This window comes from Lacrimispora sanguinis (assembly GCF_044987295.1).
In the GTDB taxonomy this organism is placed as follows: Bacteria; Bacillota; Clostridia; order Lachnospirales; family Lachnospiraceae; genus Lacrimispora; species Lacrimispora celerecrescens_B.
Genome location: NZ_CP173277.1, coordinates 3,062,093 through 3,119,763 on the forward strand (window position 1 = coordinate 3,062,093; position 57,671 = coordinate 3,119,763).

47 protein-coding genes, 8 tRNA genes and 3 rRNA genes (1 of these 58 cut by a window edge) are annotated in these 57,671 nt (G+C 42.0%); 21 read left to right on the top strand and 37 right to left on the bottom strand.

Going from position 1 to position 57,671, the window contains the following annotated elements:
- The 5 genes from ACHZES_RS14240 to holB form a co-directional block, all read right to left on the bottom strand.
- Positions 1-296: the 5' portion of a beta-ketoacyl-ACP synthase III gene (locus tag ACHZES_RS14240; RefSeq protein ID WP_395549279.1), read on the bottom strand. It extends 670 nt beyond the left edge of the window; 296 of the gene's 966 nt are visible here — the first part of the coding sequence; its start codon is at positions 294-296; the stop codon falls past the left edge of the window.
- A 151-nt stretch (positions 297-447) separates the two neighbouring features.
- On the bottom strand, positions 448-1,341 hold the full coding sequence (rsmI, locus tag ACHZES_RS14245) for a 16S rRNA (cytidine(1402)-2'-O)-methyltransferase (protein ID WP_395549277.1): 894 nt from the start codon (positions 1,339-1,341) through the stop codon (positions 448-450).
- Complete coding sequence (locus ACHZES_RS14250) at positions 1,341-2,078, bottom strand: tRNA1(Val) (adenine(37)-N6)-methyltransferase (RefSeq protein ID WP_038282198.1); 738 nt, start codon at positions 2,076-2,078, stop codon at positions 1,341-1,343. Before ACHZES_RS14250 ends, rsmI begins: the two co-directional genes overlap by 1 nt.
- Positions 2,068-2,976, bottom strand: a complete 909-nt coding sequence (locus tag ACHZES_RS14255; protein ID WP_038282196.1) for a stage 0 sporulation family protein — start codon at positions 2,974-2,976, stop codon at positions 2,068-2,070. The genes ACHZES_RS14250 and ACHZES_RS14255 overlap by 11 nt, the downstream gene beginning before the upstream one ends.
- 3 nt (positions 2,977-2,979) lie before the next feature.
- Positions 2,980-3,969: a DNA polymerase III subunit delta' gene (gene holB, locus ACHZES_RS14260; protein WP_038282194.1), complete on the bottom strand. Its 990-nt coding sequence runs from the start codon at positions 3,967-3,969 to the stop codon at positions 2,980-2,982.
- A 256-nt stretch (positions 3,970-4,225) separates the two neighbouring features.
- On the opposite strand from holB, the gene ACHZES_RS14265 reads away from it, so the two are divergent.
- The 6 genes from ACHZES_RS14265 (at position 4,226) to ACHZES_RS14290 (ending at position 12,065) form a co-directional block, all read left to right on the top strand.
- Positions 4,226-5,854 (top strand): response regulator, encoded by a 1,629-nt coding sequence (locus ACHZES_RS14265; protein WP_395549276.1) that lies wholly within the window; start codon positions 4,226-4,228, stop codon positions 5,852-5,854.
- 17 nt (positions 5,855-5,871) lie between these two features.
- Positions 5,872-6,906: a sensor histidine kinase gene (locus ACHZES_RS14270; protein WP_395549274.1), complete on the top strand. Its 1,035-nt coding sequence runs from the start codon at positions 5,872-5,874 to the stop codon at positions 6,904-6,906.
- Positions 6,903-8,333, top strand: coding sequence for a hypothetical protein (locus ACHZES_RS14275; RefSeq protein WP_395549272.1), 1,431 nt, complete (start codon positions 6,903-6,905; stop codon positions 8,331-8,333). The genes ACHZES_RS14270 and ACHZES_RS14275 overlap by 4 nt, the downstream gene beginning before the upstream one ends.
- Positions 8,334-8,550: 217 nt before the next feature.
- A complete protein-coding gene (locus tag ACHZES_RS14280; protein ID WP_038282187.1) occupies positions 8,551-9,525 on the top strand; it encodes a sugar ABC transporter substrate-binding protein in 975 nt (324 codons plus the stop codon).
- 36 nt (positions 9,526-9,561) lie between these two features.
- Entirely contained in the window at positions 9,562-11,067 is a 1,506-nt protein-coding gene (locus ACHZES_RS14285; protein ID WP_154526890.1) for a sugar ABC transporter ATP-binding protein, read from the top strand.
- On the top strand, positions 11,064-12,065 hold the full coding sequence (locus ACHZES_RS14290) for an ABC transporter permease (RefSeq protein WP_089991326.1): 1,002 nt from the start codon (positions 11,064-11,066) through the stop codon (positions 12,063-12,065). Before ACHZES_RS14285 ends, ACHZES_RS14290 begins: the two co-directional genes overlap by 4 nt.
- Positions 12,066-12,136: 71 nt before the next feature.
- On the opposite strand, the gene ACHZES_RS14295 is transcribed toward ACHZES_RS14290, so the two are convergent.
- Positions 12,137-12,724 (bottom strand): guanylate kinase, encoded by a 588-nt coding sequence (locus tag ACHZES_RS14295; protein WP_038282181.1) that lies wholly within the window; start codon positions 12,722-12,724, stop codon positions 12,137-12,139.
- Positions 12,725-12,827: 103 nt separating this feature from the next.
- Positions 12,828-14,303, bottom strand: a complete 1,476-nt coding sequence (locus ACHZES_RS14300; RefSeq protein ID WP_395549269.1) for an aminotransferase class I/II-fold pyridoxal phosphate-dependent enzyme — start codon at positions 14,301-14,303, stop codon at positions 12,828-12,830.
- Positions 14,304-14,470: 167 nt separating this feature from the next.
- Between ACHZES_RS14300 and ACHZES_RS14305 the strand changes: the two genes are divergently transcribed.
- Positions 14,471-14,701, top strand: a complete 231-nt coding sequence (locus ACHZES_RS14305; RefSeq protein WP_038282177.1) for a hypothetical protein — start codon at positions 14,471-14,473, stop codon at positions 14,699-14,701.
- 48 nt (positions 14,702-14,749) lie between these two features.
- Here ACHZES_RS14305 and ACHZES_RS14310 read toward each other — a convergent pair.
- The 20 genes from ACHZES_RS14310 to ACHZES_RS14405 form a co-directional block, all read right to left on the bottom strand.
- A tRNA-Lys gene (locus ACHZES_RS14310) sits at positions 14,750-14,822 on the bottom strand.
- A 3-nt stretch (positions 14,823-14,825) separates the two neighbouring features.
- Positions 14,826-14,898, bottom strand: a tRNA-Phe gene (locus tag ACHZES_RS14315).
- Positions 14,899-14,946: 48 nt separating this feature from the next.
- Positions 14,947-15,020, bottom strand: a tRNA-Met gene (locus ACHZES_RS14320).
- Between the two features lie 46 nt (positions 15,021-15,066).
- Positions 15,067-15,148, bottom strand: a tRNA-Tyr gene (locus tag ACHZES_RS14325).
- Positions 15,149-15,169: 21 nt separating this feature from the next.
- A tRNA-Thr gene (locus tag ACHZES_RS14330) sits at positions 15,170-15,242 on the bottom strand.
- A 36-nt stretch (positions 15,243-15,278) separates the two neighbouring features.
- A tRNA-Val gene (locus tag ACHZES_RS14335) sits at positions 15,279-15,351 on the bottom strand.
- Positions 15,352-15,373: 22 nt separating this feature from the next.
- Positions 15,374-15,447: transfer RNA gene (locus tag ACHZES_RS14340), tRNA-Asp, on the bottom strand.
- A gap of 90 nt (positions 15,448-15,537) precedes the next feature.
- Positions 15,538-18,430 (bottom strand): 23S ribosomal RNA (locus ACHZES_RS14345).
- Between the two features lie 465 nt (positions 18,431-18,895).
- A 5S ribosomal RNA gene (rrf, locus tag ACHZES_RS14350) occupies positions 18,896-19,013 on the bottom strand.
- A 96-nt stretch (positions 19,014-19,109) separates the two neighbouring features.
- Positions 19,110-20,641 (bottom strand): 16S ribosomal RNA (locus tag ACHZES_RS14355).
- The 16S, 23S and 5S rRNA genes sit together here with 8 tRNA genes alongside, the layout of an rRNA operon.
- A gap of 376 nt (positions 20,642-21,017) precedes the next feature.
- Positions 21,018-21,105 (bottom strand) — tRNA-Ser (locus ACHZES_RS14360).
- Between the two features lie 86 nt (positions 21,106-21,191).
- A complete protein-coding gene (locus ACHZES_RS14365) occupies positions 21,192-21,905 on the bottom strand; it encodes a lysophospholipid acyltransferase family protein (protein WP_395547286.1) in 714 nt (237 codons plus the stop codon).
- A gap of 4 nt (positions 21,906-21,909) precedes the next feature.
- Positions 21,910-22,461, bottom strand: a complete 552-nt coding sequence (locus ACHZES_RS14370) for a Fe-S-containing hydro-lyase (RefSeq protein ID WP_395547285.1) — start codon at positions 22,459-22,461, stop codon at positions 21,910-21,912.
- Positions 22,462-22,488: 27 nt separating this feature from the next.
- Positions 22,489-23,331: a fumarate hydratase gene (locus ACHZES_RS14375; protein ID WP_038285095.1), complete on the bottom strand. Its 843-nt coding sequence runs from the start codon at positions 23,329-23,331 to the stop codon at positions 22,489-22,491.
- Between the two features lie 182 nt (positions 23,332-23,513).
- Positions 23,514-23,945: an Rrf2 family transcriptional regulator gene (locus ACHZES_RS14380; protein WP_038285094.1), complete on the bottom strand. Its 432-nt coding sequence runs from the start codon at positions 23,943-23,945 to the stop codon at positions 23,514-23,516.
- A 202-nt stretch (positions 23,946-24,147) separates the two neighbouring features.
- Positions 24,148-24,411 (bottom strand): HPr family phosphocarrier protein, encoded by a 264-nt coding sequence (locus ACHZES_RS14385; protein ID WP_038285091.1) that lies wholly within the window; start codon positions 24,409-24,411, stop codon positions 24,148-24,150.
- Between the two features lie 13 nt (positions 24,412-24,424).
- Complete coding sequence (locus ACHZES_RS14390) at positions 24,425-25,861, bottom strand: glycoside hydrolase family 1 protein (RefSeq protein WP_395547283.1); 1,437 nt, start codon at positions 25,859-25,861, stop codon at positions 24,425-24,427.
- A 32-nt stretch (positions 25,862-25,893) separates the two neighbouring features.
- Positions 25,894-26,235, bottom strand: a complete 342-nt coding sequence (locus ACHZES_RS14395; RefSeq protein ID WP_038285086.1) for a PTS lactose/cellobiose transporter subunit IIA — start codon at positions 26,233-26,235, stop codon at positions 25,894-25,896.
- Positions 26,236-26,257: 22 nt separating this feature from the next.
- Positions 26,258-27,517 carry a PTS sugar transporter subunit IIC gene (locus ACHZES_RS14400; protein WP_154526278.1) on the bottom strand — a complete coding sequence of 420 codons (1,260 nt, stop codon included), beginning with the start codon at positions 27,515-27,517 and terminating at the stop codon, positions 26,258-26,260.
- A gap of 22 nt (positions 27,518-27,539) precedes the next feature.
- Positions 27,540-27,845: a PTS lactose transporter subunit IIB gene (locus ACHZES_RS14405; RefSeq protein ID WP_038285081.1), complete on the bottom strand. Its 306-nt coding sequence runs from the start codon at positions 27,843-27,845 to the stop codon at positions 27,540-27,542.
- A 200-nt stretch (positions 27,846-28,045) separates the two neighbouring features.
- On the opposite strand from ACHZES_RS14405, the gene ACHZES_RS14410 reads away from it, so the two are divergent.
- Positions 28,046-29,965, top strand: a complete 1,920-nt coding sequence (locus tag ACHZES_RS14410) for a BglG family transcription antiterminator (RefSeq protein WP_395547281.1) — start codon at positions 28,046-28,048, stop codon at positions 29,963-29,965.
- Between the two features lie 78 nt (positions 29,966-30,043).
- Here ACHZES_RS14410 and ACHZES_RS14415 read toward each other — a convergent pair whose 3' ends face one another.
- The 7 genes from ACHZES_RS14415 to dnaA form a co-directional block, all read right to left on the bottom strand.
- A complete protein-coding gene (locus ACHZES_RS14415; protein ID WP_395547279.1) occupies positions 30,044-31,360 on the bottom strand; it encodes a hemolysin family protein in 1,317 nt (438 codons plus the stop codon).
- Between the two features lie 191 nt (positions 31,361-31,551).
- A complete protein-coding gene (gene gyrA / locus ACHZES_RS14420) occupies positions 31,552-34,122 on the bottom strand; it encodes a DNA gyrase subunit A (protein ID WP_395547277.1) in 2,571 nt (856 codons plus the stop codon).
- 14 nt (positions 34,123-34,136) lie between these two features.
- Entirely contained in the window at positions 34,137-36,050 is a 1,914-nt protein-coding gene (gene gyrB / locus ACHZES_RS14425) for a DNA topoisomerase (ATP-hydrolyzing) subunit B (protein WP_038284559.1), read from the bottom strand.
- A 21-nt stretch (positions 36,051-36,071) separates the two neighbouring features.
- On the bottom strand, positions 36,072-37,157 hold the full coding sequence (recF, locus tag ACHZES_RS14430) for a DNA replication/repair protein RecF (protein WP_038284561.1): 1,086 nt from the start codon (positions 37,155-37,157) through the stop codon (positions 36,072-36,074).
- 8 nt (positions 37,158-37,165) lie between these two features.
- The gene (locus ACHZES_RS14435; RefSeq protein WP_038284563.1) at positions 37,166-37,375 is read right to left on the bottom strand and encodes an RNA-binding S4 domain-containing protein; all 210 of its coding nucleotides are present in this window, start codon (positions 37,373-37,375) and stop codon (positions 37,166-37,168) included.
- A gap of 51 nt (positions 37,376-37,426) precedes the next feature.
- Positions 37,427-38,548, bottom strand: a complete 1,122-nt coding sequence (gene dnaN / locus ACHZES_RS14440) for a DNA polymerase III subunit beta (protein WP_038284565.1) — start codon at positions 38,546-38,548, stop codon at positions 37,427-37,429.
- A 258-nt stretch (positions 38,549-38,806) separates the two neighbouring features.
- Positions 38,807-40,183 carry a chromosomal replication initiator protein DnaA gene (dnaA, locus tag ACHZES_RS14445; RefSeq protein WP_038284567.1) on the bottom strand — a complete coding sequence of 459 codons (1,377 nt, stop codon included), beginning with the start codon at positions 40,181-40,183 and terminating at the stop codon, positions 38,807-38,809.
- A gap of 464 nt (positions 40,184-40,647) precedes the next feature.
- On the opposite strand from dnaA, the gene ACHZES_RS14450 reads away from it, so the two are divergent.
- From ACHZES_RS14450 to rsmG, 9 genes are all read left to right on the top strand, one after another.
- Positions 40,648-41,277, top strand: coding sequence for an ECF transporter S component (locus ACHZES_RS14450; RefSeq protein ID WP_395547274.1), 630 nt, complete (start codon positions 40,648-40,650; stop codon positions 41,275-41,277).
- Between the two features lie 817 nt (positions 41,278-42,094).
- Complete coding sequence (rpmH, locus tag ACHZES_RS14455) at positions 42,095-42,229, top strand: 50S ribosomal protein L34 (RefSeq protein ID WP_013274848.1); 135 nt, start codon at positions 42,095-42,097, stop codon at positions 42,227-42,229.
- 73 nt (positions 42,230-42,302) lie between these two features.
- Positions 42,303-42,650, top strand: coding sequence for a ribonuclease P protein component (rnpA, locus tag ACHZES_RS14460; RefSeq protein ID WP_038284572.1), 348 nt, complete (start codon positions 42,303-42,305; stop codon positions 42,648-42,650).
- A gap of 4 nt (positions 42,651-42,654) precedes the next feature.
- Positions 42,655-42,870, top strand: a complete 216-nt coding sequence (gene yidD, locus ACHZES_RS14465; RefSeq protein ID WP_084719856.1) for a membrane protein insertion efficiency factor YidD — start codon at positions 42,655-42,657, stop codon at positions 42,868-42,870.
- A 19-nt stretch (positions 42,871-42,889) separates the two neighbouring features.
- On the top strand, positions 42,890-44,170 hold the full coding sequence (locus ACHZES_RS14470; protein ID WP_038284573.1) for a YidC/Oxa1 family membrane protein insertase: 1,281 nt from the start codon (positions 42,890-42,892) through the stop codon (positions 44,168-44,170).
- Positions 44,171-44,181: 11 nt separating this feature from the next.
- A complete protein-coding gene (jag, locus tag ACHZES_RS14475; RefSeq protein WP_038284574.1) occupies positions 44,182-44,847 on the top strand; it encodes an RNA-binding cell elongation regulator Jag/EloR in 666 nt (221 codons plus the stop codon).
- Positions 44,848-44,928: 81 nt separating this feature from the next.
- A complete protein-coding gene (gene mnmE / locus ACHZES_RS14480; RefSeq protein ID WP_395547272.1) occupies positions 44,929-46,308 on the top strand; it encodes a tRNA uridine-5-carboxymethylaminomethyl(34) synthesis GTPase MnmE in 1,380 nt (459 codons plus the stop codon).
- Positions 46,309-46,329: 21 nt separating this feature from the next.
- The gene (gene mnmG / locus ACHZES_RS14485) at positions 46,330-48,231 is read left to right on the top strand and encodes a tRNA uridine-5-carboxymethylaminomethyl(34) synthesis enzyme MnmG (RefSeq protein WP_038284578.1); all 1,902 of its coding nucleotides are present in this window, start codon (positions 46,330-46,332) and stop codon (positions 48,229-48,231) included.
- 10 nt (positions 48,232-48,241) lie between these two features.
- On the top strand, positions 48,242-48,973 hold the full coding sequence (gene rsmG / locus ACHZES_RS14490; protein WP_395547271.1) for a 16S rRNA (guanine(527)-N(7))-methyltransferase RsmG: 732 nt from the start codon (positions 48,242-48,244) through the stop codon (positions 48,971-48,973).
- An 84-nt stretch (positions 48,974-49,057) separates the two neighbouring features.
- Here the strand turns inward: rsmG and ACHZES_RS14495 are convergent, their stop codons facing one another.
- On the bottom strand, positions 49,058-50,005 hold the full coding sequence (locus tag ACHZES_RS14495) for an alpha/beta fold hydrolase (RefSeq protein ID WP_038284582.1): 948 nt from the start codon (positions 50,003-50,005) through the stop codon (positions 49,058-49,060).
- 345 nt (positions 50,006-50,350) lie between these two features.
- Between ACHZES_RS14495 and ACHZES_RS14500 the strand changes: the two genes are divergently transcribed.
- From ACHZES_RS14500 to ACHZES_RS14510, 3 genes are read left to right on the top strand one after another with little or no spacing between them, the layout of a single operon-like run.
- Positions 50,351-51,121 (top strand): ParA family protein, encoded by a 771-nt coding sequence (locus ACHZES_RS14500; RefSeq protein ID WP_025230638.1) that lies wholly within the window; start codon positions 50,351-50,353, stop codon positions 51,119-51,121.
- A gap of 2 nt (positions 51,122-51,123) precedes the next feature.
- Positions 51,124-52,068, top strand: coding sequence for a ParB/RepB/Spo0J family partition protein (locus ACHZES_RS14505; protein ID WP_154526266.1), 945 nt, complete (start codon positions 51,124-51,126; stop codon positions 52,066-52,068).
- 24 nt (positions 52,069-52,092) lie between these two features.
- Positions 52,093-52,599 carry a DUF4446 family protein gene (locus tag ACHZES_RS14510; RefSeq protein ID WP_395547270.1) on the top strand — a complete coding sequence of 169 codons (507 nt, stop codon included), beginning with the start codon at positions 52,093-52,095 and terminating at the stop codon, positions 52,597-52,599.
- A 71-nt stretch (positions 52,600-52,670) separates the two neighbouring features.
- Here ACHZES_RS14510 and coaW read toward each other — a convergent pair whose 3' ends face one another.
- The gene (gene coaW / locus ACHZES_RS14515; protein WP_395547268.1) at positions 52,671-53,537 is read right to left on the bottom strand and encodes a type II pantothenate kinase; all 867 of its coding nucleotides are present in this window, start codon (positions 53,535-53,537) and stop codon (positions 52,671-52,673) included.
- Positions 53,538-54,056: 519 nt separating this feature from the next.
- Here coaW and adhE point away from each other — a divergent pair.
- Positions 54,057-56,672, top strand: a complete 2,616-nt coding sequence (gene adhE, locus ACHZES_RS14520; RefSeq protein WP_154526306.1) for a bifunctional acetaldehyde-CoA/alcohol dehydrogenase — start codon at positions 54,057-54,059, stop codon at positions 56,670-56,672.
- Between the two features lie 57 nt (positions 56,673-56,729).
- Here adhE and nudC read toward each other — a convergent pair whose 3' ends face one another.
- Positions 56,730-57,572 (bottom strand): NAD(+) diphosphatase, encoded by an 843-nt coding sequence (nudC, locus tag ACHZES_RS14525; RefSeq protein WP_395547267.1) that lies wholly within the window; start codon positions 57,570-57,572, stop codon positions 56,730-56,732.
- Positions 57,573-57,671 lie beyond the last annotated feature (99 nt).

Below are 57,671 nucleotides of genomic sequence, written 5' to 3' on the forward strand. Positions count from 1 at the left end.
CCGATTGCCGCCTGCACCTCACAGGCGCCGCTGGGGAAACAGCAGTCCGCAGAAGAAGTGGCTAAAATAATGATATCCAGTTCATCTGCCGATACACCGGCATTGATAAGAGCCTCTTTTGCAGCCTGTATGGCCAGATCAGAGGTTCCCGACTCCGCTGATGCGATCCGCCTTTCCTTTATTCCGGTCCTGGTTCTTATCCACTCATCACTGGTTTCCACAAACCTTGCCAGATCATCATTGGTTACCACTTGCTCCGGGACAGCTGAACCTGTTCCTATTATTCTTGTTGTCATAAATTCCCCCATCCATGTCTCCCATCTCCTTTTAACTGTCCATGATTCCTGGACAGGCGGGATCCATGCCGCGTTGGATAGTTTTATATATCAAATATTTTGAATATCAAAGTAATTTTATAAAATGATACGCGGATTGTCAAGAGAAATTTTACAATTCATTTTTCAACAGGTACTGATAAACCTCTCTCTTGCTGATTCCCCTGTCCTTTGCCACCATGCGCATAGCCTCTTTTCGGTCTATCCCCTGGTTAACATAAAGTTCCATGTGTTCCTCCATGGACATCTCCCGGGAAGCCATAGATCTTTCCTCTATCTTCTCTTTGATGCTCTTTCCTTCTATGACGATGACACACTCACCCTTTGGATCTTCCTCTTCATAGGCCTTTAGGGCTTCCAGAAAGGTTGTCCGAAATGCTGTTTCAAATCGTTTCGTAAGCTCTCTGCAAATGGTGATTCTCCGATCACCTAAAGCCTCATAAAGCTCCTTTAAGGTTCTGACAAGCCGGTGAGGTGCTTCGTAAATGATCATGGTTCTGGTCTCTTCCTTAAGCTCTTCCAAAATCCACTGCTTTTCCTTTTTATCAGTCGGCAAAAACGCTTCAAAGGAAAAACGTCTGGTACCAAGCCCGGAAAGAGTGAGAGCCGTAATACAGGCCGCCGGTCCGGGAAGGGAAGTCACCTCAACCCCTGCCTCATAGCACTGCTTTACCAGTTCCTCTCCAGGATCCGAGATACCCGGCGTCCCTGCATCCGTAATTAATGCAATTTTAACGCCTTGATTCATCTGCTCCACTAAGTACCTGGCTTTTTCCACCTTATTAAACTCATGGTAGCTTGTCATGGGTGTCTTTATCTCAAAATGGTTTAATAGCTTGATGCTGTGGCGGGTATCTTCCGCTGCGATCAAATCCACTTCCTTTAACGTATTTAAAACCCTTAGGGTAATATCATCAAGATTCCCTATGGGCGTTGCACACAAAAATAACTTTCCTTTATTCTCTTCCAATTTTCCTGCTCCCAGCCGTTTCCTCTTTTTCGTCATCAATACCCGTAAATGGTATAGATCTCATCCGTATACACACCTGGCTCTTTATATACAATAACAGGGGCCTCCACCTTAATCATGGATTTTCCTCCCCTTACAGCTTCAATGAGAACCATGTTGGCTTCCCTGTCCACATAGGGATGAACCATCTTCATCCGTTTTGGCTCCAAACCATAGCTTTTTAAAGCCGTTATAATCTCGACCAGCCGGTGAGGCCGGTGTACCATGTAAAATCTTCCGCCCGGACGCAGAAGCTTTGCCGCTTCTCTTGTTACATCATGAAGGGTGCATAACACCTCGTGACGGGCTATGGCCTTTGGAAGCTCCGGATTCTTAAGGCCGTGAGAATCATTCATATATGGTGGATTCGAGGTCACTACGTCAAAGGAAGCCGCGCCAAATAAACGGCTGGCTTCCTTTATATCTCCAGTTACGATGGATATTTTTTCTTCCAGATGATTTAAGGCCACGCTTCTTCTGGCCATTTCCGCCATGGCTTCCTGAATCTCCAGCCCGGTATAATGAAGGCCCTGATTTTTAGCCTCCAAAAGGAGGGGTATGATCCCGGTGCCTGTCCCTAAATCCACCGCCTTTTCCCCCGGCTTTACCAGAGCAAATCCGGAAAGGAGGACCGCATCCATACCAAAGCAGAACCCATCCCGGTTCTGTATGATCTGATATCCGTTTCTCTGCAGATCATCTATACGCTCATTATCTTTTAAATCAATTGTCATCTAACTTAGACTTTCCTTCTTTCTTTTCAAGAGCCTCTAATGCCCTTAACTCCTCATCCGTTACCTGAGTCTTTTCCCGACGGCGTCTGGGCTTGAACTTCAGCTGATCCACCCGGTATTCCCGGATTTCTTTCTCATCCTTAATGGTAACAACCACCTTTACCAGCTGCCTTAAAACGCTTACGGAATGAACCTCACCCTTTAGTCCGTCATCTGTTGTCACAAAATCACCTACATTAGGAAGTTTGCTGTTAAGCTCCTCATAAGTTTCCTCTTCATTCTTTAAGCAGCACATCAGCCTTCCGCAGACACCAGATATCTTGGTGGGATTTAAAGACAGATTCTGCTCTTTTGCCATCTTAATGGATACAGGTATGAATTCTGATAAGTAGGAGTGGCAGCATAAGGTTCTTCCGCAGATGCCGATCCCTCCCACGATCTTTGTCTCATCCCGGACTCCAACCTGGCGAAGCTCGATCCTGGTCTTGAAAACAGAAGCCAGATCCTTAACAAGCTCCCTGAAATCGATTCTTCCATCCGCAGTAAAATAAAACAGCACCTTATTATTGTCAAAGGTATATTCCGCATCAATCAGCTTCATCTGAAGACCGTGCTTTCTGATCTTCTCTTTGCAGATCTTAAATGCTTCCTTTTCCTTTTCATGATTTCTTTTTTCCACTTCATCGTCAGCCTTAGTTGCCATGCGGATCACCGGCTTTAAGGGCTGAACCACTTTTTCGTCTTCTACTTCCCGGCATCCCAGGACGACGTAACCATATTCAACTCCCCTGGCAGTTTCCACAATTACATGATCCCCGGTCCGTACCTCTAAGCTCATGGGGTCAAAGTAATAAATTTTTCCTGCGTTGCGGAACCGAACGCCTATTACCTTTATCATAAATTAGTTCTCCTTCATAACAAGCAGCATGAGCTCCATAGCCAGCTCCATATTCACATTGGCATCCAAACGAATTCTGGCTTTGTCAATGGCCTTTAAAATCATCTCAATGCCATCATAAGCGCTGGCAGCGCTCATCTCTTTCATTGTATTGTATTCTTCCCTAAAAACCAGAAGATTAATATCCTGAGTTACTTTATACATTAAGACATCCCGGTACCATAGCTGCATAAAATCCAGACATTCATAGATATCCAGATTTTCATCCTTCATCTTCTTAATGTAAAAAAGCAGCTCCACAATATCCATATCCTTGATGTGCTTCAGCATATGGATCAATTCCTTATACATCAGCTGGAACTCTTCAGTGGAAGCCAGATGAATCGCCCTTCCAAGATTCCCCCTGGCAAACGCTGCATAAATCTCCGCTTTGCTCTCTGGGATTCCCAAAGATCCTGTTAAATAGGATTTTATCACAGAATCCTGCAAAGGCTTAAGCTTTAACTGCACACATCTGGAAAGAATGGTGGGAAGAAATGCCTCCTGATTGGTCGTAAGCAGCATGATAACCGCATAAGAGGGAGGTTCTTCTATCGTCTTTAGCAGCGCATTCTGGGCCTGAACCGTCATCTTTTCCGCTTCATCCACAAGGTAGATCTTATAGTAACTGCTATAAGGACGTATCATAATGGTATCATGGATCTGATCCCTGATATCGTCAACGCCAATGCTTCCAGACTTCTCATGGGTTAGATAAATCAGATCTGGATGGTTTCCGCTCATGACCTGTTTGCATGCATGGCACTGCATACATGGCTCACTCTTTCCCTTTTCACAGAGAAGGGTCATTGCAAATGCATTGGCCAGGGACTTCCGCCCCATCCCTGCTTCCCCTGTCAAAATATACGCATGGGAAACATGATTTGATTCAATGGCTTTTTGCAAATGTTCTTTGATTCTCTCATGGCCGATAATATCTTTAAATCCTGGCATAGAGGCACCCCCCTGTCACTGTTGTCTAACCCGTCTTCCCTGTCAGTGAAAACGGAAAAACGAATTTAACTCATTATAACATAGAACGTTTATCACCACAAGAAAGAAGTATTGGCAAATCCCTTATGATTTCTCATTATTCTGCACATTTTCAGTCAATATTTTGCGGCGCAGAAACTTTTTAAGTTGAGATTATAAACTTGGTGAAGTATACTGAGAAGAGAAGGTATTTGTATCGGAATTAAAACAATAGGGGATGATTTCAATTTTAGGAATAATTATAGCAGACGACGAAAAAAAAATATGCAAGCTTTTAGAATATTTGATCGACTGGGATGAAATAGGGGTTAAGCTTTTGGGTGTTGCTTATGATGGGATTTCTGCTTTTCAGCTGATTCAGGAAAAAAAGCCTGACGTTCTTCTTACGGATATCAGAATGCCGGGTATGGATGGCCTCCAGCTGATTGAAGAGGCCAAGAAGCAGAATGCATCTCTTAAATGCATTATCATAAGCGGCTATAAGGACTTTCAATACGCACAACAGGGAATCCGGTACGGAGTACGGGATTATTTGCTGAAGCCAATTAATCAGGATGATCTGACCCGTACGCTAAAAAAACTGGTCAAAGAAACCATGGAGCAGAAAAGCAGCCAGGAAGTCCAGATGCACTTAGAAGAAACCATAAGAAACTATTCCGGTGAATTTAAACGGGTATTTTTAAAAATGGTATTGGAGCAAAAACCGGAGGAAACGCCTGAGTCCGTATTAAAAGAAGTCCGGAAAATCAATCCTTCCCGGGTTGTCAGCCAGGGCGGACGATGTCTGGTCGTGAAGCCGGATATAGAGTATAAGGATTTCACAAAAGATGCCTATCAGCTTTTAATTGACAAAGCCATAGAAATCCTGCAGGTCGAATTTGCTTCTGAAGAAGGAGATTTAACGATCGAGGCATCCGAAGAGGGAATATTTTTATTACTTTTCCATGAACCTTCTGACAAGGAAGAACTGATCAAATCCTTAAACCATGTCAGAGACCGGGTCATGGGACTCCAGGATTTATTTCCGAAGATATATTTTACAGCTAGCATCACGGAGCAGGTGGATACAGACGAAGAACTGATCAGGCAAATACAGTACAGCCGGATTGCCATGTACAACCGGCTCCTTACTGATAACAATACGGTTTCGAAATTGAATATACCTGCCGCCGGATCAGAAGAAAAGAGCTCCTTGACCACAGAGATTTCAAGGCTCTTAGAAGACAGACCGGAATCTTTTGAACCGGAAGAAATTAGAAACTGTTTAAATGATGCGAAGCGGATCATGCAAACAGCAAAAAATATCTCCGGGCTTGATATTAAAATGGAGCTGCTCCGTCTGGCCCACAATTATCTGGATTGGTTTGAACTTCTTGATACATCTCTGGACAAAAGCGGGAAAGCCGCATACTTTTCCGAAATGTATGAGCATTGCATCAGCCTTGACCAAGCATTTGAACTTCTGGAAGAAACCCTTACAAAAGCCTTGCTTGAAGTTCTGAACCATTTAAAAAGCAAGGAAATTAAACCGGTTGCTTATGCCAAGCATTATATAGAAAAAAACAAAGGCGTTCAAATTAAGCTGGAAGAGCTGGCAAAAAGCGTTGGATTCAGTTATACCTATTTTTCATACTTATTTAAAAAAGAAACAGGAAAAACACTGACCGAATATATACAGATGGTAAGAATAGAGACTGCCAAAAAGCTTCTGGTGGAAAAAGAACGGAATGTGAGCGAAGTCGCGGAACTGGTTGGTTATAGTGATATCAAATTCTTTACCAAACAGTTTAAAAAGGCGCTGGGCGTCTCTCCCAATGAATACCGCAAAATGTTTCTGGAACGTTAAAAAGGGGAGGATATCCTTTGAAAAAACAATGGTTAAAAAAACGGATTCTGATCTGGATAAGGGCCATGATTTCATGGAGCTGCCTTGCCCTGATCCTGTTCTTTCTGATCCTGCTTCGGCCCGAATTAACGGAATCCATACTTTATACGGTTTTCGCATGGAGTATGCTGTTTTCTTTTCTCTTGCTGCTGGTTATAGGTAAGATCATGATCTTAGAACCCTTAAGTACTATCAGAAAAAAAATAGAGCTTTTCAACGACGGGATTATTTTTACTGAAATATTCAAAAACCTGGAAGGAATCTCACCGGACACAGATGCCTTGCTTTTAAAGGTACACACCATCCTGGACAAGGATAAAATAATGGAAAATGCCAAACAGCAAGCAAGATACTTAGCCCTTCAAAATCAGATCAATCCTCATTTTCTCTATAATGTACTGGAATCCATACGTTCCGATGCGATTATGGCGGGAGTCCCGGAAATTGGAAAGATCACAGAGGCTCTTGCCGTATTCTTCCGCTATACAACTTCAAAAATGGAGAGCCTCAGCACCCTTCAGGAAGAGCTTAATAATGTAGAAAATTATTTTTTAATTCAGAAATACCGCTTTGATGATAAGTTGGAATTAAAAATCAAATTACCCCGGGATGATGAAGAAATTTTAAAAACCCGGATCCCCAAGCTTACTCTTCAGCCAATCGTGGAAAATGCCATTAAACACGGATTGGAGCCTAAGGTTTCAGGAGGAACCATTGTCATAGATATCGAACACAGTGACACCGTACTTTATCTTTCCGTGGTTGATGACGGGATTGGTATTGAAGAAGCAAGGCTTGTATGCCTCAATGATAAGCTTTCCCGAATGGATGCCAACGACAGTTCCGCCAATGAAGGAGGAAAGGGAGGAATCGCACTTATAAACGTGAATTCCAGAATCCGCCTTCTCATGGGTGATGAATATGGAATTCACATCTTAAGCACCCCTAGAATCGGAACCGAAGTATGTCTCACACTTCCTTATATGTTTGAGCAGACAGAAGGGATCGGATGATGAAAAAAGAATTGATCCGTTATGAAAACATACACTGTTCCATGGATGGCCAGACCTACTTAAATGGTCTCTTCTTTCGGGCCTTTGAAGGAGAAATCTGCTGTGTCATCGTCAACAACACCATTGAAAAGAAATATTTCCTGCAGCTTCTGTACGGAAACTTAAAACCTGGGTACGGCTGGTCCTATTATAAAGGGGAAAAAATAGTCTCTTCCCGAATTCAGGAGCAGATGTTAAGGCAGACTGCATTTATCGGCCGCAACAAAGGAATCTTTTCTGAACTGAGCGTAGCAGAGAACATTTTCGTGGCAAGCGGCAGGGTCCCTTTCTGGAAACGGGTAAATCCTCTCTGCAGACACGCCACAAAACTTCTTAAGGATTGGAATATTTCCATTCCCCTGCTTACGAAAGCACACATGCTTGACCCCGGCATGCAAAAACAAGCCGAATTACTGCGCGCTTATGTCTCCGGGTGCAATCTGGCCGTTATCACAGATATCGAAATGATCATGACAGAAGAGCAGCTCAAAAATTTCTTTCTTCTGGTGACTAAGTTAAAAGACCGGGGAATGACGTTCCTCTACATTGTAAACAGCTCCACCAAATTATACGAATATGCAGATGAAATAACGATCATCAAAAGCGGCCGAACCATTGGCCATATGAACCGGGAAGATTTCTCCAAATTTCAGACCTATATGGAACTTTTTGAAAAGACCAGAAAAAATACCTTGAAAAAAAATGACTTATCGCAAAAACAGATTGATAAAAGAACGGTTCTGGAATTCCGTAATGTAAAGCTGCACGACCTTCCTGTATTAAATCTATCTTTAAATGCAGGAGAAGTTTTAAACATACTGGACTTAGATTCTGCAGAATGCAGAAACATCCTTCCAATTCTGCAAGGAGAATGTGGATTTGAAGCAGGTAAAATTTTATTAAATGGAAGAGAATATTCCTTTCAATCCGTTCACCAGTCCATCAAGGATGGAATTGCCTTCATTGAAGCAAGGCCCATGGAAGAAATGCTGTTTGCCGATATGACCATTCTGGACCACATGACCTTCATGATCCAGCAAAGTAAAAAAAAGTTCTTTCTTAGAAAAAAATACAGAAAGATGACCCAGAACCTGTTAGAAGGAATATTCAGCGAAGAGGAACTGATGAAAAAAGCATACACGGTCAGTGACGAATGCAAACTAAAACTTTTATACTACCGCTGGATTTTTGTTCGGCCACAGGTCCTGGTGTGTATAAAACCATTTTCATCCGTTGATTTTCAAATGCGCCAGATCACCATCAACCTGTTAAAAGAGGTTTTGAAGACAGGAATCTCTGTGATCATCATTACAAACCAGATTACAGAAGCTTACACCATGGAAGGAAAGAATATCACTTTTCACAATGGAGCCATTGCTATGGATTAATTCTAAAAGTTTATTGTATGCTTTAACCATAAAAAAGCCTTATTTTTAATATTAATAAGGCTTTTTTTATTACAAAAAGGCCTTTATCGAAAAATGCACCCCCATTTAGCACAAAATATACCATTGTTTCATCCCCCTTTTACTGTTAAAATAACAAACACATATCATTCATTGAAACCATCAAAACAATTGAGAGTAGGAAGGGAGATTAAAATTAATGAAAAGAAAAATTTTATCCATGCTGTTAGTAACCGCCATACTGGCTTCCGTGACTGGCTGCGGAGAACAAAAGACTGTTTCAAAGCCAACCGCAACAGAAAACACTTCTTCTGGGGATATCACCGTTGGCGTCATTCTGAAAACACTTTCCAGCGAATACTGGGGATATGTTGCGGCAGGTGTTCAAGCGGCCTCAAAAGATTTAGGGGTTAAGGTTGACCTTCAGGGTCCGGCTTCTGAAACCGCGTACGATGAACAGAACAATATGATCGAAACCATGCTCTCCGGCGGCGTAGATGCATTTGTCATCGCTCCCCTTCAATCAGACTCCGTAGCAAGTGTAATCGGAGATGTTAAAATTCCCGTTATAACCGTAGACACTGATGCACAAATACCAGGAAAAGTCTCCTTTGTAGGAACCGGTAACGACAATGCAGCTTACCTAGGCGGTACATTTGCAGCTAAAAAAGCCGGAAAAGGTGCAAAAGCAGCTATCATCGGAGGCGTTGAGGGCAATGCCACCAGCGATGCCCGCCAGGCAGGATATACCAAAGCTCTGGAAGAAAATGGCGTGGAAGTTGTTTCCGTACAGTATGCCCAGTCCAATCCGGATACAGCAGCAAATGTAATGGAAAATATCATAACCGCTCAGAACGGAGATATTCAGATCGTATGCTGCCATAACGACGATACGGCTGCAGGTGCATCCAATGCTGTAAAACAACTTGGTTTAAAGGACGTCATCATCGTTGGCTTTGACGGCAACCAAAGCGGTGTTCAGAATATTATTGATGGTAACATCACCGCCACCTGCGCACAAGCTGCTTATACTATGGGCTATCAGGCGGTTGAAACAGCCCTTAAGGCTATAAAGGGAGAGACCGTTGAGACATTCGTAGATACTGGCTGTGAAGTCATTACAGCAGACAATGCAGAAGAATACTTAAATACACTGAAAGGCTACCTGAAATAATCCATTTGAATACGTACAGAAAGGTTTGTTGGCATTATGAGTAATTATTTGGTTGAGCTGAAAGGTGTTACAAAACGCTTCCCTGGTGTAGTAGCAATGCGAAACATGTCCTTACAAATCAGACCTGGAGAAATCCATGGTCTGATCGGTGAGAACGGCGCCGGTAAATCCACCCTGATCAAGGTACTGACCGGTGTACACATTCCAGAAGAAGGATCTATTTACATAGAAGGAAACAAAGTTTCATTTAAGAATCCAAATGAAGCTGCAACTGCCGGTATTGCCTGTGTATATCAGGAATTAAATATAGTTAAACTTCTTTCTGTCACAGACAATATATTTATTAACAAAGCAATAAATAAGAAAGGCAGCCCGTTTCTGGATTATACCAAAATGCATGAAATAGCCCATGAAGTTATGCTTTCCCTGGGGCAGGACATCGCAGTAAAAAAAGAATGCGGTTCCTATGGTATGGGAATCCAGCAAATGGTAGAAATCGCAAAGGCAGTCCTGATCGATGCAAAACTCATCATCATGGATGAACCTACATCCAGCCTTGGAGAAAAAGAAGTGGAACAGTTAATGAAAACAGTCCGCTCCTTAAAGGAAAAAGGTATAGCAATTCTATTCGTCTCCCATAAGCTGGAGGAACTCTTTGAGCTATGCGACCGCGTAACAGTCATGAGAGATGGAGAACACATCCTGACAAAAAATACGGATGAGTTGGATAACGATTCTCTGATCTCAGCAATGGTAGGCAGGACATTGGATAATCAATACCCGAAAATTGAAGCGGAGCCAGGTACGGAAGCCCTCCGGGTAGAGCATTTAAACTCCGCAGGTGTTTTAAGGGATGTAAGCTTTCATGCAAACCACGGAGAAATCCTTGGTTTTGCCGGCTTAGTGGGCGCCGGCAGAACCGAAACATTCCGGGCCGTGTTTGGTGCTGATCCATATGACAGTGGAGAAATTTATATAAACGGGGAAAAAGTGGTCATTAAATCTCCAAAAGCCGGTATCCGCTGCGGGATGGCATTTTTGACAGAAGACCGCAAAGGGCAGGGACTAGTTCTTTCCCAATCAGTCCGAACAAACCTGATCTTAAGTAACATGAGACGTTGTACGAAGGGCCTGTTTTTTGATGAAAAACAGATAGATCAGCTGGCAGAAGAAAATATCAGCGATTTAAAAATAAAAACTCCCACTGCCGATGAAGTGGTGGGACAGCTATCAGGCGGCAATCAACAAAAAGTAGTCATTGGTAAATGGATCAATACAAACGCGGATATCTATATATTTGACGAACCGACCAGAGGAATTGACGTTGGGGCTAAGGTCGAGGTTTATAACATCATGAACCGTCTGGTCCGTGCGGGTAAATGTGTTATTATGATTTCTTCCGAATTACCGGAGATCATAGGAATGAGTGACCGGGTAATCGTCATGAGGGAAGGAAGAATCATGGGAGAACTTTCGAGAAAAACAGATGTCCTGAATCAGGAAATAATCATGAAAGCGGCTTGGGGAGGCGAAATTCGATGAAAACGAAAAAAATGAAAGATATATTAGGAAAGGTGGCTCCTTTACTGGCCTTGGTTCTTTTGTTCATTGTCTTATCACTGGCAACAGAAAAATTCTTTACACTCAATAATATGATGAATATTCTAAGACAAACGGCTGTTAACGGGCTGATCTCCGCAGCTATGCTGGTGGTACTGATTACGGCAGGCATTGACTTATCCGTTGGTGCAAATGCAATCCTGTGCGCATGTATGATGGGTATGCTGAAAACATCTTTCGGCATTACAAACTCTCTGGTATTGATCCTGGTCTGTATCATAACCGGTGTTTTTATCGGATTCTTAAATGGCATCCTGCTCACAAAAATGCATCTTCCCCATCCTTTCGTTTCAACCCTGGGTATGAAAAATGTGCTATGCGGACTGGCGCTGTTCGTGGTCTCGACAAAGACAATCTCCGACTTTCCGGCTGCCGTCACATTTTTAGGTTCCAGCAACTTATTTAAAGTATCCGGCGGATTCTCCGGGATCCCTTTATGCTTTATTGTTTTAATATTAATCTATATTGTATATCATTTCTTTTTAAATAAAACAGCACTTGGAAGAATGATCTACTGCGTAGGCGGTAATCCGGAAGCTGCAAGACTTTCCGGAATCAACTCCGATAATATACTGATTTTTGTTTATAGTTTATCCGGATTTATGTGCTCTATCGCCGCCCTCGTTATCGTCGGACGTTCCGCTGTTGCCAATCCTTCTGCCGCCATCTCACCATATGATACGGATGCCATTGCGGCCTGCATTATTGGCGGTGCCTCCTTTATGGGAGGAAAAGGAACTATCTGGGGAACTTTAATCGGTGCCCTGATGATTTCTACCATTCGAAATGGTTTAACACTTTTAAATACCTCCAGTTCCGTACAATATATTGTGATCGGCCTGGTTATCATCGCCGCTGTATTTATCGATGTAACAAGAACACGTATGGAAGCAAAGGCCAAACGGCTTGCAGCAAAATAAACGTTTAATTTTAAAATAAGCATGAAAGACGCTATGGGGTTCCATATCTCTTTCATGCTTATTTTAATTATTTATATCTCTGCGGTCACAGCTTTTACGATCTCATCCAGGCACGATTCCAGCTCCTGATTGCAGAATCGCTTATGTATTCCGCATCTAAGGAGATTTTCTTCTTTAAAATCCTCTTCATCCGCCAGAAACCTTCTGCAAAGTTCCTTATATTTAGGTGTCTTCTGTCCCCTTTCCCGTTTAATCGCTCTCAAAAGCCGATCTCCATCCTCAACCTCAATATAAATAGGAAACAGCTTATCCTCTCCAAAATAGGCCCTTGTCTTTTCATATGATTCCAGGGTTCCTATCATCAAATATCCATTCTTCCCGGTTAAATTAATCTGGCCATCATCAACAGTAAAGTAACTCCATGGACCATAGACAGTTTCATAAGTTCTCTCTTCAATAAGCCTGTGATCTTTCCTGAACTCCTCCAGATGATCTCTGGTAGTGAAATGATATTCCACCCCATCCCTTTCGCCATCCCGAATCGGTCTGGTGGTATATAAAACAACCTTCTTTAATTGTGGAAGCCTCTTTAAAAGTTTTTTATAAATTGTATCTTTTCCTGAAGCACTTTTTCCCATTACATAGAATATTTTGCCCATATTATCTGCTCCATTTTTTATCCTATCTTTTATTTTTATCTTTTATTTTTATCTCTAAATTTTATTTTATTTCATTTATTTAATTTATCTCTTTTATCTTAGTTTATCTTACATTCATTAACGCTTCATCAACCACAAAAAGCTCTCTGGACTCCTCATCCTCCATCCCCTGCACCGCAAGGCCAAGCTCTTTATACTTCATAATCAAATCAATGGATTCCTTATTTAAAACTTCTCCTGGTACAACGATAGGTATACCCGGGGGATACACGTAAACAAATTCCGCTGATATCATACCCTCTCCGTCAGGAATTGCAATCCTGCGCCTGGGTTCATCCATAGCCTGGGAAATGCTCAGCCGACATTCCGGCATTCTCTCCATCTCCTGATATAAGCGTTTCCCGTCTGCGCAGCCTTCCTCTGCAGAAAGCTCAGAATCAATATGAAGCAGAGCCTTACACAGCCGTTCAAGACCTTCCTGCGTATCAGCCAGAGTCGTTATGGCAGTTACATAGTCTGAACCACACATTTCCATTTCCAGATGATAATCCTTCCTCAGTCTGTCATCCAGCCAGGCTCCCGATTTTCCTGTTCCTCTTGTGGATACAATGATCTTTGAAATGTCCATGTCATAGATTCCATTCAGCCCCTTCTCCTGATCCGTAAGAAGCCTTAAGCGTTTCATGCCAGACAAGACCTTTCGGACCTCTCCTATTTTACTGGAAAAAAGTCTCATCTGCTCCAGCCCTTCCCCAGCCATATACCGTATACAGCCCTCAATCCCTGCCATCAGCACGTAGGATGGGCTGCTGGTCTGATATATATGCACATAGCGATCCAATCTCCCCATATCCACATATCCCTCCTTAACGTGCATAACAGCCGTCTGAGTAAAAGAAGGAAGAGTCTTATGAAGACTTTGTATCACAACATCTGCTCCAAGCTCTAAAGCAGAAACCGGAAATCCTCCCTCTCTTCCAAAGGAAAAGTGTGCCCCATGAGCCTCATCCACAATGAGAGGCAGGCGGAACTTATGAACTACATCCGCAATGGCCTTAATATCAGATACAATACCATCATAGGTTGGGGATACGAGAAACACCGATTGGATCGACCGATGACTCGTCAACATTTCTTCAATCTTTTCCGGAAGTAATCCACCTTGAATACCTAATTCAGGTATTATTTGTGGATAAATATATTCCGCCTTTAACTGATTGAGGAAAACTCCATGAAACGCTGACTTATGGCAGTTCCTGCTCATAAGGATGGTTCCACCCCTTGATACGGTCCCGCTTATTGCACTGAGGATCCCACTGCTGCTGCCATTAATAAGATAATAAGTCTTGCTGCTCCCATAAATCCTTGAAGCCCATTCCATAGATTCCTTTAAAATCCCTTCCGGATGGTGCAGATTATCAAATCCATCAATCTCTGTTATATCTATGGAAAAAGGATTTGGAAAATCATTGGCAAAGGATCCATGATACTGCCTTTTATGTCCCGGCATATGAAAGGGATAAAAATCTGACTCTCCATATTCCTTTAACCTTTTTAATAAATTTGGTGTATCATTCATAGTATGAACCGCCTTTCGTTCGCATAAACCACTGGGCCCATTTCCTGTTTTTTTACATTTTTCTTTATAAATCAACTCTTTTAGTATAGCATCCTTATCCTCTCTTTACAATTTTTTCTCACAGCGCTATAATATAATTTTGGAAATAAAAAAGGAGATGTTATATCATGAGATTAATCGAATTTAAGATGGAGCGTCCCGGCCTGGTAAAAGCCGGAGATGAAGTTCAGATCATAGAACGGGAAGGAACCAGCAGCTATAGTTATATCATTGAGCCTGCAGTGGCCATGTCCGGCTGTTACGTGGGACGTGACCGGATCAAATCTGATCACGGCATTGTAAAAGAGATTAAACACAATGACCGGGGATATTATGTGATTGTGGAATTTGATGAATAATGATAGCAAATAAAAAGCCCTGAAACATTTCTGTTTCAAGGCTTGTCATGAGACACCGGGGACTCGAACCCCGGACAACTTGATTAAAAGTCAAGTGCTCTACCACCTGAGCTAGTATCCCATATGCCCAAAGCCGGAATCGAACCAGCGACACGAGGATTTTCAGTCCTCTGCTCTACCAACTGAGCTATCTGGGCCTATGTACTTTCATTAGTACACGTTTTTGAAAAATTAGTCAAAAAAAATTGCGGGGGCAGGATTTGAACCTGCGACCTTCGGGTTATGAGCCCGACGAGCTTCCAGACTGCTCCACCCCGCGTTATTCAATTATAGTATATGCAGTGATTAAGATTTTAATCACTAAATGGATGGAGATGGATTCGAACCATCGAAGCGTGTCGCAACAGATTTACAGTCTGCCCCCTTTGGCCACTCGGGAACCCATCCATATTTTATTAAAGTGATGCAAGCCGATGATCGGACTCGAACCGATAACCTGCTGATTACAAATCAGCTGCTCTGCCAATTGAGCCACATCGGCACAAATCTTCTCATGCGTGTTGCTTTGCATACTGAATGGGACCTATAGGGCTCGAACCTATGACCCTCTGCTTGTAAGGCAGATGCTCTCCCAGCTGAGCTAAGATCCCATATACAAATTTAGTTTACAAACGACCCGGATGGGATTCGAACCCACGACCTCCGCCGTGACAGGGCGGCGCTCTAACCAGCTGAGCCACCAGGCCAAACCTTTTTGAAGGCTATTGCATATACCCTCAAAACCACACATTGTTACATATCTATCTTCATCCGTTCTTCCTCTTACCTAAACCAACCTGGTTAAGCCCTCGACCTATTAGTGACAGTCAGCTGCACATGTTGCCATGCTTCCACCTCTGCCCTATCTACCTCGTCGTCTTCAAGGGGTCTTACTCTTGCGATGGGATATCTCATCTTGAGGGGGGCTTCACGCTTAGATGCCTTCAGCGTTTATCCCTTCCCGACTTGGCTACTCTGCCATGGCTTTGATAGCCAACAGATACACCAGAGGTCAGTCCATCCCGGTCCTCTCGTACTAAGGACAGCTCCTCTCAAATATCCTACGCCCACGCCGGATAGGGACCGAACTGTCTCACGACGTTCTGAACCCAGCTCGCGTACCGCTTTAATGGGCGAACAGCCCAACCCTTGGGACCTACTACAGCCCCAGGATGCGATGAGCCGACATCGAGGTGCCAAACCACTCCGTCGATGTGAACTCTTGGGAGTGATAAGCCTGTTATCCCCAGGGTAGCTTTTATCCGTTGAGCGATGGCAATCCCACTTTATACCACCGGATCACTAAGTCCTAGTTTCCTACCTGCTCCACCCGTCGGTGTCGCAGTCAAGCTCCCTTATGCCTTTGCACTCTTCGAATGGTTTCCGTCCATTCTGAGGGAACCTTTGAGCGCCTCCGATACCCTTTCGGAGGCGACCGCCCCAGTCAAACTCCCCGCCTGACATTGTCCCCCAGCCAGGTCATGGCTGCAGGTTAGAAATCCAATACCGCAAGGGTGGTATCCCAACATCGGCTCTGATAAGACTGGCGTCCTATCTTCTCTGCCTCCCACCTATCCTGTACATGCAGTACCGAATCCCAGTATCAAGCTGGAGTAAAGCTCCATGGGGTCTTTCCGTCCTGGCGCAGGTAACCAGCATCTTCACTGGTACTTCAATTTCACCGGGTGCATTGTTGAGACAGCGCTCAAATCATTACGCCTTTCGTGCGGGTCGGAACTTACCCGACAAGGAATTTCGCTACCTTAGGACCGTTATAGTTACGGCCGCCGTTTACTGGGGCTTAAATTCAGAGCTTCGCGTTGCCGCTAACCCCTCCTCGTAACCTTCCAGCACCGGGCAGGCGTCAGCCCATATACCTCACCTTTCGGTTTTGCATAGACCTGTGTTTTTGCTAAACAGTTGCTTGAGCCTATTCTCTGCGGCCTGGTTTCCCAGGCACCCCTTATCCCGAAGTTACGGGGTCATTTTGCCGAGTTCCTTAACAATGCTTCTCCCGCCGGCCTTAGGATTCTCTCCTCATCCACCTGTGTCGGTTTACGGTACGGGCACATATTACACAATAGCGGCTTTTCTTGACAGCCCCTACGAAGACTTCCCTACTTATGTTCGGTACGCGTCACACCTTCCTGTTGCTGGGTGGATTTGCCATTCCAGCCAGTCCAGTGCTTGCCCCGGTCTTTTCATTCCCGGGTTCTTCTTCGGTTCTGTGTCCCCACAGTTCTGATAATATGCGGTACAGGAATTTCAACCTGTTGTCCATCGACTACGTCTTTCGACCTCGCCTTAGGCCCCGACTTACCCAGAGCAGATCAGCTTTACTCTGGAAACCTTAGATATTCGGCCTGGAGGATTCTCACCTCCATCTCGCTACTCATTCCGGCATTCTCTCTTCTTAACACTCCACATCTCCTTACGGTAATGCTTCTGTGCGTTAAGAATGCTCCTCTACCAATGTATCATACGATACATTCCACAGCTTCGGTGTCGTGTTTTAGCCCCGGACATTTTCGGCGCAGGACCTCTCGACTAGTGAGCTATTACGCACTCTTTGAATGTGTGGCTGCTTCTAAGCCAACATCCTAGTTGTCTGTGAAATCCCACATCCTTTTCCACTTAACACGCACTTTGGGACCTTAGCTGGTGGTCTGGGCTCTTTCCCTTTTGACTACCCAACTTATCTCGTGCAGTCTGACTCCCGTACATCATCTGGCCGGCATTCGGAGTTTGATATTCTTTGGTAAGCTTTGACGCCCCCTAGGAAATTCAGTGCTCTACCTCCGGCAGACTAATACGAGGCTAGCCCTAAAGCTATTTCGAGGAGAACCAGCTATCTCCGGGTTCGATTGGAATTTCTCCCCTACCCACACCTCATCGCCACCCTTTTCAACGGATGTGCGTTCGGTCCTCCATTTCCTTTTACGGAAACTTCAACCTGGACATGGGTAGATCACCCGGTTTCGGGTCTACCTTTACTGACTCATTCGCCCTATTAAGACTTGGTTTCCCTTCGGCTCCACACCTTAAGTGCTTAACCTTGCCAGTAACGGTAACTCGCCGGACCGTTCTACAAAAAGTACGCGGTTCCACCTTAAACGTGGTTCCACAGCTTGTAAACACAGGGTTTCAGGTTCTTTTTCACTCCCCTCCCGGGGTCCTTTTCACCTTTCCTTCACAGTACTATGCGCTATCGGTCACTAAGTAGTATTTAGCCTTGGGGGGTGGTCCCCCCGAATTCCCACAAGGTTTCTCGTGTCTCGTGGTACTTTGGATCCTGCTCGCTGACTATTGCTTTCCCATACAAGGCTTTCACTTTCTATGGCCGGTCTTTCCAGGACCGTTCTGGTAACAAATCGTCTCACTTATTGCAGTCCATAACCCCAGTATGCACGCATACTGGTTTAGGCTCCTTCCATTTCGCTCGCCGCTACTTTGGAAATCGAGTTTTCTTTCTTTTCCTCCGGGTACTTAGATGTTTCAGTTCCCCGGGTTCCCGACGTATGGCTATGTATTCACCATACGACAACTGAGGTTTGCTCAGTTGGGTTTCCCCATTCAGATATCTCCGGATCAAAGGATATTTGCTCCTCCCCGAAGCTTTTCGCAGCTTATCACGTCTTTCATCGGCTCTTAGTGCCAAGGCATCCACCCTGCGCTCTTATTAGCTTAACCAATTCGATGTTCGCCTGCGGGTGCGGGCTACTTATCTAAGATACATAGCGTTGTATCTCTGGTCTTAGGTTTGTTATTTCACCGTACGTTACGGTTACTTTAACGAGTTTTGTTTGGTTACATCGTTAGATGTAACACCTCGGATGTCTTGATTTTGTTTTTATACTTAACATATAAAAACTAATCTAGATATATTTCAATATGTGGTTTTCAAGGTACATACACGATGTCATCAGAAACATTACATGCTTTCTTTTGGCATCACCTGACTGAAGTTTATCAGTCATTCGCTTGCTCGATAGGCTCGAACCCACGAATCACTGGTAAAAACCAGCTATATAAAACAGCACTGCCCTGCTGAATCAGGTTAACACATTCTTTAGCACAGGCTTCGCTTTTCCCTCCGCCCATTGGAACATGTCCGTTCTATATAAAACACTCGCTAGAGTGAATTTTTTTAAAGTAATCTGGCACCCACCTGCTCTCCCATGCCGTCTCCAGCATAGTACCATCGGCCGCTTAAGTCTTAACCATCGTGTTCGGGATGGGAACGGGTGTCTCCCCTAAGCGCATCGGCACCAGAAATCTTTTGTCTTCTTGGTGTTTCCATATTCTTTTTTTACTTCTTTGAAAACTTAAGACTCAACAGTATATAAAACCCTTACTTCTTCTTCCTTAGAAAGGAGGTGATCCAGCCGCACCTTCCGATACGGCTACCTTGTTACGACTTCACCCCAGTTATCAGTCCCGCCTTCGGCAGCTCCCTCCTTACGGTTGGGTCACTGACTTCGGGCGTTACCAACTCCCATGGTGTGACGGGCGGTGTGTACAAGACCCGGGAACGTATTCACCGCGGCATTCTGATCCGCGATTACTAGCGATTCCAGCTTCATGTAGTCGAGTTGCAGACTACAATCCGAACTGAGACGTTATTTTTGGGGTTTGCTCCAGATCGCTCCTTTGCTTCCCTTTGTTTACGCCATTGTAGCACGTGTGTAGCCCAAATCATAAGGGGCATGATGATTTGACGTCATCCCCACCTTCCTCCAGGTTATCCCTGGCAGTCTCCCCAGAGTGCCCAACTTGACTTGCTGGCTACTAAGGATAAGGGTTGCGCTCGTTGCGGGACTTAACCCAACATCTCACGACACGAGCTGACGACAACCATGCACCACCTGTCTGGAATGCCCCGAAGGGAAGGGATCGTTACATCCCGGTCATTCCGATGTCAAGACTTGGTAAGGTTCTTCGCGTTGCTTCGAATTAAACCACATGCTCCACCGCTTGTGCGGGTCCCCGTCAATTCCTTTGAGTTTCATTCTTGCGAACGTACTCCCCAGGTGGAATACTTATTGCGTTAGCGGCGGCACCGAAGAGCTTTGCTCCCCAACACCTAGTATTCATCGTTTACGGCGTGGACTACCAGGGTATCTAATCCTGTTTGCTCCCCACGCTTTCGAGCCTCAACGTCAGTTACAGTCCAGTAAGCCGCCTTCGCCACTGGTGTTCCTCCTAATATCTACGCATTTCACCGCTACACTAGGAATTCCACTTACCTCTCCTGCACTCTAGCACCACAGTTTCCAAAGCAGTCCCGGGGTTGAGCCCCGGGCTTTCACTCCAGACTTGCAGTGCCGTCTACGCTCCCTTTACACCCAGTAAATCCGGATAACGCTTGCCCCCTACGTATTACCGCGGCTGCTGGCACGTAGTTAGCCGGGGCTTCTTAGTCAGGTACCGTCATTTTCTTCCCTGCTGATAGAGCTTTACATACCGAAATACTTCTTCACTCACGCGGCGTCGCTGGATCAGGGTTTCCCCCATTGTCCAATATTCCCCACTGCTGCCTCCCGTAGGAGTTTGGGCCGTGTCTCAGTCCCAATGTGGCCGGTCACCCTCTCAGGTCGGCTACTGATCGTCGGCTTGGTGGGCCGTTACCTCACCAACTACCTAATCAGACGCGGGTCCATCTCATACCACCGGAGTTTTTCACACCGTACCATGCGGCACTGTGTGCTTATGCGGTATTAGCAGCCGTTTCCAACTGTTATCCCCCTGTATGAGGCAGGTTACCCACGCGTTACTCACCCGTCCGCCGCTAAGTCAGTTCAAAATCCATCCGAAAACTTCATTTGAATCGCTTCGCTCGACTTGCATGTGTTAAGCACGCCGCCAGCGTTCATCCTGAGCCAGGATCGAACTCTCAAATTAAATGGTGTTCAATCCGGGGTCAAAATCAACTAACTAGCTAATTTATTTCCCGTTTTACTTGTTGTTTGGTTCGTATACAATTACTTGTATTCGTTCTGAAATTTTCTCATTCAAAGCCATCAAACATGACTTATTTTATTAGAATTTTCAGGGTTTTACATACTGTTCAATCTTCTGTTTTCAAAGTGCTTTGTGTTGTTTTTCTTTCTTAACAGCAACTCATTTATTCTATCACAGCGTTTCTGTTCTGTCAACACTTTTTTTATTTTATTTTTTCACTGTTTTTCGACAGCTGGTATATAGTAACACATCTTTATTTCTATGTCAACTACTTTTTTCACTGCCTAGAAGTAAAAAATAATCACTTGGAAATGAGCGGAGAAAGAGGGATTTGAACCCTCGCGCCGGTTGCCCGACCTACACCCTTAGCAGGGGCGCCTCTTCGGCCTCTTGAGTATTTCTCCGTAGTTCATAATTTCCTTATGATTGGTCTTTCAAGTAAAAACTTTTCCAGACGCATTGACAATTATACAAGATATATTTCGACTTGTCAACCTATTTTTTGATTTATTTCATCCTGTATTTTGTCGTGTACCATTTCCGCGATCTGAATGGTTTTCATCTTCTGATAATCCTCTGCATAAAGCGGCTTTAAGAAACAAATCTGCACGGTTTGTTTTCTGGAAGAGTTCTCATCAAAGGGTTTAAAACAATTAATCAGTGCAACCGGCACAATGGGACATTTGGCATTTACGGCACTTTTAAAGGTTCCTCCCTTAAATGTCAGCAGTTTATTTCCTTCACGGCTACGGGTTCCCTCCGGGAAGATCACATAATTCTTTCCCATTTTCACATGTTCCGCCATCTTAGTTATTATTTCCATGGAAGCCCTTATATCCTGGCGGTCTATGGAAAAGCCATCCAGTGCCTTGATTACCTGTTTTACTAAAATAAGTTTGGCGGCTTCTTTTTTAACAACTATACTAAAAGGTTTGGGACAAGCTTCCATAAGAGCCAGTACGTCAAACAATCCCTGATGGTTGGGAAACAGGATGAAGCCATTTTCAGAAGGCAGGTTCTCAACCCCCTGGACCTCGACCTTAATGCGCCCTGTTCTATTTACTGTTTTCACTACGTGACGGAGATAATCATAACGCTGCTCATCAGTGTGGGTATCCTTCGGAAGTCCCATCCTCCATATACGATAAAACCATACTGGAACACGAAAAAGATTTCTTACTACCATATAGAAGATACGATTCATATTTTTAATCCTCCCTGTATCTTTCTATGGCTGTTTCATATAGATTGTTTCCTTTGCTGTCTATAACAACCACCACCGGAAAGTCTTTGATTTCCAGACGCCTTATGGCCTCTGTTCCCAAATCTTCATAAGCAATTACTTCAGAGGCAAGGATACATTTAGAAAGAAGAGCCCCGGCTCCTCCCACGGCTGCAAAATAAACGGACTCGTTTCTTATAATAGCATCAATGACTTCTTTGCTTCTTTTCCCTTTACCTATCATTCCCCCCATACCCATATCCAGAAGAAGGGGAGTGTATTTATCCATACGGCTGGCCGTTGTCGGTCCGGCGGAACCGATGGGGCGTCCTTCCCTGGCTGGGGATGGTCCCATATAATAGATCATGTTTCCTTTTATATCAAAGGGAAGACTTCCCTTTTGGTCCAATGCTTCTTTCATTCTTTTATGAGCGGCATCCCGGGCAGTATAAATAGTTCCAGTCAGATAAACATAATCTCCTGCACTTAAGCTCTTTGCATCTTCCCTGTTGAACGGTACCTTTATGTGATGATCCATGGTTTCCTCCATTCTTTGCTCCCATCATTATATGACTCTGTGTGCATGTCGGTTTACATGACAACAGATATTAACTGCTACAGGCAGTCCGGCTATATGAGTCGGATAGGTCTCAATATTTACGGCCAGGGCGGTGATCCTTCCTCCCAGACCTCCGGGCCCGATTCCAAGTTTGTTTATTTTCTCAAGCATCTCTGACTCTAAGTCTTTTACATAAGAAACAGAAGATCGTTTCTCAATATCCCTGGTCAAAGCCTGCTTAGCTAATTGGGCACATTTTTCAAACGTTCCGCCGATTCCCACTCCAACCACCATGGGGGGACATGCATTTGGACCGGCTTCCTTAACGGCAGTTAATATGGAATCCTTGATGCCTTCCAATCCATCCGCGGGCTTTAACATGAATATGCGGCTCATGTTTTCACTTCCAAACCCTTTGGGGGCAACTGTAATATCTAACTGATCTCCGCTCACAACTTCATAATGGATGACTGCAGGGGTATTATCTTTTGTATTGATCCGTTCCACCGGCTCCACGACAGATTTTCTTAAATACCCTTCTACATATCCTTCTCTTACTCCCTGATTGATTGCATCGGTAAGGTTGCCGCCTTCTATATGCACGTCCTGTCCTATCTTTACAAATATCACTGCCATCCCAGTATCCTGACAAATGGGGATCATATCTTCTCCCGCTATTTTTAAGTTTTCCTTCAGCTGGCAGAGTACCTGTCTGCCCAGGGGGGAAGTTTCTTCATCCACCGCCTTAAGAAATACCTTCTCCATATCACTTGAGAGTACGTGGTTGGCTTCTATACACATTTCTTTTACGTTCTTCGTTATTTCTTCAATTTTAACTGTTCTGATCATATATTCCTCCAGACATGCAGGCACCTTTATTTTATTTCATCATAAATGATTCTTATTGTGAAATCAAGTTCAAACACAAAATAAGGCAGGGGATGCTTGATTTATCATTCCCTGCCTTACTTAAAGGTAGCTTGATTCACTGAAAGGTTCAGTAAGCGGCCGATTTTCTTTTAATAAGAAAATCATGCCTTAGAATCAAGACGATTCCTGATTAATTTTTCCTGAATATCTTTTATCGTGATCTCTTCCATTCTTCTTCTGCAAAGTTCATTTAAATCCCCATAAATTTCATCCATAACTCCGGACATACCGGAAGCAATCATACAGGGAGTATCTACATTTCCGGATTTCCAGGAAGAAGATACAAAGGTAACATCCAGAGCTTCACAAATACTTCTTAAGTTTACTTCAGAGGAATCTTTGGCAAAATGATAGCCGCCCTCCAGCCCTTCCTTCGTTGTGATGATTCCGGCTTTTTTTAATTTCGCCATCACCTTTCTTACCCGGGCAGGATTGGTGCATACATTGGAAGCCAGCTCCTCACTGGAAATGGTGACCTTCCTCTGGTTTAAATAAACTACTCCATGAACCGCTACTGCAAACTCACTTGTCATATGATTCCCCTATTTCATAGATATAATTTTCTTAGTGAAGTCAAACATCATACCGACTAAACTTAGAAAATCAACCGTTCGATGCACCACTTGGTAAATCGAACTTCCTTGATCTGTAATTGATATAGTTTCAGTTTATATTTTATCAATTTGCAGGATCATTGTCAAGCGTACTTCCTTACCTTCATGGAATTCAGCGGTTTTAGGATAATCCAATGTTTGCTATCAAATCTTTCAGCTGCTCAATTGCACGGATTTCATCTTCTCCTGCGGCTGTTATTGTTACCCGTTCTTCATGTTTGACTGCTAATCTCATAATAGCTAGTGGATTTTTTAGATCAACCTCCATCTCTTCTTTCTTTAATAAGATAAGAGAGGAAAATTTCTTGGCTGCTGCAGCCATATCTGCTGCCGGCCTTGCATGAATCCCCATAGCATCCTGAACTACAAATTCAAACTGCTTCACAAAACACCTCCTGTTAAGCCAGATCCTCGCCGCCCGATGCAATCACTTTTTTCATCCATGCATAACTGTCCTTTTTGATTCTTTTTCCTGTTCCATTTCCATAATCGTCATAATCTACATAAATAAAACCATAACGTTTGCTCATTTCACAGGAAGAGCAGGAAATAATATCGATCGGACCCCATGCATAATAGCCTCTTAGGTCTACCCCGTCGCGAATGGCTTCCTTCATCTGTTCAATATGGGCCCGAAGATAGTCCACTCTGTAGGAATCATGAATTTCTCCATTTTCTACTTCATCGTAATATCCCACTCCATTTTCAGTTATATAAATAGGCTTTTGATATCTGTCATAAAATTCATTTAATAAGATTCGTAGTCCAATGGGATCGATGGTCCATCCCCACGGGTTTGCCGGCAGCTCTTTGTTCCTGTATGCCTCATTTCCCTTCTCATAGCTCTCCTTTGAACATATCTGAGTATAATAATATGAAAATGAGAAAAAGTCAGCCGTATTTTTTAAATCCTCTTCATCACTGTCTTCAAATGTAAGCTTAATATTCCAATCCTCAAAGAATCGGTATGCATAGCCGGGATAATATCCCCGAAGCAATACATCGGCAAAAAAATACTCCATCTGATTGTGTTTCAATGTTGCCAACACATCCTCAGACTTGCATGAGGCAGCATACTCCGGCCCGCCGCACAGCATCATGCCGATCTGCATTTCAGGATATTTTTCATGTGCATATTTTGTAGCCCTGGCACATGCCACCATCTCATGGTGGACTGCCTGATATTTTGCAGAACGGAGATCATCAACCGTGTCTTCCGCGACTCCAAGGTGATTAAAGGACTCATGACCGATCAAATTAATTTGATTGACAATAATCCAGTACTTTACCTTACCTGCATACCTATCGAATACTGTTTTGCAATACTTTACGAAAAACTCAATGGTCTCTCTGGAGTACCAGCCTTTATATGCAGTGGTTAAGTGAAGAGGCATCTCATAGTGAGAAATGGTGATCATTGGTTCCATGCCGTTTTTAATGATCTCATCAAATAATTTATCATAAAATTCAAGTCCCTTCTCATTTGGCTGTCTGTCATCACCATTTGGATAGATTCTGGCCCAGTTAATGGAAGTTCTGAATGTTTTTAATCCCAGCTCAGCCAGCATTTTTATATCCTCAGGATAGGTATGATAAAAATCAATGCCTCTCCTCTTGGGGAAATTTTTATCATTGCTTTGTAAGGCTTCTTCTATATATGATCTGGTTATTTCCCCATTGGAACGCTTTTCAATGGGAAGATCTTTTTGAAACTCGTTAATATCTGCCAGGCATAGGCCTTTGCCGTCCAGGTCATAAGCGCCCTCCAGCTGATTTGCCGCTACGGCGCCTCCCCACATAAAATTTGATGGAAAACCTTTTGGTACTCTCTTCATGATGTTCTCCCTTCCTTCCCGATTTTATAAATCTATTCCTGATTTTCCAGGCGTTTCAAACGCTTTTCCCAACTTTCGAAGATTTTGATCATTTGCTTTGCAATATTGATTTCACTGTATATGGTCATTAACGTATCCTGTGCATGGGCGAAAATCAATGAATACTCTGTTTTTTCTCCTCTGGTTTCTCCCTGAATGGCATCTGTCTGGATCCTGTGTGCCTCAGTAATCTTCTTCTGCGCATCCTTCATTTTTTCATTGGCTAAAATAAAATCCTGATCGGCAATGGCTGTTAATGCCTCTTTGCACAGTAAACGTGCGTCTCCTGCATTCATAATAATGCTCATTGCAGATTCTAGTGTCTTTTCATCCATGTTTTATCACCCTTCTTATTACTTATTTCTTTTCATCGGCTCTTTTCTCTGCTTCTGTCTCCTGGCTGTCATAGATACGGAAAAAAGGATACCATATGACAGTTGAAATCAATGCGCAGACAGCCATTAAAATAACGCCTTTGATACTTCCTGTTGTCAGCCATGTGGAAATAGGAAATGGACAATACCACATATCAAATACTCTGGTAGGAATCGGTGCAAATGGAATTACCTTTGTAAAGATCCAGACTACCGTAGGAAGTACGATACCCATCAACCACATGGGAATCATCATAATTGGATTCCATGCAATGCATCCGAATACGACCGGCTCATTAATATTAAATATTGCAGGTACAAAACAGGCACGTCCCAGTGCTCTCAATTTATTGCTCTTTGCAAATATGAGCATAATAACTAACGGCAATGTGCAGCCGATTCCACCGATCCATAAATATGCAGAGTATACCGTAGGATCAGTGACCAGGTTCAATGTCTCATGATTGGCCGTTCCGGCCGCTGCCATAGTAACGTTGGCGGTAATTGCCATGAGCATCGCCGGTTTGTAAACTGGGGTAAGAACCCAGCTTGAAATTCCCAGAGAATATAAAAAACAAACAAGCAAAAGAGAAAGTACAAATCCCCAGGGAGTCTGCATAACATTGGAGATCGGCATAAATAATGACAGTAAGATATTATAAAGATCAATCCCTAGTAAATCTACCAAAATCCAAAGAGAACAAACGATGATACCAGCCGGCAGCATTAAATCAAACCAGGCCCTTACAAAATCAGGTATAACGGAATCCTCTTTAAAAAATGAGAACTTTCCGAAAATCCCCATTATAAACCCTGTAAAAGCACCTGCTGTAATCGCTACAAACATACCTCCGGCTCCTAAAGATGCATGCTGGAACCCAGCTTGCCCATCCTTGATCACCTGAGGAGAAATAATAATTAAAAATGCTACTACACCGGAAAGCGCTGCAATAATTCTCTGTCTGCGCAGACGTTTCTTTTCCATTAAGTTAAATGGTATTAAAAATGCTACAAATAATGATAGCAGCCCCATTGTCCAGCCAAACGGAGTCCAGAAATTCGGCCACCATTCCCAGCCAAATACTTCTCCAGGGACAGTTAAAAAGCAGAATATTGATCCTAACAAAATAAACGGAAGCACCTGCATAATAGAATCTTTTAAAGTGGTAACCCATACATTGTTATTAATTTTGTTCATCTTTGGTGCGAAACTATGCTCTAACCAATGAATTAACTGTTTCATCCTTCTCCTCCTCCTTATTCACTCAGCCCATTTCACTCAATAAATGCTCCAATGCCATATCCCCATTTAATGTGGAATAATACTCCGGCTTCATTAAGATGACTTTAACAGCCTTTCCACCTGTATATTCTTCAATTTCATCCATGATATAAGCCAGGTGAGGTCCTACCATCAGGGCATCAATTTCATCAATATAGTTTTCTATTTCACTTTCTCCTCTGGCCTTAATATTAACCTCCATTTTTTTGGCTGCCGCTGCCTTTCTTATATTAGCTGCCATAAATCCGGAACTTGCACCAGATCCGCAAACCAATAAAACATTTAACATAAATAAAATCCTCCTTTATCTGTATAATAAGATTTATGAGATCATGAAAACATCATTTTGCTTTCACAATGTACTTGATGTATTCATTATGACTTTATTCCACTTATAATTCCACCAGACATTTGCACATGGAGCGTGCAAAACTTTGGTGGAAAAATCCTTTCCAGACTCTTATAATAGACAGAAGGAGGATTTTTACTATGGGGCAAAAACTATTAAAATTGATTCGTATCTTGCTGATGCACACAAACGATATGACTGCTTCTGCTTTAGCTGCTGAAATGGGGGTATCGGAGCGAAGTATAAAAAATTACATTTCAGAAATCAATGACAACCATCCTCAGACCATTCTTTCTTCCAGGAAGGGGTATACGATAAAAGCAGAGGCCGGAAGAAAAATACTAAATGACTCCGGCACTCACATCCCACAGTCTTCCCAGGAAAGAATGGTTTATATTATCAACCTTTTGATAAAACAGGAAGACGGCATTGATGCATATGACTTGTGCGATACCATATACATCAGCTACTCCACTTTAAAAAATGAACTGGGAGCTGTAAAAAAGAAGCTGAGCCAGTTTGATTTAAAGCTTTTAAATCAAAAGGACAATTTGTCTATTGATGGTCTGGAAAAGAACAAACGGCGTTTGCTCAGTTCTATTCTATACGATGAGTCCAACATTAACTTTGTAAGTTTAAAAACAATTCAACATGTTTTTCCAGATATTGAAATTGAATATATAAAAAATACATTGCTGAATATTTTTGATAAATACCAATATTTTGTTAACGATTATTCTCTGATCAATATAGTCCTGCACATTGCCATAGCCATTGATAGAATTAAAAATCATAACATTAATACTCAGGATGTTAAGGAACTGGCTCAGATACGGCTTCATGAATATGAACTGGCAAGCCAGGTCACGAAAGAATTGGAGAATCATTTTCATATCACATATAGTGAGGCTGAGATTTATGAACTTGCCCTGCTGCTGATTTCCAGGGCCACCACCATTGATTATAAAAGCATAACCACTGCAAATCTGGAGGACTTTATTGGCAAGGAATGCTTTGACCTGGTGGAAGAGATGATCCAGTCAGTAAATGCTTATTACTATATTGATTTATCGGAACCTGAATTTCTGATTCGCTTTGCCATTCACATTAGAAATTTACTTCAAAGATCAAAGAACCAGCAGTTTTCAAAAAATCCTTTAACAGACGAAATTAAAACTTCCTGTCCTTTAATTTATGACGTCTCCGTATATTTATCTGGTATCATCAAAGACCGTACAGGAATTATCATAAACGATGATGAAATTGCTTATATCACTTTTCATTTGGGAAGTACGCTGGAAGCACAAAAAAGTCTTAATAAAAAAGTAACTGCTATTTTATACTGCCCGAACTATTATGATTTAAATATTCGTCTGACAGATACCATCAATCAGCACTTTTCCTGTGAAATGCTGATAACCAACATCATAACGGATGATACGGCTTTAGAACAGGTTCCTAAATGCGATTTTATCATGTCAACGGTACCTCTTCATGGCTTTTATGGGGTGGACATCGTCCATATCGGAATGTTCTTTACAGATAAGGACATTTCTGTGATTAGAAATAAAATTACATCCGTGAGAATCAATAAAAGGAAATCAACCTTTAAAAATTATTTGGAGCAGCTGATTATCCCTGAATTCTTTGAAAGAAGAAATGACTTGAAAACAGAGGGGGATGCAATCGAATATCTAGCCGGTAAAATGCATCGTCTAGGTTATGTAAACGAAACATTCCGGGAAGATATCTACATGCGTGAAAAACTTTCTTCCACTGCCTTTCATGATTTTGCAATCCCTCATGCAATGAAAATGCATGCAGATAAGACAGGACTGAATATATTGATTTCGGACTCTCCTGTCTCATGGAATGGAAAACCCGTTTTCCTAATTATCATGATGTGCTTTAATAAGAATGACCGCTACATTTTCAATGAAATCTTTGAGCCTCTCACCATGATGCTCACTGACAGGGAATTCATTAAAAAATTGATTCAGGTCAAAGACCATGAAACCTTCATTCAAATGCTGACCGATAACCTGGAAGTAACGTTCTAGTACCGAATTTCATAACAGACCACAAAAAAGTTGTCCAGGCTTTTTATGCTGGACAACTTTTTTATGGATTATCTTAAATTATTTTTCCTTTATACGGATAATAACACTCTTAATTACTTTATCATCCATTTCTAAAATGGAATAGTAATTCTTTTCATCCTCCAATTCCAACGGAAGCTGAGATTTATTTGGAATAAAACCAAGTATTTCTATCAGATATCCTGACAATGTATCACAGGAACTTTCTATTTCCTCATGAAGCACCTCATCTAAATCATACAGGGATATGCTTCCTGCCACTTTATAAACATGCGGTTCCACTTCAATCAGTTCCGGCTCCCAATCATCATATTCATCCGGGATATCTCCTACAATTTCTTCTATTAAATCCTCCATGGTGATAAGACCGGAAACTCCTCCGTATTCATCCACCAGGATGGCCATTTTGGTTTTACTTTTTTTCATTTCCAGAAATAAATCATCTGTCTTTTTATTTTCCGGTATAAAAAAAGGCTTCTGCATGATGGTTCGGATATCAATACCCGCCTGATCATACTTATTCATTTCTATGATAAAATCCTTCATGGATAAAATACCGATAATATTATCAATTTCTTCTTCATAAACCGGAATTCTGGAATGCCTGCTGTCCAGTATCTCATTAAGGACGAGCTCCATGGGCTTTTTAATATCCACTGCCACCATATCCTGTCTGGGAATCATGATTTCTCTGGCTCTTTTATCATCAAAGAGAAAAATAGAAGTAATCATATCCTCTTCGATTTTATTGAACACTCCGCTTTCACGCCCCAGTTGGAGCATAGAACGAATCTCTTCCTCAGAAATTTCTTCCTCCAGATTTTCCGTTTTCATACCAAAAAGCTTTAAGATTCCATTGGTTGACTTAGAAAGCAACCTTATGAACGGAGCCATGACTTTTGATACGAAGTAAATAGGGCGTACAGCGAATAAGCTGAACCATTCCGCCTTTTGCAATGCAATCCGTTTCGGTACCAGTTCTCCAAATACCAGGTTAAAGTAAGACAGGATAATGGTTACTGTCACCATGGCAATACTCCTGCTGTAGGGAATTCCCAAAGTCAGCATCTTTTCTCCCAATACCTGTGATATTCCAGTTGCAGCGGATGCACTGGAAAAGAACCCGGCAAAGGTTATGGCTACCTGGATGGTTGAAAGAAAACCGGTTGAATCCTCAGAAAGCCTTTGAATCAGAGCTGCCTTCTTATTTCCGCTGTCAGCCAGCATCCGGATTCTGTTTTTGTTGACTGATACAACAGCCATTTCCGCTCCTGCGAAGAATGCATTCATTAAGGTCAAAGCAATTAATAATAATATCTGTGCGGCTATCTGCGCCGCGCCTGGGTCACTGTCCAAGCTGGTATTCCTCCTTTTTTTTAGGACATGTTTTGTCCATGCAGGGTTTTCCTGCTAAATTTCAATAAGTAAAAGACTTTGAATGCAGTAAAATTATATTTCTGCAGTCAAAGTCTTTTACTGAATTATTGATGGTAGATATTATAATATAAAAATTTAAATATTACAATATCATTGGTGTTAAAATTTTATTACTCTTCCGAAGCATCATCCTTTTCAGCGATTTCTTCTGTAATCTCTTCTGTGATTTCTTCATCCTGGATATCCAATTCTTCCAGGCCTTCTCCGTCGGACTTGCTTCCGTCATCCCGTACCTTAGCAATGCTGGCAACGGTTATATCAGAATCCTGATCAATATTCATTAACTTCACTCCGGAAGTATTTCTGCCTATCACAGAAATATCATTGACAGAAATACGGATCACGATACCTTCCGTTGTGATTAAAAGGAGATCGTGGTCATCCTCAACGAGCTTGGCTCCTACGATATCACCGGTCTTTTCTGTTATTTTATAACACAGAACGCCCTTTCCGCCTCTCCTTTGAGGAGTAAATTCTTCAATAGGGGTACGCTTGCCCATACCGTTGGCAGATACAATCAAAAGCTTTGGTCCCTGGGACTCCATCTGCATGCCAACAACATCATCGTCATCATTGAGCTTCATACCTATAACACCCATAGATACACGGCCTGTGATACGGACATCCTTTTCATGGAACCGGATGCACTGGCCCTTTTTAGTAACCAGGAAGATATCCTTCGTATTGTCGGTTGCCTTAACCTCAATCAGTTCATCATTTTCCCGAAGGACAATGGCCTGGAGACCGTTCTTACGAACATTGGCATATTCCATCATTGGTGTCTTCTTTACCATTCCGTTCTTGGTTGCCATGAATAAGAACTTGTCATCGTCATATTCCTTCATAGGAATGATAGCCGTAATGCTCTCACCCGGAAGCATCTGCAAAAGGTTTACAATGGCAGTTCCTCTGGAGGTTCTGCTTCCTTCCGGAATCATATAGGTTTTTAACCGGTAAACACGGCCTGTATTGGTAAAGAACATCAGGTAATGATGAGTTGTTGTCATCATCAGATCCTCGATGTAATCCTGATCAATGGTCTGCATTCCCTTGATTCCCCTGCCGCCTCGGTTCTGGTTCTTGAAGTTGTCTACAGACATCCTCTTAATGTATCCCAGTTTTGTCATAGCAACGATGGTGCTTTCATCAGGAATTAAGTCTTCCATGGACATATCGAATTCGTCAAATCCGATGGAGGTTCTTCTGTCATCACCGTACTTTGCGGAAATGATGGTTATTTCCTCCTTGATCACTGCTAAAAGCTTTTTCTCATCGGCAAGGATGGCTTTTAATTCTGCAATTCTTTCTTGCAGTTCCCTGTATTCATTCTCAAGCTTTTCTCTTTCCAGACCGGTAAGAGCTCTCAAACGCATATCCACGATTGCCTGAGACTGGACATCACTTAAGCCGAAACGGCTCATGAGTTCTGCCTTAGCTAACTGGACATTTGCGGACCCACGGATGATTCGGATGACTTCATCAATATTATCCAGGGCAATGAGCAAGCCTTGCAAAATGTGGGCTCTTTCTTCCGCCTTATTTAAATCGTAGCGGATTCTTCTGGTTACCACTTCCTTCTGATGATCCAGATAATAATTTAACATCTGAAGGATGTTTAAGACCTTTGGTTCCAGAACGCCGGAACTGTTTTTAACAAGAGCAATCATGATCACGCCAAAGGTATCCTGAAGCTGGGTATGCTTGATCAATTGATTAAGTATTACATTGGCATTGGCATCCCGGCGGAGCTCAATACAGATCCTCATACCGGTACGGTCAGACTCATCTCGTAAGTCGGTAATGCCGTCTATTTTCTTATCCTTTACAAGTTCTGCGATTTTTTCAATGAGACGGGCCTTATTGACCATGTATGGAAGCTCGGTAACAATAATCCGGCTTTTTCCGTTTGCCATAGCCTCAATATCGCTGACACCCCTGACACGGATTTTTCCTCTTCCTGTCCGGTATGCTTCTTCAATTCCCCGTTTTCCGAGGATGGTTGCTCCGGTTGGGAAGTCAGGTCCTTTGATGATCTCCAGGATTTCTTCCATGGTGGTTTCTCTGTTTTCTTCCACCTGGTTATCAATAATATGAACGACCGCATTAATGACCTCTCTCAAGTTGTGAGGAGGGATGTTGGTAGCCATACCAACGGCAATGCCTGAGGTACCATTTACCAGAAGATTGGGATAACGGGCCGGAAGAACATCCGGCTCCCTCTCTGTCTCATCAAAGTTAGGGCTGAAATCAACGGTATCTTTGTTGATATCCGCAAGCATCTCCATGGAAATCTTACTTAAGCGGGCTTCTGTATATCGCATGGCAGCCGCGCCGTCTCCATCCACAGAACCGAAGTTTCCATGGCCATCCACCAACGGATATCTGGTAGACCACTCCTGTGCCAAATTCACCAAGGCTCCATAAATGGAGCTGTCTCCATGAGGATGGTATTTACCCATGGTGTCACCGACGATACGGGCACATTTACGGTGTGGCTTATCCGGACCGTTGTTGAGCTCGATCATGGAATACAGGACTCTACGCTGAACCGGCTTCAAACCGTCTCTTACATCAGGCAGGGCTCTGGAAACAATGACGCTCATGGCATAATCGATATACGATTTTTCCATGGTCTTTTTTAGGTCCACATCATGAACTTTATCAAAGATATTTGGTTCCATTTTATTTCCTCCAATTAAACATCAAGATTCTGTACGTATTTGGCGTTGGCTTCGATAAATTCACGTCTTGGCTCTACCTGATCGCCCATTAAGGTGGTAAAGGTTAAATCCATTTCGGATGTGGTGTCCTCATTCATGACGACTCGCAGAAGGACTCTTCGTTCCGGGTCCATGGTGGTTTCCCAAAGCTGTTCTGCGTCCATCTCTCCAAGACCTTTATAACGCTGGATCTTATTGTTGTTGTCACGGCCGATTTCCTTTAAGATGGAATTAAGCTCTTCATCGCTGTAGGCATACCAAACCTTTTTATTTTTTTCCACCTTGTATAATGGGGGCTGTGCCAGATATACATAGCCCTCCCGGATAAGCTCCGGCATAAAGCGGTATAAAAAGGTGAGCAGCAAGGTGCTGATATGAGCACCATCCACATCGGCATCGGTCATGATGATGATTTTATGATATCTTAATTTGCTTATGTCAAAATCTTCATGGATTCCTGATCCAAATGCGGTAATCATAGCTTTAATTTCCGCATTGGCATAGATTTTATCAAGCCTTGCCTTCTCAACGTTTAATATCTTTCCACGCAGGGGAAGGATGGCCTGGGTATTCCTGGAACGGGCCGTCTTTGCAGACCCTCCGGCACTATCTCCCTCTACGATGTAGATCTCACAGTTTTCCGGATTTTTATCGGAACAGTCCGCAAGCTTTCCAGGAAGGGCCATCCCCTCAAGGGCGGTCTTTCTCCTGGTCAAATCCCTGGCCTTTCTTGCTGCAGCTCTTGCCCGCTGGGCCAGGATGGATTTATCACAGATGGTTTTTGAAAGGCTTGGATTCTGCTCTAAATAATAAGTGAACTGTTCCCTTAAGAGATTGTCCACCGCTCCTCTTGCCTCGCTGTTTCCTAATTTCTGCTTTGTCTGGCCTTCAAACTGAGGTTCCTCAATCTTGACGCTTATAATGGCTGTCAAACCTTCTCTGATGTCCTCACCGGATAGGTTGGTTTCATTTTCCTTTAACAGCTTGTTCTTTCTGGCATAATCATTTAAGGTGGTTGTCAGAGCACTCTTAAAGCCTGCCAGATGGGTTCCTCCTTCCGGAGTATTAATGTTATTAACAAAGCTGTAGATATTTTCTGTATAAGAATCATTATGCTGCATGGCGACCTCAACATAGACGCCATCCTTTGTCCCTTCACAGTAAAACACCTGATCATAAAGAGAGGTTTTCCCCTTGTTTAAATAGGTGACAAACTCTTTGATACCACCTTCATAGTGGAACACGTGCTCATGCTTATCCTCTCTCTCATCTCTCAGGATAATCTTTAAGTTTTTGGTTAAAAATGCGGTTTCACGGAGACGGATCTTTAAAGTATCATAATCATAGACCGTTTCCTCAAAAATATCATCATCGGGAAGGAAGGTAACCTTTGTTCCATGCTCATCCTGGCTGCAATCTCCAATGACCTTTAATGGATACATGGTCTTTCCCTTTTCATAACGCTGTTTATAGATCTTTCCTTCCTGGCGGATTTCCACCTCAAGCCACTGGGAAAGAGCATTTACCACAGAAGCGCCCACGCCGTGAAGACCGCCGGAAACCTTATATCCCCCGCCGCCAAATTTGCCGCCGGCATGAAGGATGGTAAAAGCCACCTCTACTGCCGGAATTCCTGCCTTTTTCTGGATTCCTACGGGAATTCCTCGTCCGTCATCCACGACTGTTATGGAATTGTCAGGATGGACAATTACCTCTATGCTGTCGCAATATCCTGCCAGAGCTTCATCCACCGCATTGTCCACGATCTCGTAAACCAGATGATGAAGTCCCCTTGTGGATGTACTGCCGATATACATACCAGGTCTTTTTCTTACTGCTTCAAGACCCTCTAATATCTGGATTTGATCTGCACCATATTCTTGACTCATATTTGCACGCTTCCTCCTGAATTAATTTTCACTGCCTACGGTACCGCTTACCACCCGGTATATCTTATCTACGGGAAACCGGTTTCTTACAAATTCCTCCAGCCCCGTACAGGTGATCACGGTCTGTATATGATTGATTCCTGCAAGTAATTGATTTTGTCTGCTGCTGTCCAGCTCTGATAATACATCATCCAGTAAAAGGATGGGGTAATCATATACTGTTTTTTCTACCAGTTCTATTTCTGCAAGCTTTAAGGACAAAGCCGCTGTCCTCTGCTGCCCCTGGGAACCGAACCGGCGAATGTCGATTCCGTTAATGATGAAACTTAAATCATCCCGGTGGGGACCGATAAGCGTTGTTTTCTGCTTGATATCCTGCTGCCTGCTTCGCCTAATGACATCTTCAAACGCATCCTCCTCTACATTTGGTTCATAAAGGATACGCAGAGTTTCCTTCTCTCCGGAAAGCTTCCGGTGGATGGGACCGATGATTCCATCCAGCTGTTCTATAAATTCTTTCCGGTAACCAATCATTTCCTTTCCATACTGGACCAGCTGCATGTCCCAGATATCCAGGGTTTCTTCATAATCAGGCCGGAAAGCCATATCTTTCAACAGTTTATTGCGCTGCGTCACGATCCGGTTATACTGCACAAGGGAATGGACGTAAAGCTTGTTTAGTTGACATAATTCCAAATCAACGAACCGACGCCTTTCTGCCGGCCCATTTTTTATGAGATTTAAGTCCTCGGGAGAAAAAAATACAACATTGACGATTCCAAACAATTCACTGGCCTTCCTTATGGGAACGCCATTTACTGCCACGCCTTTGGCTTTATTCTTTTTCAAATGCATGTCAATACGGTATGGAATATCTTTCTTTCTGATGTTTAGCTTGATATGCGACTCATCCCTGTCAAACTGTATGATTTCCTTATCCTTGCTCCCTCTGTGGGATTTTGTCGTAGCACAGACATAGATTGCTTCTAAGACATTTGTTTTCCCCTGGGCATTGTCCCCATAGAGTATATTGGTTCCATGACTAAAATCCATATGTAATTCATCATAGTTGCGGTAATTCTTAAGCTCTATCGATTCAATGATCATGGATGGTGTTATTCCTCGATTTTAATGGTATTGCCATCAAATGTGACTACGTCTCCAGCTCTTAATTTCTTTCCTCTCTGGTATTCTACCTGGCCATTGACTTGCACAAGACCATCCTCTATGACAAATTTGGCGTCAACCCCTGATCCAACCATACCAGCAGCCTTTAAGGCTTGTCCCAGTTTGATATATTCTTCCCTTAACTTGATAGTCTCCATAATTTCCTCTCTAATGCCCATGTTTATTGGGCATAAATGGCTGATCCCAGTTTAAACAGCTGCCGCGTTAAAGTTGACAGGAAGGATCAGGTAAATATATTTTCCTTCTTCATCCCTAATAAAGCAGGGGGATTTGGGATTCAGCATGTAAATGGTTACTTCTTCGTCATCAATAATTCTTAAGGCATCGATCAGGAACTTTGGATTAAAGCCGATCATGATGTCACTACCTGTTTTATGAATCGGAACTTCGGCATTCATGGATCCAAAGCTGGAATTCATCTTAAGCTGCATTTCCTGATCCTCAATATTCATGATCAGGGGCTTTTTATCATTTTCTCTCACCAGGATGGTTGCCCGGTCAAGACAGTCCAAAAGCTCTCTTTTATTTACTGCAGTCTTTGTCTCATAATCACTGGAAAGCATCTGATCAATCCGGAAATATTCTCCTTCAATTAAGCGGGATACAACGATGGTATCATCAAATTCGAATAAAATGTGGTTGGTGCTGAAGAATATAAGCACTTCCTTTTCATTGTCTCCGCCCAGGATCTTACTGACTTCATTTAAAGTCTTGCCAGGAACTATGACTTTTATATCATGATAAGTATCTTTTAATTCAATATTTCGGATGGAAATCCTGTGACCATCCAGAGAAACCACTTTTAACTGGTTCCCGGTCACCTGGAAAAGCTCTCCAGTCATCATCTTATTGCTGTCATTGGGAGCAATAGAGAAAATAGTCTGGCGGATCACTTCCTTTAATGAGAACTGGGAGAGACAGATATAATGATCCCGTTCAATATACGGAAGATAAGCAAATTCCTCCCCATCCCGACCCTGGATATGGAATACAGAGTTTTCACAGGAAATCGTGGTGGTAAGCTTTTCATCACTTTCAATAGTAACAAGGGAATCTCCTGCAGAAGAGAGTTTTCTTACGATCTCTGAAAGCAGCTTTGCCTCAAGGGCGATTTTTCCTCTTTCCAGGATGGTTCCTTCTACCTTTGTTTCAATTCCCAGCTCCATGTCATTGGCAGTCAGTTTGATCTCTGATCCGCTGGCATCGATGAATATGCATTCCAGGATGGACATGGTTGTTTTACTGGGAACTGCTTTCAGTACGATATTAATGCCGTTTAGGATCGCATCTTGTTTAAATGTCAGTTTCATAATTGTTGATAACTCCTTTGCTCTAGAAATTGCAATAAATAGATGGATGATATAGTTAAATTCCGTCGTATTAGTAGTAGGGGCTGTGGGTTTGTGTAAAAGCCTTGATAACCTATATAAAGGTTGATGTTTCCATGTTCATAACAGTGTGAATAACGTCCACAAAATCTAAGGAAAACTTTAAGGTTATCCACAAACAGATGAGAAACGTTTTAAGGCCCTTAATTGTCCACAGGGAATTAACACCTAATACACACCTTATTGTGGACTAATCTTCTTTTTAAGAATTTCGATGGTGTTACTTAAAGTATCGTTCTTATTCATCTCTGCGGTGATTTTTTCTATCCCATGGATGATGGTGGTATGATCCCTTCCTCCCAGGTATTTTCCAATCATCTGCAAGGGGGTTCCAACCATTTCTCGGCAGAGGTACATAACGATCTGACGTGGATAAACGATTTCCTTGTTCCTTTTCTGGGAAGAGATATCAAGAGGAGTTATACCATAATGATCTGCAACTACCTGTATGACAAGTTCCGGCGTGACTTCCCGCTTGTCATTGGGGGATATGATGTCCTTTAATGCTTCTTCAGCCAGCTCTACTGTGATCTCCTTATTATCAAGGCGGGAGAGGGCTACGATTTTTGTCAGGGCCCCTTCCAGTTCCCGGATGTTGGATTTGATGTTGGTTGCTATGTATTTAATGACTTCATTGTCAATGTTATAGCCTTCCATTTCCTCTTTTTTCCTGAGGATGGCCATCCTGGTCTCATAATCAGGGGACTGTATGTCCACAGTTAAGCCCCATTCAAACCGGGAACGGAGCCGTTCCTCTAAGGTTTCGATTTCCTTAGGCGGTTTATCAGAGGAGATAATAATCTGCTTTTTTGCCTCATATAAGGCATTGAAGGTATGGAAGAATTCTTCCTGAGTACTTTCCTTACCAATGATAAACTGGATATCATCGATCAGCAAAACGTCATTGTTTCTGTATTTCTCACGGAATTCCGTAGGAGAGAAGTTGTTTTTATTACGGATTGCATCAATCAGCTCATTGGTAAATTTCTCACTGGTCACGTAGAGGACCTTTGCAGCCGGATTATTCTTTAAGATAAAATGGCCGATGGAATGCATTAAGTGAGTTTTTCCAAGACCTACGCCTCCATATATGAACAGAGGATTATAAATTTCACCTGGTGATTCTGCAACAGCCAAAGAGGCGGCATGAGCCAGGTTATTGTTGGCACCTACCACAAAGGTATCGAAAATGTATTTCGGATTTAAATTTGCGGTTATGATGGCCGACTGGCTGACCGGATTTATGGTATTGGTAATAAGAGTGTTGCCTGCAGGGGCCGACGCGGCCTCTTTTGGAAGTTGATTTTCAACAACAAAATCAACGCTACACTCGAATCCAGTCACTTCTTCTATGGTGATCTTTAGAAGAAATCCGTATTTTTTGCGGATGTATCCTAAGAATTCCACATCCGGTACCGTGACGATGACTTTTTCGCCGTTTACAGAATAAACTTTTAGCGGAAGAAGCCAAGTTTTAAAAGACACGTCCGTAATTTCGTGTTCTTCTTTCAAATTAAATAAGATATCATCCCATTTTTCCTTTAACTTTTCTAACATTGTATGTCTCCTACATTTATAAAAATGCAAATATGCGCATTTACCCAATCTACAGTTCATTCTATACTATTTTGAAATAATTTTCAATGATAATAGTAAAAAATTGTGGATAAGTGTGTGCAGAGGATGTGTATTGCATGTGAATGATGTGTTGATAATCATCCAGAGAGAGAGTTGTCCACAAAAAAGGTGAATTTGGTAAGTTCTGTTATTCACATCCCGGAAGCGGGGAATTTATATGGGCTGAAAGGACAGGCCTGTGAATAAAACAACAATTATCAAGATAATATCCAGAGAGTTTTCCACAAGTTATCCCCATAATGTTGATAAGTTTATGTAAATTAACAAAATGGACGAAAATTTCCTGACGTGGATTGACGGATAAAAGCTTTCTATAATATAATGCTCGTGTAACCAGATGCATTGTATCTTTATAAAAGAACAGTAGCACAGGAGGTAAAAAAATGAATATTGAGAACAAAACCCGTAGCTTGGTACTGGCAGCCGTATTTGTTGCCATTATCATCATCATGGCGTTTACGCCCTTTGGGTACATTCCCCTGGGATTTATGAACGCCACAATCATTCACGTTCCGGTCATAATTGGAGCCATTATTCTTGGACCAAAATATGGCGGATGTTTGGGAATGGTATTCGGACTGACGAGTCTATGGAAAAATACCTACATGCCCAATGCCACGTCCTTTGTATTTTCTCCTTTTATTAAAATAGGAGAGTACGGAGGGAATATAGGAAGCCTGATCATTTGTATGGTTCCCAGGATTCTTGTGGGGATCGTGGCCTATTATGTATTCCGGGCGGTATTAAAGGCTTTGGGCGAAAAAAGCGGAAAGAGGACCATTGCTTTGGCGGTCGCAGGAGTAGCAGGATCATTAACCAATACGATTTTGGTAATGAATCTGATTTACTTATTTTTCGGAAAAGAATATGGACAGGCAGCTAAGGGACTGACGGAAGGAATTTACTCCGTTATCATTGGAATTATATGCATCAATGGAATTCCGGAGGCCATTGTAGCAGGAATCCTTACTGTGGCAGTTACCCAGGCGTTATTTAAGGTAATGAAGGGATAATCACTGATCGAAACAGAGCCATTGCTATGCAATGGCTCTTTATATTATTCTGTTACTTATAAAAATGTTTTTATATGTCTCATATCTGCATGTGTATTGAGTCGTCTTATATCTAATAGATTCCCTTTTATATATGTAATAATCTTTAAGTCTTTTCCGGCCTCAAATAGGCAGGGCCATAGGAATCTTGCATTCCCTCTAAGGATTCCAAGGATGGTTTCCCTGTAAAAGGATCGTACTGCTGAACAAAAACACATGTTTCTCCGATTGCACCAAACAGTTATTTTTCGGCTGAGTCCATGAGCTTTTGCAAAAGTTCATAAGGAGTTTGAAATGATACACTTGTTTGTATATTCACATTTTGCCTCCAAGGGTCAGGTGTGAGAACTTATTGAAACAGAAATTTCCCCTCATTTATTAGTATAAAGGGGTCTCTGATCTTGATTTTTTCAAGATTCATTGGCTAACCATCCTTTCAAAACGGCATTTTTACCCATATCTATCCAATTATCAGATAGAAATATATTCCAATTTTATTATACTGAATAAATGAATTGATTAGTAGATTGAAAACAGGCTTTATCGTATTTTCCCGGTATATGGGCATGTGTGTTTGTTATGCATCTGATCAGGTATTTAAAATGTCGTGAAAAAACGCCGGGGCAGTGTCGGTTTTAATAGAAAAAATACATTTTTCCCTTGACTAACCATCTTTTGTTCTATATAATTGAAACGATGTTTAATTAAGATAGTCTCAATATGTTTCATCATATTGCCTATGATAAACTATTGTAACAAGAGGAGGTGTCCGTAGATTATGAAGATGACGTTTCAGCCAAAGAAGAGACAGAGATCCAAAGTTCATGGTTTCAGAGCCAGAATGAGCACTCCAGGCGGAAGAAAAGTTTTAGCTGCCAGAAGAGCAAAAGGAAGAGCAAAATTATCAGCTTAATGGACCAGGCCGCAAGTAATTGTGGCCTTTTCTTTTCTCAAATTCCTGGGAAACAGAGATAGGAAAAAGTTTCATGAAACATTTTAATTCAATTAAGAAAAGCCGGGATTTCCAAGAGGTTTATCAAACCGGAAGATCCCTTGCCAACAGACTTCTTGTCATGTATGTAAAGAAAACGGACAGGCCGGAGACCAGAATCGGTATCTCCGTCAGCAAGAAGGTAGGAAACAGCGTTGTAAGGCATCATATAACCAGATTAATCAGAGAGAGTTTCAGGCTTCATGAGGAAATGGTAGAGGCAGGATTAGACATCGTAGTCGTTGTAAGAGCAGCGGCAAAGGAAGAAAATTACAAAACAATCGAAAGTGCATATCTGCACTTGTGCGGACTTCATAACATTTTAAAAAAAGAATCGAAGTGATCTTATGGTAAAGAAAGTTATGATTTTGTTGATCAGAGGGTACCAGAAATTTCTTTCTCCACTGAAAATAAGAACTCACTGCATTTACACGCCTACGTGTTCTCAATACGCCATTGAGGCACTTACAAAGTATGGCGTGTTAAAAGGTACATTTTTGGCTTGCAAGAGGATACTTCGGTGTAATCCATTTGCAAAAGGCGGTTATGATCCAGTTCCGTAACAGATGAGGAGGTAGTTCATTGGAATTCTTAGTATTGACTAAGGTAGGAGGCATCTTGGGGCCGTTTGCGACCGTTCTGGGAATTATTATGGATTGGCTGTTTAAGCTGACCAGTACGTTTGGTATCCAGAATATTGGTTTGTGCATTATTTTATTTACTCTTGTAACAAAGCTTCTTATGTTTCCGCTGACATTAAAGCAGCAGAAATCTTCAAAGCTTATGAGCGTTATGCAGCCGGAAATTTCGGCAATTCAGGCAAAATATAAAGGAAAAACCGATCAGGAATCCATGAGAAAACAGAATGTGGAGGTTCAGGCGGTTTATGAAAAATATGGAACTTCTATGACAGGAGGCTGTGTGCAGCTTGTTATCCAGATGCCCATACTTTTTGCCCTGTATCAGGTTATCTATCATATTCCTGCCTATGTACAGAGCGTTAAAATGGTATTTGAAAATGTAGTGACAGCTGTAAATTCCCTTGGAGTGGATCATGTGGGGATGCTGACACAGTTTGCCACAGACAATAAAATCAATGTATCAAGAATCGGAAGCCTTACAACCAGCAATGGAATGGTGGATTTCTTATATCAGTTAAATCCGACCCAGTGGAATTCTTTGCAGGAATTATTTCCTACCATTAAGGATACCATTGCTGTCAATGCAGCCCAGATTTCCCATATGAATTCATTCCTGGGAATCAATCTGTCAGCTACGCCATCCAGCGTGCTGTTTCCACCAGGAGGCGGCTTCCATTTCAGTCTTGCTATTCTCATTCCAATTTTGGCTGGTCTCAGCCAGTGGTTCAGTGCCAAGTTGATGACAGTAAACCAGCCTCAAAATGGTAATGATGAAGGCAATGCCATGGCTCAGTCCATGAAGAGCATGAATACGGTCATGCCGCTTATGTCTGTGTTTTTCTGCTTCACCTTTGCATCCGGTATTGGTATTTACTGGATTGCCTCCAGTGTGTTCCAGATCATCCAGCAGGTTGCGGTTAACCGCCATTTAAACTCCATTGATATGGATGAGATGATCAAGAGGAATGTTGAAAAGGCTAATAAAAAGCGTGCCAAGAAGGGACTTCCTCCTCAGCGCGTTGCCCAAAATGCTACTGCCAATTTAAAAAGTCTCCAGGCTGCCAATGAAAAAGAGGAAGCTGAGAATCATGCTAAGGCAGAGAGGACAAAGGAGCAGGTTAAGGCTTCCAGCGATTATTATAACAGCGGAGCCGCAAGTCAGGGCAGCATTGCATCAAAGGCGAGGATGGTTGAGAAGTACAACGAAAAGCACAATAAATAGGAGGGTGACCTATGGATATGATTACAGTTTCAGCAAAAACCGTTGATGAAGCGATTACAAAGGCATTAATCGAATTAGGAACAACCAGTGATAAGCTGGAGTACGAGATTGTTGATAAGGGCAGTAATGGTATTCTGGGAATTATCGGTTCAAAGCCGGCTGTCATCCGTGCTAAAAAGAAAGAAACCATGGAGGATAAGGCTATGACCTTTCTTTCCGATATGTTCGGCGCTATGGATTTAGGTGTCCAGATGGAAGCTTCTTATCATGAAAAGGATAAAGAACTTTCCATTAATATGTCGGGAGATGACATGGGAATTTTAATAGGCAAAAGAGGACAGACCCTGGATTCCCTGCAATATCTGGTTAGCCTTGTTATTAATAAGGAAAACGAGGATTATATCAGGGTAAAGCTTGATACGGAAAACTATAGAGAGCGGAGAAAAGAAACTCTTGAGACTCTTGCAAAAAATATCGCTTACAAAGTGAAGCGGACAAGGCGTTCGGTTTCTTTGGAACCGATGAATCCTTATGAAAGAAGAATTATCCATTCCGCACTTCAGAATGACAAGTTTGTTGTTACAAGAAGTGAGGGAGAGGATCCATTCAGGCATGTTGTTATTTCCTTGAAGAAGGATTATTCAAAAAAAGAGCGATATCAGGAAAAAGAGAAATAGGCAAATAATTATGAGGGGTTGGGGCTGTCGGAAGGCACCTCACCCCTTTTCTTAAATAGGAAGTTATTCAGGTGATTGAATATGAAAATGAATACAATAGCGGCTATCGCCACAGCTATGTCCAGTTCCGGTATCGGGATTATCAGGATCAGTGGCGAAGAGTCATTTCAGATTATAGATAAGATTTTTAAGGGAAAAGGAAAAAACGAAAAAAAACTTTCAAAGGAGCCGTCTCATACCATTCATTACGGTCATATCATTGATGGGGATGAGGTCATCGATGAAGTACTGGTTTTGATCATGAGGGGGCCTAGAAGTTTTACGGCAGAAGATACGGTTGAGATTGACTGCCATGGTGGGGTTCTTGTAACGAAGAGAATTTTAGAAACTGTGTTAAAGTATGGTGCCGTACCTGCGGAGCCGGGAGAATTTACCAAGAGAGCATTTTTAAATGGAAGAGTGGATTTATCCCAGGCAGAAGCAGTTATTGATGTGATTAATGCGAAAAATAATTATGCCTTAAAGTCTTCAGTCAGCCAGTTAGAGGGAGCTGTTTCTAAGAAAATAAAAGATATGAGGGATAAAATTATTTATCATATCGCTTTTATTGAATCAGCACTAGATGATCCGGAGCACATTTCTCTGGATGGGTACCAGGAGCTTCTTTTACAAGCGCTTAAGCCATTAAAAGAGGAACTGAATCTTCTTATTAAATCCGCGGATAATGGAAGGGTTCTGTCAGAAGGTATTGAGACTGTTATTTTAGGAAAGCCCAATGCAGGAAAATCTTCCCTTTTAAATGTTTTGGTGGGAGAAGAGCGAGCTATTGTCACGGATATTGCAGGAACTACCAGAGATACCTTAAAGGAGCAGATCCGGCTGGAGGACTTAAGCCTTAATATCATTGATACGGCAGGAATCCGGAATACGGAGGATGTGGTTGAAAGGATTGGTGTTGAGAAGGCAAGAAGTGCGGCCCAGGAAGCGGATTTGATCATTTATGTGGTGGATGGGTCCTGTCCTCTTGATGATAATGATGAGGAAATATTAAAGTTTATAGAAGACCGGAAGGCAGTCGTCCTTTTAAATAAGACAGATCTCATTCCTGTTGTGACAGAGGATATGCTTAAAAATAGAACCGGGCATCGGGTGATTCCTATTTCTGCAAAGGAACGGTTGGGGATCGGAAATCTGGAAGATGAGATAAAGGCAATGTTTTATCAGGGTGAGATTGATTTTAATGATCAGGTTTATATTACAAATGTAAGGCATAAGAATGCCCTTTTGGAGGCGCTTAAGAGTCTATCTATGGTAGAGAAGAGCGTGAAAGAGGAGATGCCGGAGGACTTTTATTCCATCGATTTAATGGATGCATATGAACAGTTGGGGACCATCCTGGGAGAGTCAGTAGGGGATGATCTGGTTCAAGAGATATTCAGGAAATTCTGTATGGGTAAGTAGAGAATTATGAAGGAGAATGAAATGCAGCATTTAGAAGAGTCTTATGATGTCGTCATAGTCGGTGCCGGCCATGCCGGCTGTGAGGCGGCCCTTGCCTGTGCAAGGCTGGGCCTTGAGACAATTATGTTTACAGTCAGCGTGGACAGCATTGCGCTGATGCCCTGTAACCCTAATATCGGCGGAAGCTCCAAGGGTCATCTGGTAAGGGAGCTTGATGCTTTAGGCGGTGAAATGGGTAAAAATATTGATAAAACGTTTATACAATCCAAAATGCTGAATCAGTCAAAAGGACCGGCAGTCCATTCCTTAAGGGCTCAGGCGGATAAGCAGGAATATTCCAGATCCATGAGAATGACCCTGGAAAGTACGGATCATTTAACCATAAGGCAGGCAGAGGTCTCTGAAATCATTGTAGAGGATGGAACCCTTACGGGTGTCAAGACCTTTTCCGGGGCAGTCTACCGCTGTAAGGCTGCCATATTGGCTACAGGAACCTATTTAAAAGCAAGGTGCATCTACGGCGATGTAAGCGAGTATACAGGCCCTAACGGCCTTAAGGCAGCCAATCATTTAACGGATTCCCTAAAGGAGCATGGAATCGAAATGCTGCGTTTTAAGACGGGAACTCCTGCCAGAGTGGATAAGAAAAGTATTGATTTTTCCAGGATGGAAGAGCAGTTTGGGGATGAGAAGGTGGTACCCTTTTCTTTTTCTACAGATAGGGAAGCATTGCAAAAGGAACAGATATCTTGCTGGCTTACTTACACCAATGAAAAGACCCATGAGATCATTCGGGAAAATTTAGACCGTTCTCCTTTATATTCAGGAGCTATCGAAGGAACTGGGCCAAGATACTGCCCATCCATTGAGGACAAGGTAGTAAAATTCCCAGATAAGGACCGTCATCAGGTCTTTGTAGAGCCGGAAGGCCTTTACACCAATGAAATGTACTTAGGCGGTATGTCAAGTTCTCTGCCTGAGGATGTTCAGTATGCCATGTACCGGACAGTCCCTGGGTTAGAGAAGGTGAAAATCGTCAGAAATGCCTATGCAATTGAATATGACTGCATCAATTCCATACAGCTTAAATCAACCTTGGAAACCCTTCCAATCAGCGGATTATATTGCGGCGGTCAGTTTAATGGAAGCTCCGGATACGAGGAAGCGGCTGTCCAGGGATTTATGGCCGGTGTCAATGCAGCCATGAAAATTCTTGGGAGAGAGCAGATTGTCCTGGACCGTTCCCAGGCCTATATTGGCGTTTTAATTGATGATCTTGTTACAAAAGAAAATCATGAGCCATACCGCATGATGACTTCAAGGGCAGAATACAGGCTGTTGCTGCGTCAGGACAATGCGGATATTCGGTTAATGGGAATCGGTCATGACATTGGATTAATTAACGATGAGCAGTATGAGAAACTGCTTTTAAAAGAGCGGATGATTGAAGAAGAAATCAAGCGTTTGGAAACTACTAATATAGGAGCATCCAGAGAAGTGCAGGAATTCTTAGAAGAAAACGGAAGCACTCCTTTAAAAACTGGCACAACATTGGCAGAGCTGGTGAGAAGGCCTGAACTTGATTATGTTATGTTAACTAAAATTGATAAGAACAGACCGGCTCTTTTAGAGGATGTAATAGAACAGGTCAATATTAATATTAAATACGATGGGTATATCCGCAGACAGAGACAACAGGTAATTCAGTATAAAAAGTTGGAGAATAAGAAGCTGGATGTGGAATTTGATTATTCGACCGTTAAGGGACTTAGAAGAGAGGCCATCCAGAAGCTGAATCTGTATAAACCCATGTCCATTGGACAGGCATCCAGAATATCCGGTGTGTCACCGGCAGATATATCTGTTTTGCTCGTTTTTCTGGAGCAGCTTCGTTATCAGAAGAGCCTGGAAAAGAAAGAATGAGGAATTTTATATGACAGGATCATTTGAAGAGAGTCTCCGAGAAGAATTGAACTTATTATCCATTGAATTAAAAGAAAATCAAATAAATCAATTTTATGAATATTTTCAATTATTAGTAGAATGGAATAAATTCATGAATTTGACTGCAATTACAGAAATGGATGAAGTGATCACAAAGCATTTTGTTGACAGTTTATCTCTGATAAAAGCAGTAGATGAGATCGGAACAATGAATTATAGAATCATTGATGTGGGAACAGGGGCCGGATTCCCTGGAATACCATTAAAGATTGCATTTCCTGATTTAAAGATAACATTGATGGATTCTTTGAATAAAAGGATAAACTTTTTAAATGAAGTCATCATTCGTTTGGGGCTTGAAAAAATAGAGGCCATCCACGGGAGAGCAGAAGACCTGGGAAGAGATCCTCTTCATCGGGAGCAGTATGATCTTTGTGTTTCCAGAGCAGTTGCTAATCTTAGCACGTTATCGGAATACTGTATGCCTTTTGTAAAGGTTGGAGGTTATTTTATTCCATATAAATCTGGAAAGATTGAGGAAGAGCTGGGAGCGGCAAAACATGCCATATTCTTATTAGGCGGAGGGGTAAAAGAAGTAAAGACCTTTTTATTGCCAGGAACAGATGCAGAACGTTCATTGGTTAAGATAGCTAAGAATAATGGTATCTCTAAAAAGTATCCAAGAAAAGCAGGTTTACCATCTAAAGAACCCTTAAAGTAAAATGTTTCACGTGAAACATCCTTGAGCAGTTATTCTGCATTGACGAAGTGAATGTTTCACGTGAAACATTTTTTGTATTATTAATTAAACGAAGAACATTTGAATAGCGCGATATAGTTCAAATGGATTTTCTAATTGAGGAAGGTATTTGGAGTTACTAACCAAAGAACTTTCAATAGCCGGATTATATATCTGGTATTCCCGAATCAATTCATCAATATTTTCCATTTCACATCCCCCAATGATATAAATACTGTTATTGATTTTCTTTAAGGCATTTACAATGTTACACTTAGTATAATTACATCTCACGCTTGCATATAAGGATTTTGGGGAATCTCCCAAATGAGCTGATTCATAATAAGCATCAACCAGTGAAGTATTAACTGAATAGGGGTTAAAATAATTATTGGAAAGTTCTTCCATAATTGTTTGTTTACTGGTAGCAATGTGATAGAGCAGTGTTCCCAAAATAGGCAAGTCCAAAATAAATTTATAAGCTCTCCCATGTTTGTTCGGAATCTGACTGCATGTCAGTAAGGAATCGGGATTAATCAGCATAATCTGATCAAATAATTCTGGTGACTGATTGCAGGCCATGACAGCAAGGGGAGATGAAGAGCCGGATGCGATGACATTGGTACGATGTCCAATTTCTGATTTTACAAAGTCAGAGATCATCTGAACATAAAGATAATTTGTATAAGTCAGATCCGGTTTTTCAGAGCGTCCGCATCCCAGAAGATCTATGGTGTATACGGTATACTGTTCTTTTAAATAGTTTACCATCTGATTCCATTCATGTCCGCTGGAGCAGGTAGTTAAGTCGTGTATGAGTAACAGTGGCTTACCAGTTCCTGCTTTTGTATAGTGAATGTTACCGAATCGCCACTTATAGCAAAGGGCTTTAGAATCAGATAATACGTTCTTGGAGGTGGCGGAATATTTAATACATTTATTAATGATAGCAGTGGTGACAGCTGTACTGGCTGATAGAATTAGCAAGGTCAATAATTTGTTCTTTGTCTTCATACAATACCTCCTGAAATAGGTTAGTCTTTTCTTATTATAATATAATCAATATGGACTTACAACGTCTAACATATTAATTTATTCTTAAAACTTGGAAAAACCTGACAGAATTACAATAGAAACCTGGTAAAATGTTTCACGTGAAACATTTTTTATATTTTATAGATTTTTTTTACAGGAAACCATAGGAAAAAAAAATAAAGTATGCTATACTCTACTTTGAACTGCAATTTCCGGATGTTGTTACAGGGAAAGGTTGAAAAAGAACATTTTTCAACCTTGAATTTATGAATCAACTGGATAAGCAAGCATATCCGATGGATTCATTAGGAGGCAAAATTAAAAATGGGAAGAATCATTGCGATAGCAAACCAGAAGGGCGGAGTTGGTAAAACGACTACCGCAATCAATTTATCTGCTTGTCTGGCTGAATCAAGACAGCGGGTATTGGCTGTGGATTTTGATCCACAGGGAAATGAGACCAGCGGACTGGGAATCGAAAAGAGTTCCATTGAGCGAACCGTATACGATCTGCTGGTAGGAGAGTGTGAAATTGAAGAATGTTTGATCACTAATGTTCAGGAAAACCTGGATTTGCTACCTTCTAATGTGGATTTAGCAGGTGCAGAGATCGAATTATTGGAAATTGAAAACAAGGAAACACTCCTCAAAACATATCTTGAAAAAATCAAGAATCACTATGATTTTATTATCATAGATTGTCCTCCGTCATTGAATCTATTGACAATTAATGCCTTAACAGCTGCAAATACCGTATTGGTGCCAATTCAATGTGAATATTATGCATTAGAAGGATTGAGCCAGGTATTGAAAACGGTAAATTTGGTAAAAAAGAAATTGAATCCTGCACTTGAGATGGAAGGTGTGGTTTTTACCATGTATGATGCCAGAACAAATTTATCTCTGGAGGTTGTTGAGAGCGTTAAAAACAATTTAAACCAGAATATCTATAAAACCATTATACCCAGAAATGTCAGACTGGCAGAGGCTCCCAGCCATGGAATGCCGATTAATTTATATGATTCCAGATCAGCGGGAGCGGAGAGCTACCGGTTGCTGGCGGCAGAAGTAATAAGCAGAGGAGAAGAGATATAACTATGGCAAAGAGAACGGGTTTAGGAAAAGGTCTTGGAGCAATTTTTGGAGATGAAGTAATGGAATCTGCGGCAGAGGAACAGGAAAAGAAAAACCATCCAAAACCGGAGCAGGTAAAGGTAAAAGCAGAAAAAAAAGAAGAGGAACCGGAAGTCGGAAGAGAGATGTTCCTTAAATTATCCTCCATTGAACCGAACCATAATCAGCCGAGAATGGAGTTCCGGGAGGAATCCCTCATGGAATTGGCGGAATCTATGAAGGAATATGGTGTTTTACAGCCACTTTTAGTACAGAAAAAAGGGGATTTCTACGAAATTATCGCCGGTGAGCGCAGATGGAGAGCAGCGAAACTGGCAGGTTTAAAAGAAGTACCTGTGGTGATCCGGGAATATACAAAGCAACAATCAATGGAGATTGCATTGATTGAAAATGTTCAGAGAGAAGATTTGAATCCCATTGAAGAAGCTAAGGCTTACCAAAAGCTGATGCAGGAATTTGGATTAAAGCAGGAAGAAATCGCAACGCGGGTGGCTAAAAATAGGGTAACCATAACCAACAGCATGCGTTTATTAAAGCTGGAGAATAGAGTCCAGGATATGCTTATTCAGAACCAAATTACAGGAGGACATGCCAGGGCACTTCTGGCTGTTGATGATCCGGAATTGCAATTTCAAATTGCAGGAAGGATCGTCGCTGAAAATCTCAGCGTCCGTGAAGTGGAAAAGCTGGTTAAGTCCTTGTCAAAGAAAAAGGAACCAAAGGAAAAAAAGGAAGAGGATGAAAGTATTTTCCTGATTTTCAGAGAATTGGAAGACCGGATGAAAACTGCTATGGGAACGAAAGTAAGCATCAATCGGAAAGATAGTAATAAAGGAAGAGTGGAAATAGAGTACTATTCTGAGGCAGAATTGGAAAGAATAGTAGAGTTAATAGAATCCATAAGATAACATCATGGAAGCGAGGACGAAAGAATGGACAACAGTATTTTGAATCAGTTGCCGGTTGACCCTGCTTTTTTAATCATCGGATTAGCTGTAATTACCATGATATTACTGATCGTTGTAATCATATGTCTGGTTCAGATGAGAAAGCTTTATCGCAGATACGACTATTTTATGAGGGGGAAGGATGCAGAAACCCTGGAAGAGATTATTATGGAGCAGATGGAAGATATTGCGGAATTAAAAGCAGAAGACCGCTCAAATAAAGATTCTCTTCGAAATACCAATAAGAATTACAGAAGTGCTCTCCAGAAATTCGGACTTATAAAATACAATGCGTTTAAAGGGATGGGCGGAAACTTAAGCTTTGCAATGGCTATCCTCGATTATACAAATTCCGGTTTTGTTTTGAATTCCGTTCATAGCCGGGAAGGATGCTATGTTTACATCAAGGAAGTGGAAAGAGGAGAAACGGATGTTTTGCTTGGAAGCGAAGAGAAGGATGCTTTGGAGCAGGCATTAGGATATCATTCATAAAAAACCAGGTACGGCAAAAGCTGTACCTGGTTTTTTTACAATAGTAAAATTAATTTTAGTTTACAATAATATTATAAAGGTATTTTATCGGAAGGATATACGATCTGTCTCATTTCCATATGACGTTCCTCTGTAAGGGCAGCTCCGATGGCAGTGCCGTATTCGGCCTGATCCGGTAAAATGAAATGGACATGAAACATAGTCTCAAGAGATTGAAAAATGCCTTTGCACTGAGGGAATTTTGCAAGATTCCCGGTCATGACAAAATTGGATATATTGCTGTTAAGGGAAGATAAAATAGCGGATTTTCCAATAACCTGAAGCACCATATTAATGATTCCGGCAGCAATGTCTTCGTCGGATACAAGGTTGCGTACCTTGCCGAAGTTAGAGGCTGTGGCAGAAAGAGGAAGGCCTGGAAGGGCCGTTTTTGAAATATCCTGTATCTGCAAATCAATGTTGCTTATATCTCCCCTGCTTGCCAGTTCCATGATCTGGGAGATATCCTGGGTTTTTAGAAGAAGACTTGAAAGGCCGAGGATGGTTCCGCCTCCGATGCCGATTCCTCCGGTATGGATAATCTTATCTCCGTTTACCTGGACAAGAGAGGTTCCTGTTCCCATGCTCACGACGATTAAGTCGTTAAGCCCTGTAAAGTATTGTCCTCCCAGGCCGTTGCAGGTGAATTCATCTACCTTATAAGTAGGAATTCCATATAAAGGCTGGTCTACGTATGCACTGCCAACCCCTGTGATCATAATCTTTTCAATTTCATTCAACTGGATGTTGTTTTCATAGATGAATTTTCCAAGCGCTCCAAACAGAGATGCAATTGGATTATCAGCTTTAACAAAGGTAGGAATTTTTAATTTATTATCTTGAAATCCTACAATTTTAGTGGTACTTCCTCCAAGATCAATTCCAATTGTAATTTTCATAATTTTAAAATCCTCTTATTCTTATATATAAAACAATATAATCGTACCTGTTAGAGAATCATATTTAAGGTAACATAATTATATTCCCCCACAAATAATCTTGCGGTTACAAGGCTTACTATATCATACATGATGCGCATTGCCAAGTTTTTAAATCCGTCCAAAGTTCCTATATCATACTTTTTTCTTAGAATAAACAAGGAAATAGGTGCTCAGAATATTACTTATCTGAACTTGTAGCGAAAGTAAAGCTAAAAAGGCTGTTTTCTAGCCCGTCTATCCGGTTATTGAAAAGGTTTTTTGAAAAGAGCTGAGCACTCAGAAGAAATATCAGGTTAAATTTATAATATAAGATTTGAATAAAAAATAGCTTGAACTATGTTTTTTTTTGTAAAATATAACATTGACAAAAAAATAACAATAACATATAATGAGATTACGATACATCGTTAAAAAAATATCGATATAAAAATATCTATTTAACTATTTAACATATTTAAAAAATGGAGGAAAGTCATGATGGCAAAGAAAGAAGAACAGGTAAGAGTACCTGAGATCATTGATAGTGTAGATGCCCTGATCGCAAAGATGGAAGCCATGAGAGAGGCTCAGAAAGTATTTGCTTCCTTCACCCAAGAACAGGTGGATAAGATCTTTTATGAAGCAGCTAGTGCTGCCAACAAGTTAAGAATTCCTCTGGCAAAGATGGCCGTAGAAGAAACCGGTATGGGTGTTGTAGAAGATAAGGTCATTAAGAACAACTATGCTGCAGAATATATTTATAACACATATAAAGATACCAAGACCTGCGGTGTGATCGAAGAAGATAAAGCATATGGCATTAAGAAAATTGCAGAGCCAATTGGTCTGATTGCGGCAGTTATTCCAACCACAAACCCGACTTCAACTGCTATTTTCAAGACACTGATCAGCTTAAAGACCAGAAATGCTATCATGATTTCCCCTCATCCCCGTGCAAAGAATTCTACCATTGCGGCTGCAAAGGTGGTTCTTGATGCCGCTGTCAAAGCCGGCGCACCGGAAGGAATCATCGGCTGGATCGACGTTCCTTCTTTGGAACTGACCAATGAGGTCATGAGAAGCGCGGATATCATCTTGGCAACCGGCGGCCCTGGAATGGTGAAGGCTGCGTATTCTTCCGGTAAACCAGCCCTTGGCGTTGGTGCAGGCAATACCCCTGTAATCATTGATGATACGGCAGATATTAAGATGGCAGTCAGCTCCATCATTCATTCCAAGACCTTTGATAATGGTATGATCTGTGCTTCCGAGCAATCTGTAACAGTACTTGAACCTATATATGATGCGGTTAAAAAAGAGTTCGCAGCAAGAGGATGCTATTTCCTGAAAGAAGATGAACTGAATAAGGTTCGTAAGACCATTATTATCAACGGAGCATTAAATGCCAAGATCGTAGGCCAGAAAGCCCACACCATTGCTAAGCTTGCTGGCGTGGATGTTCCTGAATCCGCAAAGATCCTGATCGGTGAAGTTGAGAGCGTTAATATTGAAGAAGAATTCGCACATGAGAAGCTGTCACCGGTTCTGGCTATGTATAAAGCTAAAACCTTTGATGAGGCTATTGAGAAGGCAGAACAGCTGGTTGCTGACGGCGGTTACGGACATACCTCTTCACTCTATGTAAATGTAAATGAAAAGGAGAAAATGGATAAGCATGCAGCGGCAATGAAGACCTGCCGTATCCTGGTGAATACTCCATCTTCTCACGGCGGAATCGGCGATATTTATAACTTCAAGCTTCAGCCATCCCTGACTTTAGGCTGTGGTTCCTGGGGTGGAAACTCAGTTTCCGAAAACGTTGGGGTAAAGCATTTGCTGAATATTAAGACCGTTGCTGAGAGGAGAGAGAACATGCTGTGGTTCAGAAATCCGGAAAAGGTTTACTTTAAAAAGGGTTGTATGCCAGTCGCACTTAGCGAATTAAAGGATGTATATAACAAAAAGAGAGCATTTGTAGTAACGGACTCCTTCCTTTACATGAACGGCTATACCAAACCAATTACAGATAAATTAGATGAAATGGGTATTGTATATACCGTATTCTCTGATGTCCAGCCAGACCCGACCCTTGCAAATGCCCAGGCAGGAGCAGCGGCTATGAAGGCATTCCAGCCGGATACCATTATCGCCTTAGGCGGCGGTTCCGCTATGGACGCAGCCAAAATCATGTGGGTGATGTATGAGCATCCAGAGGTAGATTTCCAGGATATGGCTATGCGCTTTATGGATATCCGTAAGAGAGTCTATACATTCCCTAAAATGGGTGAAAAAGCTTACTTTGTGGCAATCCCAACTTCTTCCGGTACCGGTTCTGAGGTAACCTCATTTGCGGTTATTACTGACCAGGAAACAGGGGTAAAATATCCTCTTGCAGACTATGAATTAATGCCGGATATGGCTATCATTGATGCAGACAACATGATGAGTCAGCCTAAGGGACTTACAAGCGCTTCCGGTATTGACGTTATGACTCATGCATTAGAGGCTTATGCTTCCATAATGGCTTCTGATTATACAGATGGTCTTGCACTTAAGGCAATGAAAAATGTATTTAACTATCTGCCTATCGCATACAATGACGGAACGAATGTAGAAGCTAGATGTAAAATGGCAGATGCTTCCTGCATGGCTGGTATGGCATTTAATAACGCATTTTTAGGTGTATGCCATTCCATGGCTCATAAATTAGGAGCTTATCATCACCTTCCACACGGTGTTGCAAATGCCTTGCTGATCACCTTGGTTATGGATTTCAATGCTTGTGAAGTTCCGACAAAGATGGGAACCTTCCCACAGTATGAGTATCCTCATACCCTCGCAAGATATGCAGAGTGTGCACGTTTCTGCGGCATCGAAGGCAAGGATGATGCAGATCTGCTTAAGAAATTCATTGCTAAGATTGAGGAATTAAAGAAGACTGTTGGTATCAAGGCAACCATTAAGGAATATGGAGTAGATGAGAAACACTTCCTGGAGACTTTGGATGAAATGGTTGAAAATGCATTTGATGACCAGTGTACAGGTGCAAACCCAAGATATCCTCTTATGAGTGAGATCAAGGAAATGTATTTAAAGGCTTACTATGGTAAATAAGTATAAATAAGTGGAAAAAGGCCGTACCCGAATCCCGGGTCGGCCTTTTGTTTTATTTTATATCACCTTTCCGTTTTTGAAGAGAAGGATCATTTCATGAGTCAGACTTAAATTGGTAAAATCATCAGGGATATCCTCAGGGGCCATCCAGACTGCTGTGGATAATTCTGTTTCATCCAGGTGAACCTGTGGAGAACCATCCAGCTCGGCCCAGTATCCGACTAAAATGGAATCGCTGAATCCCCATGGCTGGTTTTTGTAATAGCGGATGTTTTTGACCCGAAGTCCTACTTCCTCCATTACTTCCCGGTTCACTGTTTCTTCCAGGGTCTCCCCGAATTCTGTATAGCCTGCGATCAGGGCATACCGGGTATATTCCCTTCCGGCATACTTAGTCAGCAGAAGCTTTCCGTTATAAGTGACAGCCACAATGACTGCTGGAGCAATCTTTGGATAAACGGTATTACCGCATGAGGAACAGACCATGGACCTTTCCTTCTTGCTTTTCATCATTGGAGAACCACAGCAGCCGCAGAACCGGTTGGAGCCGTAAAAGCGGTGGAGCTGTTCTGCAGAAATAGCTGCAAAAGACACCCACATGGGCTTAAGATCCCTTATGATGCTTGTTTCGTAAAAGATAAGAGAATCTGTTTCTGTCAGGGTGACTACGGTTTCATCTATAAGAAAAAAATCCATCTGGTCAATAGAAAAAAGATAGTCAGAGCAGGACATAGCTTCCTTGCTCTGGCTTTTTAAGTTTGCAAATTGAGGGATTTTTTTAGTATCCTTATGGTCAAGGAGTAGACGGCCATCCTTGAAGTAAAGAAAATAGCTGTCTATGCCAGGTGTTTTTATATGAAATTCGTTATGGAAAACATGGGGAAAAATATCCTGAATCATCTGTAAGTAACACCGTTCAGTGAGCCGAAGGGTAACTGAACTTCCTTTCTGATTATTTGTATTGGAGCATTGTAACTATTTTAAGTTTCAAAATGTTTC

What these genes read in the sequence shown, in the direction of transcription:
- dnaN (WP_038284565.1), bottom strand. Translation starts at nt 38,548, where the DNA reads ATGAAACTGACATTTAAACAAGATGCGATCCTAAACGGCATTAATATC.
- gyrB (WP_038284559.1), bottom strand. Translation starts at nt 36,050, where the DNA reads ATGAGTCAAGAATATGGTGCAGATCAAATCCAGATATTAGAGGGTCTT.
- ACHZES_RS14500 (WP_025230638.1), top strand. Translation starts at nt 50,351, where the DNA reads ATGGGAAGAATCATTGCGATAGCAAACCAGAAGGGCGGAGTTGGTAAA.
- ACHZES_RS14265 (WP_395549276.1), top strand. Translation starts at nt 4,226, where the DNA reads ATGATTTCAATTTTAGGAATAATTATAGCAGACGACGAAAAAAAAATA.
- holB (WP_038282194.1), bottom strand. Translation starts at nt 3,969, where the DNA reads ATGCCAGGATTTAAAGATATTATCGGCCATGAGAGAATCAAAGAACAT.
- ACHZES_RS14380 (WP_038285094.1), bottom strand. Translation starts at nt 23,945, where the DNA reads ATGACAAGTGAGTTTGCAGTAGCGGTTCATGGAGTAGTTTATTTAAAC.
- dnaA (WP_038284567.1), bottom strand. Translation starts at nt 40,183, where the DNA reads ATGTTAGAAAAGTTAAAGGAAAAATGGGATGATATCTTATTTAATTTG.
- ACHZES_RS14285 (WP_154526890.1), top strand. Translation starts at nt 9,562, where the DNA reads ATGAGTAATTATTTGGTTGAGCTGAAAGGTGTTACAAAACGCTTCCCT.
- jag (WP_038284574.1), top strand. Translation starts at nt 44,182, where the DNA reads ATGGATATGATTACAGTTTCAGCAAAAACCGTTGATGAAGCGATTACA.
- ACHZES_RS14370 (WP_395547285.1), bottom strand. Translation starts at nt 22,461, where the DNA reads ATGGATCATCACATAAAGGTACCGTTCAACAGGGAAGATGCAAAGAGC.
- rsmI (WP_395549277.1), bottom strand. Translation starts at nt 1,341, where the DNA reads ATGACGAAAAAGAGGAAACGGCTGGGAGCAGGAAAATTGGAAGAGAAT.
- adhE (WP_154526306.1), top strand. Translation starts at nt 54,057, where the DNA reads ATGGCAAAGAAAGAAGAACAGGTAAGAGTACCTGAGATCATTGATAGT.
- ACHZES_RS14255 (WP_038282196.1), bottom strand. Translation starts at nt 2,976, where the DNA reads ATGATAAAGGTAATAGGCGTTCGGTTCCGCAACGCAGGAAAAATTTAT.
- ACHZES_RS14510 (WP_395547270.1), top strand. Translation starts at nt 52,093, where the DNA reads ATGGACAACAGTATTTTGAATCAGTTGCCGGTTGACCCTGCTTTTTTA.
- ACHZES_RS14435 (WP_038284563.1), bottom strand. Translation starts at nt 37,375, where the DNA reads ATGGAGACTATCAAGTTAAGGGAAGAATATATCAAACTGGGACAAGCC.
- ACHZES_RS14450 (WP_395547274.1), top strand. Translation starts at nt 40,648, where the DNA reads ATGAATATTGAGAACAAAACCCGTAGCTTGGTACTGGCAGCCGTATTT.
- ACHZES_RS14280 (WP_038282187.1), top strand. Translation starts at nt 8,551, where the DNA reads ATGAAAAGAAAAATTTTATCCATGCTGTTAGTAACCGCCATACTGGCT.
- ACHZES_RS14405 (WP_038285081.1), bottom strand. Translation starts at nt 27,845, where the DNA reads ATGTTAAATGTTTTATTGGTTTGCGGATCTGGTGCAAGTTCCGGATTT.
- ACHZES_RS14390 (WP_395547283.1), bottom strand. Translation starts at nt 25,861, where the DNA reads ATGAAGAGAGTACCAAAAGGTTTTCCATCAAATTTTATGTGGGGAGGC.
- rsmG (WP_395547271.1), top strand. Translation starts at nt 48,242, where the DNA reads ATGACAGGATCATTTGAAGAGAGTCTCCGAGAAGAATTGAACTTATTA.
- ACHZES_RS14495 (WP_038284582.1), bottom strand. Translation starts at nt 50,005, where the DNA reads ATGAAGACAAAGAACAAATTATTGACCTTGCTAATTCTATCAGCCAGT.
- mnmG (WP_038284578.1), top strand. Translation starts at nt 46,330, where the DNA reads ATGCAGCATTTAGAAGAGTCTTATGATGTCGTCATAGTCGGTGCCGGC.
- mnmE (WP_395547272.1), top strand. Translation starts at nt 44,929, where the DNA reads ATGAAAATGAATACAATAGCGGCTATCGCCACAGCTATGTCCAGTTCC.
- ACHZES_RS14250 (WP_038282198.1), bottom strand. Translation starts at nt 2,078, where the DNA reads ATGACAATTGATTTAAAAGATAATGAGCGTATAGATGATCTGCAGAGA.
- ACHZES_RS14305 (WP_038282177.1), top strand. Translation starts at nt 14,471, where the DNA reads ATGAGATTAATCGAATTTAAGATGGAGCGTCCCGGCCTGGTAAAAGCC.
- nudC (WP_395547267.1), bottom strand. Translation starts at nt 57,572, where the DNA reads ATGATTCAGGATATTTTTCCCCATGTTTTCCATAACGAATTTCATATA.
- ACHZES_RS14395 (WP_038285086.1), bottom strand. Translation starts at nt 26,235, where the DNA reads ATGGATGAAAAGACACTAGAATCTGCAATGAGCATTATTATGAATGCA.
- yidD (WP_084719856.1), top strand. Translation starts at nt 42,655, where the DNA reads ATGGTAAAGAAAGTTATGATTTTGTTGATCAGAGGGTACCAGAAATTT.
- ACHZES_RS14295 (WP_038282181.1), bottom strand. Translation starts at nt 12,724, where the DNA reads ATGGGCAAAATATTCTATGTAATGGGAAAAAGTGCTTCAGGAAAAGAT.
- ACHZES_RS14290 (WP_089991326.1), top strand. Translation starts at nt 11,064, where the DNA reads ATGAAAACGAAAAAAATGAAAGATATATTAGGAAAGGTGGCTCCTTTA.
- ACHZES_RS14275 (WP_395549272.1), top strand. Translation starts at nt 6,903, where the DNA reads ATGATGAAAAAAGAATTGATCCGTTATGAAAACATACACTGTTCCATG.
- ACHZES_RS14505 (WP_154526266.1), top strand. Translation starts at nt 51,124, where the DNA reads ATGGCAAAGAGAACGGGTTTAGGAAAAGGTCTTGGAGCAATTTTTGGA.
- coaW (WP_395547268.1), bottom strand. Translation starts at nt 53,537, where the DNA reads ATGAAAATTACAATTGGAATTGATCTTGGAGGAAGTACCACTAAAATT.
- rpmH (WP_013274848.1), top strand. Translation starts at nt 42,095, where the DNA reads ATGAAGATGACGTTTCAGCCAAAGAAGAGACAGAGATCCAAAGTTCAT.
- ACHZES_RS14300 (WP_395549269.1), bottom strand. Translation starts at nt 14,303, where the DNA reads ATGAATGATACACCAAATTTATTAAAAAGGTTAAAGGAATATGGAGAG.
- ACHZES_RS14375 (WP_038285095.1), bottom strand. Translation starts at nt 23,331, where the DNA reads ATGATCAGAACAGTTAAAATTGAAGAAATAACGAAGAACGTAAAAGAA.
- gyrA (WP_395547277.1), bottom strand. Translation starts at nt 34,122, where the DNA reads ATGGAACCAAATATCTTTGATAAAGTTCATGATGTGGACCTAAAAAAG.
- ACHZES_RS14410 (WP_395547281.1), top strand. Translation starts at nt 28,046, where the DNA reads ATGGGGCAAAAACTATTAAAATTGATTCGTATCTTGCTGATGCACACA.
- rnpA (WP_038284572.1), top strand. Translation starts at nt 42,303, where the DNA reads ATGAAACATTTTAATTCAATTAAGAAAAGCCGGGATTTCCAAGAGGTT.
- ACHZES_RS14365 (WP_395547286.1), bottom strand. Translation starts at nt 21,905, where the DNA reads ATGAATCGTATCTTCTATATGGTAGTAAGAAATCTTTTTCGTGTTCCA.
- ACHZES_RS14400 (WP_154526278.1), bottom strand. Translation starts at nt 27,517, where the DNA reads ATGAAACAGTTAATTCATTGGTTAGAGCATAGTTTCGCACCAAAGATG.
- recF (WP_038284561.1), bottom strand. Translation starts at nt 37,157, where the DNA reads ATGATCATTGAATCGATAGAGCTTAAGAATTACCGCAACTATGATGAA.